Here is a 56,106-nt window from a genome sequence, read left to right as displayed (position 1 = left end):
GTGTCAGCATCACATTGCGCCGTGCTTCGGCAGCCTCATCTGTATCGAGAAGCCCAAGATCCCGTAGGCCAGAGAGCAGCGCCGCGTGGCTGTCGTCCTTGATGCCGCGCATCTGCAGGTTGGCCCGGGCTGACAGGTCAAGAAGGCCATTGCCATGTCGCCGGGACAGTTCAGCGACGCCGCGGGCCTGATCGGGGCTGAGCCGTCCCATGGGCGCACGGATGCGCACCACCAGCCCGTCGCCCGACATCATTGGGCGCAGGGCACCGGGGCACCATCCGTAGACTTTTGGGGCCGCGCTCATGGTGCGCCCTCCAGTTCAGCGATGATCGAATTGCGCCGGGTGACCCAGAGTTCGGCCTCAGCCAAGGCGCGGAAGCGGTCGCGCAGGGCGGCCAGCGCGTCGGGGTTTTCCCGCTCCAGGAACTCCACCAGATCGTCCCGGCCAAGGGTGGCTTCGAAATAGAGGTCAAACAGGTGTGGCGGCACTGCCTGTGCCAGATGGGCGAAGGCCGCCATGTGATCGAGCGTTGCAGCAATCTCGGCGCCGCCGCGAAAGCCATGGCGCATCATCGAAGTCGCCCAATCCGGGTTGGCGGCGCGGGCGCGGGTGACGCGGGCGATTTCCTCGCTTAGGGAGCGTGCCTGCGGTGTATCAGGGCGGGTGGCGTCCATATGGTATAGTACGGGCGCTTTTTGCCCGATACGGGCCATGGCGGCGGCAAAGCCTGCCTCATGCGCAGCGTAGTCCGAGGCCACGAGGAGGTCCGTTTCCGGCAGGTCCTGAAGATGCACAAAACTGTCGGCGCCCTTCAGGCGGTCTTCCAGCGCGGTGCGGGCCTCGGCAATCTCGCCCTTGGCGTCGATGGCATGGGAGGAGGCATTGAGCCAGGCTTCCCCCGCCTCCCTGCGGGCCTCGTCCGAGTAATCGTCCAGATGTGCGCCCATGGAGAGGCCGTATTGACCGGGTTTGGGGCCAAAGACCCGCGGGGCTTTTGTCTGGTAAGGGTTGTCATCGGCTGCTTCTTCGCGGCCCGCAAGGGCGGCGGCAGCGGTCTCGAACATCTGGGCAAGGCCGGGGAAGACATCGCGGAACAGGCCCGAGACGCGCAGGGTCACATCGATGCGGGGGCGGTTCAGTATGGAAAGCGGCAGAACCTCGAAGCCCGAAACCCGTTCGGAGCCTTCGTCCCATTTTGGAGCTAGACCCGCCAGATGCAGGGCCATGGCGAATTCCTCGCCCGCGGTGCGCATGGTCGCCGATCCCCATAGATCAATCACCAGCCCCCGTGGCCAGTCGCCGTGGTCCTGAAGATGGCGGCGCAGCAGCTCTTCCGCCAGCTTGACCCCCTGCGCATGCGCCGCCCGCGAGGGCACCGCCCGTGGATCGGTGGTAAAGAGGTTGCGCCCGGTGGGGATCACGTCCGTGCGGCCGCGAAACGGAGAACCAGAGGGGCCGGGGGCCACCAGCCGCCCCGAGAGCGCATCCATCACCCCGGTGATTTCCTGTGGTCCGCACTGGCCGGTGCCAAAGATGTGCAGGCCCTCGCCGTACTGGCTTTCCTTGATGTCGCAGACGAAGGCATCGATGCGGGTGATCGCCTCGGCGGCAGAGCAAACAGGGGTAAGGCCCAGATCCGCCTCTACACCGGTGCCTTGCGCCTCGGCGCGGATATCTTCGATCAGCCGGTCGCGGCGGGCGGGGTCCAGCCCGTCGGCGGTGGAATACTCATCCAGGAGGCTTTCAAGCCGCGCCATACCCTCGGGCAGGGTGGTTTGCGCAAGCGGGGGCGGCAGGTGGCCTATGGTCACGCCGCCGATGCGCCGCTTGGCTTGGGCTGCCTCGCCCGGGTCGTTGACGATGAAGGGATAAATCACCGGCAAGTGGCTGGTCAGGGCCTCGGGCCAGCAGGTGTCAGACAGGGCGACCGCCTTACCGGGTAGCCATTCCAGCGTGCCATGGGCGCCAATGTGAAGGACTGCATCAACCTGTTGCTGGAGCCAGAGGTAGAAGGCCACATAGGCATGGCGCGGGGTGCGGTCGAGATCGTGATAGTCATAGACGCGGGTCGTAACCTCGCCGCGTTCGGGTTGCAGGGCGATGATCGCCTTGCCTGCGATGAGGGCCTTCAATTGAAAGGCACCATCCTGCAGATCCGGGTCATCTTCGGGGGTACCCCAGGCCGCCTTGAGGTCGGTTTGCAAGGGGTCGGGAAGCGTTTTCAGAGCCGCCTTGTAGTCTGCCAGCGGCAAGGCGATGCGCTCCTCTACGAGGCGGGCACCAAGATCGCCTGTCCCCGTGACGCTGTAGCCCTGATCGGCCAGAGCGCCCAGTAGCTGTTCGCAGGAAGCCAGCGCATCAAGGCCCACCGCATGGGCGATGTTGTAGTCGCGCCCCGGGTAGGTGGAAAGCACCAGCGCGAGACGCTTGTCGCGGTTTTCCAGTTGCGCCAGCCGCAGCCAGCCTTCGATCCGGTCCACGGCGGCGCGCACGCGGCCCGGATCGGCGCGGTGGGCAAAGCGCGAATACTGGAGGTCGGGGTCTTTCTTGGAAGGCGCCTTGAAGCTGACCACGCCCGCCATGATACGGCCATCCACCTCGGGCAGGACCACATGCATGGCAAGGTCAGCGGGCGACAGTCCGCGGGTGGCGTCGGCCCAGTCCTTGCGCCGCGCGGTGGAGAGCGCCACCTGAAACACCGGACAGCCAGTCACGCTGAGCGGCGAGGGGCGCCCGTCTGACCCTTGTGCCGAAAAGGCGGTGGCGTTGATGATGCCGGCGGGAGCCAGTCGGAGGAGTTCCTCGGCGAGCCAATCGGCGGCGGCCGGGGCCTTCAGGCTGGCAGCAAAGATGCCATAGGCGGCGTAGCCACGGGCGCGCAGATCCGCGATCAGCGCATCCACCGGGGCGGTATCGGCCGAGGTCAGGTAGGAGCGATAGAAACTGACCAGAACCAGCGGTTTGCCCTCTTGGGGGGGATCCGTGATGACGCCCTGATCCGGGTCATAAAAGCCGTGGTCCGGCATGGTTTTAAGGCCCGGCACGGGACCTGCGTATAGCCCCGCCGCGAGGGCCATCTGCGCAAGGGCCGCCTGCGCTGCAACCGCGCCGCCTGCATCGCAAAGAGCCTGCAAGCGCCGCAGAGTTGAGACGGGCAGGGTGGAAAGTTCATCAAGCCGTGGATCTTCGCGCCCATCGGCGGGCAGGATTGCCAGCGCAATCCCCTTGCGCCGGGCCAGGTCCTGCAGGGTGGCAAGCCCATAGGACCAGTAGCTTTCGCCGCCAATGAGGCGCACCAGAACACCCTTGGCGCCTTCCAGCGTCTGTTCTGCATAGGTGTCCACCGACAGCGGGTGTTTCAGCGCCACCAGATTGGCGAGGCGGCAGGAGGGCAGCTTACCGCCCGCCCGGTGCCAGCCCGCGGCAAAGGCGCCTAGATCGCTGTCGGAAAAGGACAGAACGATCAGGTCAGCTGGATCCTGCCCGACGTCAAAGGGCGTAGCGATTTCTTCAAGGCCGTGGCTTTCGCGGAAGACGACATGCATGGGTCAGCTCCACCCGATCTGATCGGATACGCGGAGGACGGCCCACTGCCGCGGGTGGGGGCAAAGCCCCCGCCCATGGGGGCGGTCGGGGGCTGTCCGGTCTTTCGACCGGACGAGACAGCTGTTTTTGCCCCGGTCTTGCACCAAACTCAGGCTCCCAGATCCGCGTGGATGCCCGCGACGTCGATATCGTCGTGTTCGGCAATCACCACCAGCTGGGTCTTGCGCGGCTGGGCGCCCCAGGGTTGGTCGTATTGGGCGCGCAGCCGTTCGCCCACCGCCTGAACCAGCATGCGCATCGGTTTCCCTTCCACCGCGACATAGCCTTTGACGCGCAGAATTTTGCGGTTGCGGGCCATGTTGACGATGCGGTCCTGCAGGTCCTGCGGGTCGGAGACTTCGCCCATTTCAACGACGATGCTTTCAAAATCATCATGCTCGTGATCGTGGTGGCCATCGTGATGGCTGGGGCGGGCCTCCAGATCGTTTTCGGCCGCCGCGCCGATCCCCAGCACCACACGCGGATCGATCACGCCTTCGCTCATCGGCAGGATCGGCAGTTGGCGCGGGGCTTCGGCTTCGATCACGGCACGGGCCTTGGCAAGGCCTTCCTCCCCGGCAAGGTCTGCCTTGGACAGAAGCACGATATCTGCACACGAGACTTGGTCCTCGAAGACTTCGGACAGCGGGGTTTCATGATCCAGACTGTCGTCCGCCTCGCGCTGGGCCTGCACGGCGTCAAGATCCGGGGCGAATTGCCCTGCGGCGACGGCCTCGGCATCGGCAAGGGCAATGACCCCGTCTACGGTGATGCGCGAGCGGATCGCGGGCCAGTCAAAGGCTTTGAGCAGCGGTTTCGGCAGCGCCAGCCCGGAGGTTTCAATCAGGATATGTTCGGGCGTTTCCGGCAGGGCCATTAGGGCCTCGATCGTGGGGATGAAATCGTCCGCCACGGTGCAGCAGATGCAGCCGTTCGCCAGCTCCACGATATTGTTTTCTGGGCAGTTTTCATCGGCGCAGGATTTCAGGATGTCGCCGTCCACGCCCGCAGTGCCGAATTCATTGACCAGCACGGCCAGACGTTTGCCCTGTGGGTTCTGCATCAGGTGGCGGATCAGCGTGGTCTTGCCCGCGCCGAGAAAGCCGGTCACCACGGTGACGGGAATTTTGTTGAGATCGCTCATCGGTTACTCCTCGGATGGGATGTCACCCGGCTGGGGCGCCGGGGGAATGCGGGCGATGGATTGCTTGCGAAAGACCTGCGGGCGCGCACGCCAGGGCACCAGACCATCGGCGGTCGCGGCATAGGCGGCTGCGCCTTGCAGGATGTCATCGACGTGTTGATTGGGATCCAGATCGCCGTAGATGTAGCTCCAGCGCTCCGTTCCGCCGCTCAGCACCATGGAGCAGCCGCGCTTGCAGGCGGACAGGCATTCGACGCCGCGCACCGAAACCCCGTCGGGCAGGTCGGCGGCGCGCAGCGCCCGCAGCAACAGGGTGCCGGGCCGGGTGGCTTCGGGATCAACGCCTTCGCGTTTGCAGGTGGTGCAGATGGTCAGTGTGACCTCTGGCCTGCCATTTCCGGGCTGATCAGCCGTATCCTTCGCCATTGGCGCGCCTCTCCTTGCGTCCTGTCAGACAGACGGGGAGGGGCCAGAGGGGAGCCGCAGTGCTGAAACGACTCACACATCCGGTCGCGGAACACCCCGTCCGCCCGTAGATTAAGTCTGTTGGCAGGTCTCCCGGCTTGCGGATCTCAAGACCGTCGCAGTGCTGCGGGGTCTTTGCGGTTCTCCGGCCTTCCCGGTGTTACCCAGTGGCGTGGAGACCTCTCCGGTCACGGTCGCGGGGGCGGCTGTGCTTGGGCCAGATGGCCGTGTCACATTCCCTCTTCGCCTGCTTTCGCAGGAACCAACAAAATCCCCTTGCGCTATTGCGGGCTTCCTTGTCAAGACATGGTGCCAAACTGCAGGAGGGCACTTGGTGACCGAAAAGTCTGATAACGGCATTTCCGAGGAAGAAGCGGCACGGCACGCGTCCAAGATGGCGAAAAAGAAAGCGGCGCGTGACCGCATGATGGCCAACAAGGACGGTGAAAAGGGGCTGATCATCGTCCACACCGGCCCCGGCAAGGGCAAGTCCAGCTCGGGATTCGGCATGATCATGCGCTGCATCGCCCACGGCATGCCATCCGCCGTGGTGCAGTTCATCAAGGGCGCCTGGCAGACCGGCGAACGCACCCTGATCGAGGAGCATTTCGGCGATCTGTGCCAGTTCTACGCGATGGGTGAAGGCTTCACCTGGGAGACTCAGGACAAGGCCCGCGATATCGCGGCGGCCCGCGCAGGCTGGGAAAAGGCCAAGGAAATGATCCTGGATGAGCGCAACACCATGGTTTTGCTCGATGAAATTAACATTGCTCTGCGCTATGAATATCTGGATCTGGATGAGGTTCTGGAGTTCCTGGTTGAGCAGAAACCACCGATGACTCATGTGGTTCTGACCGGACGGAACGCTAAGGAAGAGCTGATCGAGATCGCGGATCTGGTGACCGAGATGGGCCAGATCAAACATCCTTTCCGCGCCGGGATCAAGGCGCAGAAAGGGGTGGAGTTCTAAGACGGCCAGACCATCTGCAGAGGTGTCACCGGGCAGGGAATACCGTGCCCGGTGCGTTTGGATTGCCCCGCCGTTACGCGGCAATCTTGTCCTTGATATAGGTATCGACCGCGGCGCGTTCTTCCTCGGTCAGGCGCAGGCCCAGCTTGGTGCGGCGCCACAGGAAATCCTCGCCGCTGCGCACCCATTCGTTGGCAATCGCCCAGTCCAACTCCCGCTCGGTGATGGTGGCGCCGAAATCGTGCCCCAGCGCCTGGGCGGATTTTGCATCACCCAGGATCAGCCGCGCTTCGGTGCCATAAGCGCGGATCAGACGCCGGGCCCAATAAGGCGTCAGGAAGGAATAATCCGCTGCAAGATCCGCCTGCAGCTTGGTCACATCTTTGACCGCGAAATTGCCGCCGGGCAGGGGCACACCTGCTGTCCAGTTGCCGCCGACGCCGGGCAGAGCCTCGGAGATCTTGGCAAGCGCGGCCTCGGCCAGTTTGCGGTAGGTGGTGATCTTGCCGCCAAAGATGTTCAGCAGCGGTGCATTGCCCGTGTCCAGTGACAGCACATATTCCCGCGTCGCCGCCGTCGCCGAGCTGGCGCCATCGTCATACAGCGGGCGCACACCGGAGTAGGTCCACAGAATGTCGCCGCGGTGCAGCGGTTTTTTGAAATACTGCGAGGCAAAATCGATCAGGTAGTCCTGTTCCTCGGGGGTGCAGCTGGGGGCCGTCTCCGGGTCGGGATGGTCGGCGTCGGTGGTGCCGATCAGAGTGAAATCTTCTTCATAGGGGATGGCAAAGATGATCCGCCCGTCGGTGCCCTGAAAGAAATAGCAGCGCCCGTGGTCGAAGAGTTTCGGAACCACGATATGGCTGCCGCGTACCAGACGCACGCCTTCGCGGCTGTTCTGGCCCAGTTTCTGGTTCAATACCTCCGCAACCCAGGGACCCGCCGCATTGACCAGCATCCGCGACCGACGCGTGAACACTTGCCCCGTCAGACTGTCCTTCAGGTGGATGAGCCAATGATCCTCGGCGCGTTCAGCCGCCAGAACTTTGGTGCGGGTCATGATTTCGGCGCCGCGCGCCTGCGCGTCGCGGGCGTTGAGCACCACCAGGCGGGCATCCTCGATCCAGCAGTCCGAATATTCAAAGGCGGTCTGGAACTTGTCCTTCAGCGGCGCCCCCGCTTCGTCGCGGCTGAGGTCCAGCTTGCGGGTGCCGGGCAGGATGCCTCGCTTGCCCAGCGTGTCATAGAGAAACAGCCCAAGGCGGATCAGCCAGGCCGGGCGGCGGCCCTTCATCCAGGGCATGATCCGCGTCAGCAGGCGGGAGGTCGGCGTTTCACTGTCGAACCTCATCTCCTTGTGAAAAGGCAGCACAAAGCGCATCGGCCAGGAAATATGGGGCATCGCCTTCAGCAAGACCTCGCGCTCGATCAGCGCTTCGCGCACCAGGCGGAATTCGAAATATTCCAGATAGCGCAGGCCGCCATGAAACAGTTTGGTCGAGGCAGAGGAGGTGGCCGAGGCCAGATCGTTCATTTCTGCAAGGCTGACTGACAGGCCACGGCCTGCCGCATCGCGGGCAATGCCGCAGCCGTTGATGCCGCCGCCGATGATGAACAGGTCGGTGATCTTTTGATCAGTCATTTTCGTTTCTTTCGTTTTGGTTGGCGGTGTCTCCCGCCACGATGATGCGTGTTCCCGCGGCGCGCGCGGCCTCGGCAAAGGCATCGGGCACCGGCGCATCGGTGATCACCACGTCGAGATCCGCCACATCGCAGATCCGCACCGGGGCGGAGCGGTCGAATTTGCTGTGATCGCAGACCAGAACGCGGGTACGTGCGTTTTTCAGGATGGCGCGGGCGACGGAGACCTCGCGACCGTCGTGGTCCATGATGGCGCCATCCGCATCGAGGGCGGAGGCGCCGATAATGGCGAAATCGACCTTGTAGCGGGAAATGAATTCCACCGCGTCTTCGCCGACGATGGCGCCGTCGCTTTGACGGACCGCGCCGCCAACCAGGATCAGCTCACGCGCCTCGCCACCCATCATCATATTGATAATGTTTATGTTGTTGGAAATGACTGTCAGGCCGCGATGGCCGGATAGGGCACGGGCCACTTGCTCGGTCGAAGTGCCGATATTGAGCGTGATCGAGCAGTCTTCGGGTATGAGTTCTGCGGCCTCGGCTGCCATCGCCAGTTTCCCCGCCGCGTTCAGCTTGCGCCGGTCCGCGTAGGCGCGGGTGGCGGCTGAGCTGACGCGCACCGCGCCGCCATGCACCCGCGACAGTGCTCCGCGTTGCGACAGATCCCGAAGGTCGGTGCGCACGGTCTGCAGCGACACGCCGAACCGCTGTGCCAGATCCTCGACCTCGACCCGATCCTGGGTGTTCAGCAGCTCTATGATTTCGTTCTGACGAGTCGTGGCATCCATGGGCTTTCCTTTCCACAGCCCATCTAGCGATTCATTTTCGTTTTGTCATCGTTTGTTTTCGAAAAACTTCGTTTTGCGCGAGCAATGAGAAAGCTCACCTTTAGGCAGGCCTCATCCTGCCGCCCCGGCAGTGTGCGGGGGAGGTACCAGTTTTATATGTCAGAGGGGTGTCAGGTTACCGGGATCAGGTGGTTATCCCAGCGCAGCTCGGCCTGGTTCAGGACCGACAGGCGACCCTTGGCGATCTCGACGATCTCACCGCTGCCCGAACTTGCGATGAACCCATCTGTCGATTGGGACAGGCCGCAGACATCGGGCAGATAATGTTCCGTGGTGAGGGCGCCGCTTGCGGTGTCCATGACCTGCACCACGCCGCCGCGGGGCGAGGTGACAGCCACTTGTCGGCCATCAGTGGAAAAGGCAATGGAGCCGCCGTATCCATTGAGGTTGCGCAGGCGCGGGTCATCGGCGGCCATCAGCCGTGGCGCACTGCCGGGCTTGTGCAGCCCGACGATCGGCACATCGGCGCCCAGATCGCCCTGCCACTGCATGGCAAAGGCAACGGTGCCATCCGCCTTCATCGCCAGATGGCGGATCGAATTCTTGTGGAGCACGGCGTCCAGCTCGACCTGCTCGGTCACCTGGCCGTCAAAATCGAGATAGCTGAGGTTGGGCCGCATGGTGGGGATGTTCAGCTTGGCCCGGCCACTGTCGGGATGGGTGTCGATGCCGCCATTTGCGACGACCAGCCCCGTACCATCTGCGCGCAGCATCATTTCATGCGGGCCGACCCCGCCCGAGGCAAAGCTGCCGATGCGGCGGTAGGGGGCGGTGCCATCCCAGACACCAATGATGCCGCGCCCGGCCTCGAAGTGGTTTTCGGTGGTCAGCAGTAGGCTGCCATCGGGTGTGAAGACGCCGTGTCCGTAAAAGTGGTAACCTGCCGGAGGCTCCAGCCGGGCCAGTTGCGCGCCGGTGCGGCAGTCGATCACATCGGCAAAGCGGCCGGGGCGGCGGGCAAAGGCCACCGCGATGGGCCGCGTGGGGTGGGCGGTGGCAGCATGGCCGCGGCCGGGCAGGGGGTGGCTGAACAAGAGGGTGCCAAGGTCCGAAAGGCCCGCCAGGAAAAAGCTGCCATCGGCGGCCTTGCCTGCGGACAGATAGGCGGGCGAACCCAGATCGGCCCAGCTGGCCGCCGGGGCCATCCCTGCCGCCAGAAGCCCGGCCAGAAATCCACGTCTTGAGGGCATGTCTTTGGGTCCTTTCTGTTAATCGCCATCCAGGGCGTTGAAACCGGCCTCGACGCCAAGCGCGGGACCAAGATCCTCACCGATGGTTTCGCGCAGTTTCCGGATGTCCTGCTGCACTGCCTCAATCCGCAGCCGCGTGCCCGGCTCTGCAACGCCTGCAAAGGTCGGATCGTCGAGGCGGCTGGCGTGCTCGACCGCAGTGTCAAAGGCTGCATCCAGTTCCGCTGCAAGATCGGTATCCCCGTCGCTGAGGATGCGGGCCAGCGGTGCCAGCGCCTCCAGCGCCAGGATCACGTGGTGCTGGGAACGGCCCGACCGATAGGCCTCAGCGCGTTTCGGGCGCGGCCTGTCGTAGGTGCCCAGCGGCCGCCCCAGCCGCATGTCGATCAGGATCTGCAGGCCGGTATTCAGCGCCTTGAACAGTTCCTGTTTGACCTCGGCCTCTGAGCGATAGCGATCACCGGGGTGGCGGATCTTGTCGGCATAGCTGTCGCGCCAGTCCGTCCAGATCACATCGGCTGTGGTGGCGATATCTTCTGCAATGGCGCGGGTCAGCTGGCAGCGGTAGTCGGCGCTGCCCAGCTGCTGCATGTCCTCGTCGTAAAGGAGGAATTCCAGCGCATAGAAGCCGCGCGCTGCAATCGATACGCTGGTATAGGCAGCCGCATCCTTGGCAATCGGATCCTCGGCAGTGATCAGCGCCCGCAGCGCCTTCGGCGTTTTGCCCCGGCTGTCCGGCCAAAAGGCGAGCGCAAAGGCGCGGTTATCCCTTTCGGTCGGCCCGAACCGCAGGTGGCTGACCGCGACCCAGGCATCAAAGGCTTCGCCGTAGGCCTGCTGCAACTGGACCGATCCGGGGTCGCAGACCTCAGCGGCTGTCGCGCTCAGTTGCTGCGTCTCCTGCGCCAGTGTTTCGAAGCCCGGCAGAATATGCTGTTCCAGAGCCTCCTCGACCACACCGGCTTGTGCGGTGGCGGGTGTCAGGGTGAGCGGCAGGGTAAGGCTGAGGGCAAGGGCGGGTGCCAGCAGGCGGGACAGTGAGGGGCGTGTCATAGGCTCTCCAGAAAACGGATAAGATCGGCGCGGTCCTCGGGTGACAGGTAGACCACGGTGTTGCGGGCATCTTGCGCCTCGCCGCCATGCCACAGGATCGCCTCTAGCAGGCTGCGGGCGCGACCATCATGCAGGTAGGTGGCGCGCGGCGATACCTGCTGCGTCAGGCCAATCCCCCAGAGCGGCGCGGTGCGCCATTCCCGCCCGGTGGCGCGGGCTTCGGGGCGGTGATCGGCAAGACCTTCGCCCATGTCGTGCAGCAGCAGGTCGCTGTAAGGCCAGATCAGCTGGAAACTGTGCTCGGGGCGGTCTTTCAGGCGATGGGTCACGAATTTGGGCCGGTGGCAGGCGGCGCAACCGCTGTCGTAGAACAGTTCCTTGCCGCGCAGCACTTGCGCATCGTGCAGGTCACGGCGGGCGGGTACGGCCAGATTGCGGGCGTAGAAGGTGACCAGATCCATGTTCGGTTGATCGATCTCGGTGCCGCGGGCGTCATCATTTCCGTGCGGGGCTGCGCGGCATTTTGTTTGGCTCGTGGTGCATTCCCCCCAAGGGGCGGGAAACAGCGGCGTGGAAATGCCGATATCGCCGGAAAAGGCGGCGGCGGATTGTTCGTGCACCGTCGGCATGCCCGCCTTGAGGCCAAAGCGGCCCAGCATGATCTGCTGAAACTCTTCGGACCAGACCAGATTGGCCCGACCGGAAATGCCATCTCCGTCGGCGTCGTCCGGATCGGCAGCAGCAAGGATATCGGCGGTGGGGATCGCCTCAAGCAGGCCAAGGCCAATCATCGGCGGCGCCACGCGGGGGGACAGCATGGCGTTGGTGTGCAGCGGGCCGTAGCCCAGATCCTCGGCGCTGTAGATCGGTCTGCGCAGCGAGGCGGTTTCGCCACCGTTCAGATCGACGGTCTCTTCTTCATATCGGATGCCAAGCCGGTATTCCGGGGAAATGCCTGGGGCCGAGAAATCCTGAAGCTGCTGCCCGTAGGTGGGGTCGGGGGCCGTGCCGATATAATCCTTGATTGCCTGAACCTGCTCGGGCACCGGACCGGGAACTGAGACGCGCAGAAACATCGCGGCAGAGCGGTAATCCGGCCCCGCAGCCACATGGCCGCGCCCATCCTTCAGATGACAGCGCTGGCAGGAGCGGGCGTTGTAAAGGGGGCCAAGCCCGTCAGAGGCGCGGGTGGAGGAGGGCGAGAACACCCAGATTTTCTTGAACAGCCCATTGCCCAGTTTGAATTCCAGCTCCTGCTCGAAAGACAGGTTGGCGGAGTGTTGGGAAAAGGCCTCATCGTCGCTGCGGGCGCGTGTTGTCGTCGCGCCAGCAGGATGGGTTTCATAGGCTTCGGGAGCCGAAAAATCCGTGGCAGGGGCCGTCACGGCGCGGATGCGCTGGCTGTCCTCGGTGGTGCGGGGGATCACATCCAGATGCGGATCGCCAAGGGACAGGCTGGTCAGTTCCAGCGCCTGTCCGGTGCTGGCTGCGACAAGCGCCGCAGCCAATAGAAGGTTACTCTTCAGCCTCTTCCATCTTGGTGGCGTTGAGTTGTGCATAGTTTTCGGCACCGATCCGCTCGTGCAGGTCCAGCTGTGTCTCAAGAAAGTCGATATGGCCCTCTTCATCGGCCATCAAGGCTTCGAACAGCTTCATGGTTACGTAATCGCCTGCGGTGTCGCAGGCTTCGCGGGCTTCCTTGTAGAGCGCGCGGGCGCTGATTTCGGCCGCAAGATCGCATTCCAGCGTTTCCTTGGGGTTCTGGCCAATGCGCAGCGGGTCCAGTTTTTGCAGGTTGGGATGGCCGCCAAGGAACAGGATCCGTTCGATCAACTTGTCCGCGTGCTGCATCTCTTCGATGCTTTCCTCGCGACTTTTCTTGGCCATGCTGCCCAGCCCCCAGTCTTCCTGCATGCGGAAGTGAAGCCAGTACTGGCTGACAGCGGTCAGTTCATGGCGCAAGGCCTTGTTGAGGTAGTCGATGACGATTGGGTCGCCCTTCATGGCTGTTCTCCTGTCCGAGTGGCTTGCGTAGGTTCTGCAACTGCGCAGGTACACTTACCTTAGCATTGCCGCGCATCGTGTCGAGGAAGAGCGGCATGCATCCGCCACAATCAGCGGCTTTGCCAAGCGCATGGTAGATTTTGCCGGGGGTGATGATCGTCCGGGGATCTGCGGCGCGCATCCAGTCGATGGCGGCGTGAATGTCGTGATCGGTGATCTGTGTGCAGTGGCAGACGATCATGGCCTGGCTCCCTTAGAGGTGGCAAAGGGGATCTCGATTCCTGACATCAGGTATCTGACAAAAATAGTCAGAAGGCAAGGGGTAATGCTGACTATTTTTATCGGAGATAGTCCTTGGCACAGTGTCGCTGGTCCAATGGGGGCAGCAGGGCGCATGAAAAAGGGCCGCAGAAACTGCGGCCCAGTCGGGTTCTGTTGCGAAAAGCAGTCAAAACCGAGGGATCGTTCAGCCGCCAAGCGGAATGATCAGGCTCACACCCAGCGTCGTGTCGGCAACGCCGGTGTCTTCGACCTGGGCCAGTGCTCCGGACAGGGTCATGCCGTTCTGGAATTCGTAATCCGCGCCAACCGAGATCAGATCGGTGTCGCCTGCGCTGTCCAGATCACGGTGGGCCAGGGTGCCGGACAGGGTCCATTGGCCAATGCCATAGGCCGCGTTCAGCGTGGCATAGGTGGCGTCATCCGCGCCGCCGCCAAAGTTGGAGAAGGAGGCAACCTCTGCGAAGACATCAAACCCGTCTGCAAAGGAATGGCCGATGCCGACGACGAAGCCTTGTTCGTCATCCACATCGCCAGCGCTTGCGCTCAGATGGCGGGCGCCAATATGGAACCGGGTTGCGCCGACGCTATGCGCCCATTGGATGGCAAAGTTGTCCAGCTCGCCGGTGTTGCCTGCGCCGCCCGCAGCGGCGGTATTACGGCCCCGGTCGAACCAGGCCGAACGGCTGAGACCGGTGTCATCCGCATAGAAGACGCCAAAGGACAGGGTGCCCGCGCCGTTGAGCTCTACATCAGCCAGGACACCGATCTGTTCGGCGAGTTCATAATCTTCGGCCAGGGTGCCGCCAAAGAAACCCGCTGCATCGTCCCATGCGGTGCCGAACACGGGGTGGAGTTTACCAATGGAGACGGTGGTTGCTTCGCCGATGCCAAAGCTGAGGCCGATCTCTTCGACGTAGAGGCCGATGTCGTCAAAGCTGCGGTCGGCAGTGGCGTCAGTCACACTTTCGGCGGTGAGGGTCGAGAACAGCGAAACGCCATTGCCGAAGGTATAGGTGCCGGTGGCGGTGATGGTTGCGTAGGTGTCGCGGATTTCGTTCGCGGCCACGTCCGAATAGATGATCTGCTCGTTGCCGATTTCGATTTCACCTTCCCAGGTGAATTCGGCCTGTGCCGCCGTTGCGGAAAACACGAAAGGGGCGCCGAAAGCCAGCGCCGCAGCCAGAGTCTTGTTCATAGTACTGTCCTGATATTTGGATACCGGGCGGCGTATCTGGCTGCGGTTGTCGGCTGGGCCGCCCGGTGATTTTTTGAGTTATTGGAAGACGGCGCCCGGGTTGTCGAGCGAGTCGGAGCCTTCGAATTCGACGTCGGTCAGTTGCAACGTCGCAACCGCGCGTTCGATCGAACGGGTCTGGTCGATCAGACCGTTCACACCGCCCATCACCAGCGCTTCGCCTGCGGCATTGCCCTGTTCCAGCATCTGGTCATAGGAGAAACCGGCCTCGGCTGCGGTCTTGATCCGGCCAAGCGCCTGCATGGTGTCGGCCAGCTTGCCGCGTAGTTCCGCGTCCAGATCGGCATCGGCTGAGGCAACAAGATCAGACAGTGAGGCGCCGGAGACGAGCTCACCGTTCACCCGCACGTATTCGCCCAGATAGACGTTCTGAATGCCAAGCCCATCGTAATAGTGGCTGTTGTGGGTGTTGTCGGAAAAGCAGTCGTGCTCTTCCTCGGGGTCGTTCAGCATCAGGCCAAGGCGCATCCGCTCACCGGCCTGTTCACCGTAGGAGAGCGATCCCATGCCGGTCAGCATTGCGACGATGCCTGCGCCTTCATCGGCCATCAATTCGGCGCGGGCGGCGCCACCCTCGGCCCATTGTGCGGCCATCCAGTCCAGATCGGAGACCAACAGTTCGGTTGCGGCCTGCAGGTAGGCGCCGCGCCGGTCACAGTTGCCGCCGGTGCAGGCCTCACCCTTGGCGTAATCGGTCCATGGGCGGTTGCCCGCGCCATGATCGGTGCCATTCAGATCCTGGCCCCAAAGCAGGAATTCGATGGCGTGATAGCCGGTTGCCACGTTGGCCTCGACGCCGTCTGCCTCGTGCAGGGTGTCTTCCAGCAGTGCCGGGGTGATGTCGCTGGTGTCGATGGTCTGGCCTGACAGCTCAAATGCGGGATTCGCGATCACGTTCAGCGCGGCCAGTGCGTTCTCATCTGAAGGGCCGCCATAGGAGGCATCCACGTAGTCGATCAGCCCTTCATCTAGCGGCCAGGCGTTCACCTTGCCTTCCCAGTCGTCGACGATGGCATTGCCGAACCGGAAGGCTTCGGATTGCTGGTAAGGCACGCGCGCGGCCAGCCAGGCGGTGCGGGCGGCTTGTAGGGCTTCGGCCGAGGGCTCTGCCACCAGCGCATCAACAGCCGCCTTCAGCCGCTGGGCGGTGGTCAGGCTGTCCTGATAGGTCGCCTGGGCAATATTGGCATAGGTGGTCAGAACGGCGCCTTTTTCGGGGGCCGCTGGTGCGGCCATTGCGGCAGAGCCGCCCATGGCGAGGGCTGTGAGAGCGGTTCCGGTGAGAAACAGCGATTTCATCGGGGTTATCCTTGCTTGGTTGGATCGGAAGATGGAGGGGCGCAGGTCGTGCGTAGGCTGTGGCGAGCCTCTGAGGTTATTTTGTGAGGATCAGCTTCCCGGCGCGGGTGATGCGCAGGCTGTAGATCTGGCCGTTCAGCAGAATGCGTGCCTGAATTCCGCCGCGCGTCAGGTCTTCGGCGTGATATGTGGGGAATGCTTCCGTCGTGGCGGTGGTGGCCACGGGTTCAGATGTAATCTGGTTCATGATGAGTGCCCATTTCTGAAATCCGCCCTGTCAAATTCGGCCCGGTCCAGCAGCCATTCCAGGCAGAACCCCGAAAGGCTGCCGGAGCGCGCAAATACTTCGAGCCAGATCTGGGACAGGCTGTCCTGATCGTCAGGTTCGGATGCGGTGGGCGCGGGGCCAGGAGCGATGTTCGACATGATGACGCAATGTGGTTGTCTCGGTTCGTTCGGGCTGGCCTGACAGATCAGGTTGGCTGGATTGCGTTATACCTGATTTATTTACTCACCTTTGTCAATCCGACTTTTTTACTCGGAAATTTGTGCCGAGCGGCTCGCCTTGGTGTGGATTGTTTCCAAAACTTAGGGAAAGGCGCAGTTTTCGTGCGGTCTGTTGCCGTCACGTGTCTGCCGCCCGGCTGCAACCTGGCGCCGCGAGGTCTGATGTTTGCTGAACTTAGGCCGAGTCGCTCAGGTGGCAGCAGGCACAATAAAAAAGGCCGCCAATTTGGCGGCCTTTGAAATTTGATAAATTGGGCGTTGCTTAGTCGCGGGTGCCCGAGAACCGTTCCTGCCAGTCTTCGCGCTGCTCGTCTGCGATCTTCGCGAACAGAACCTCCGGCACGGTGAAGCCGTGCCCGGCGGGCAGGGCCGAAAGGGCCGCAGCAACATCGGTGGGCCAGCCCATGTCCGAGCTATTCAATGCTTCCATCAGCTTGGCGCTGGCCTGCGGGATGAAGGGTGCGCTGAGCACGGCATAGAAGCGGATCAGGTTGAGGCCGAGACGCACCTGCGCAGCTGCGCGCTCGGGGTCTTCCTTGAACACCGACCAGGGCGCAGCCGATTGCAGATATTCATTGCCCGCAACCCAGATCGCGCGCAGCTCCTGCGCCGATTTGCGCACCTCCATCGCGCCCATCTGCTGCTCATAGGCGCGCAGGCGGGTGGTCAGCTCTTCGATCAGCGCCGTTTCCTGTTCACCGTATTCGCCGCCCGCCGGAACCTCTTCGCCGAACTTGGAACGGCAGAATTTGGTGATACGGGAGACGAAGTTGCCCAGGACATCCGCCAGATCCTTGTTCACCGATTGCTGGAAGTTCTCCCAGGTGAATTCGGAATCGCTGCTTTCCGGTGCGTGGCTCAGCAGCCACCAGCGCCAATAGTCGGCGGGCAGGATTTCCAGCGCCTGATCCATGAAGACGCCGCGTCCCTGGCTGGTGGAGAACTGGCCGCCATCATAGTTCAGGTAGTTGAAGGACTTAAGGTGATCGACCAGCTTCCACGGCTCACCCGACCCCAGAATGGTCGCCGGGAAAGACAGAGTGTGGAAGGGCACGTTGTCCTTGCCCATGAACTGGACGTATTTCACATCCTCGGCGCCCTTGTCGGTGCGCCACCAGCGTTCCCAGTCCGCATCCGTTTTGCCATGGGCATCGGCCCATTCCTTGGCGCAGGCGATGTATTCGATGGGCGCATCGAACCAGACGTAGAAGACCTTGCCTTCCATGCCGGGCCAGTCTTCTTCGCCCTTCTTGACCGGGATGCCCCAGTCGAGATCGCGGGTAATGCCGCGGTCCTGCAAGCCGTCGCCATCGTGCAGCCATTTCTTTGCGATGGAGGTCGTCAGGACGGGCCAGTCGGCCTTGCTGTCGATCCAGGCGTCCAGCTGGTCCTTCATCGCGGACTGGCACAGGTACAGGTGCTTGGTCTCGCGCACTTCCAGATCGGTGGAGCCGGAGATGGCCGAGCGCGGATTGATCAGATCGGTGGGATCGAGCTGCTTGGTGCATTCCTCGCACTGATCGCCGCGCGCCTTCTCGAACCCGCAGTTGGGGCAGGTGCCCTCGATATAGCGGTCCGGCAGGAAACGGCCATCGGCGTTGGAATAGACCTGTTTCTCCACCACTTCACGGATCAGCCCGGCCTCGGCCAGCTTGCCCGCGAAATGCTGGGTCAGCGCGTGGTTCTGTGGGCTGGAAGAGCGCCCGAAGTGATCGAAGCTGAGGCAGAACCCCTTGGCGATTTCGGCCTGAACCTCGTGCATCTCGGCGCAGTATTCCGCGACCGGCTTGCCTGCCTTGGCGGCGGCCAGCTCAGCCGGGGTGCCATGCTCGTCGGTGGCGCAGAGGAACATTACCTCGTTGCCGCGGCCACGCTGATAGCGCGCGTAAAGATCGGCAGGCAGCTGGCTGCCCACGAGGTTGCCCAGATGTTTGATCCCATTGATGTAAGGGATCGCCGAGGTAATCAGAATGCGTTCCATACCATCCATCCACATGTCGCTTTGCTTGACCCTCTATCGCATGGCGCGGGCGGCGGAAACCCCGCCTGTGCCATTCGCGCGAAATCCAACAGAAGTCGAAACATGTTCAAGGTTTTTCTTGAGTATCAAACGGTCCCCGGCCATCGTACCCTCAGGTTGTACAGGGTGCGGGATTGAAACGGTCAATAACCCTTCCCATATTAATTGTATACTACTGCATACTTTGTGATCCTGATTTGTGAGGTCCGTTTCTACATGCTGCAATTTCTGCTCGACGGAGCCTTTGCCCCGTTCACATTGGCGCTTGCACTGCTGACCGGCCTGATGGTGCTGGAATTGGTGGCCTTGCTCTTGGGCGGGAGCCTGATCGGCGCTGACAGTGATGCAGATCTGGATATCGATGCGGGCGATGTCGGCGACTTCGATCTTGATCTGGATGGTGCGGAACTGGGCGGGGTTGAGGGCATTGATGCTGCGGATCTGGACCTGCCAGATGCAGAACTGGATCTGGAACTGGCACCTGATGCACCTGCAGATGCAGGTGTTTCGAACCCGACAGGCCTGGCATCCTGGCTGGGGCTGGGCCGCATGCCGACGGTGATCTGGCTTGGGGCTATTTTGCTCGGCTTTGGCCTTTCGGGTATGGGCTTGCAGGTGGCGCTGTCCTCGCTCTTTGGGCTGCTTGCCCCGGCTTGGGGCGCAGCCATTCCAGCAGGCGCCTTTGCCTTTTGGTTCGCACGGGTTTTTGGGGCTGCCTTTGCCCGCGTCTTGCCACAGACCGAAACCGAGGCACTGTCCGAGCGCAATCTGGGCCGCCGCCGCGGTATTGTCACCCAAGGCACCGCCGCCAGGGGGCGCCCGGCTGAGGTGCGAGTCATGGATGGCTATGGCAATGCCCACTACTTGCGCGCCGAACCTCTGAAAGATGGCGATACCATCGCTCAGGGCACCGAGGTTCTGGTGATCCGGGATCGGCGCAGGGGGAGTTACGTGCTTGTTGCCGTCTCCGAATAAGCTTGACGATAAAATTCTAACTTTTGTCCCACAGGGAGGTTTCTCAATGGAGTTTGAGTTTCTGTTGATTGTTGTTGTTACCGTAATTATTTTTCTTGCCCTGTTCGGGCTTGTTATTGGTCGCCTCTACCGGCGCTCTACCCGCGAGATCAGTCTTGTGAAAACAGGGGCTGGCGGCAAAAAGGTGATCATGGATGGTGGCACGATCGTTGTGCCCCTGTTGCATGAGGTCAGCCCGGTCAACATGAAGACCCTGCGCCTTGAGGTGAAGCGCGATGGCGAGGCGGCATTGATCACCCAGGACCGGATGCGCGTCGATGTGGGTGTGGAATTCTACGTCTCGGTAATGGCCACCACAGAAGGGATCGCCCGTGCGGCTCAGACCCTTGGCAGCCGGACCTTCGATGTGGAGCAGCTGCGAGAAATGATTGAGGGTAAGCTGATCGATGGTTTGCGCGCCGTGGCCGCCCAGATGACCATGGATGGCCTGCATGAGAACCGCGCTGACTTCGTTCAGGAAGTGCAGAATGCGGTTTCCGAGGATCTGCTCAAGAACGGTCTGTCGCTGGAATCCGTTTCCTTGACTGCGCTCGACCAAACCCCGTTCGAGGCGCTGGATGAAAACAACGCCTTTAACGCGGTGGGGATGCGCAGGCTGGCAGAGGTGATTGCGACCTCGAAGAAAGAACGCGCCCAGATTGATGCAGAGGCGGATGTCGCCGTGCGCCGCGCCGCGATGGAGGCTGAGCGTCATAAGCTGTTGATCGAACAGGACGAAGAACAGGCCCGGATCGAGCAGAAGCAGAAGGTGGAAACCCTGCGTGTGGCGCAAGAGGCCGAGATCGCTGCCCGCACCGAGGACAGCGTGCGCGAAACCGAACGCGCCCGGATCGCGCGGGAAGAGGCCATTCGCGCCGCCGACATTGAGCGCGAGCGTAAGATCCGTGAGGCCGAAATCTCCAAGGAGCGGGAGTTGGAGGTCGCTGAACAGGAGCGCCAGATCATCATCGCACAGAAATCCGAAGAGGAAAGCCGCGCCCGTGCCTCGGCGGATCTGGCCCGTGCCGAAGCCACCAAGGCAACCGAAGCGGTGGCAACCGCCCGCCAGGTGGCAGAGGCCGAGCGTCAGAAGCAGATCGTTCTGATCGAAGCCACGCGCGAGGCTGAACGTCAGGCCACCGGCATTCGTCTGGCTGCCCAGGCGGAGAAGGAAGCCGCCGCCGACCGCGCAGAAGCGCGCCGTGAAGAGGCGCAGGCCGAAGCCGATGCACTCAACATCCGCGCCGAGGCCAAGAAGAACGACATGCTGGCCGAGGCGGAAGGTAAGCGCGCCATCGTTGAGGCAGACAATGTCCTGTCTGAGGCTCAGATCCGCTTCAAGGTCGATCTCGCCCGGATCGAAGCGATGCCTGCCATCGTGGCGGAAATGGTCAAACCTGCCGAAAAGATCGACTCGATCAAGATCCACCAGGTGGGCGGCATGGGCGCAGGCGCAGGCGGTGCAGGCTCCGTGGCCGCACAGGCGGGTGGCGGCGACAAGCCCGTCGTCAATCAGGCGCTCGATTCCATCATGGGCATGGCGGTTCAGATGCCTGCCCTGAAGAAGCTGGGCGAAGAACTGGGCCTGTCCATGGAGGATGGGGTGGCCGGTATCACCAGCGGCGCTTTGGGGGTGTCATCTGAACCTGCCAAAGAGACGGTGGAGGCCGAGGCATCGGCGGCAGAAGAAGCGGCTGATGAGGTGGAGACGCCGCTGGCCTAGATCGCCTGGTTGCAGACATTGGATGAAAGGGCCGGATTTTTCCGGCCCTTTTTCGTGGGATCTAGCGTTTCTCGCGCGAGCCTTTCATCAACCGTCCGATGGTAAAGGAGGTGCGCGGGGCGTAGACGTAGTTGGTGCGTTCGTCCGGGGTCGGGCGCGAGCGCATGCGCGACAGGCCGAACAGGATCAGCCCGAAATGGCCAACCGCGATAAAGGCAAACAGCGCCTTGGGGCCGTAGCCGCTGATCAGTGCAGAGGATACATAAGGCGCAGCGATGGCGCCGAGCGCGTAAAAGAACATCAGTGCGGCAGAGAGTTCGACCCGCTCGTCTGATGTGGCAAAGTCGTTGGCATGGGCCGATGAGACCGAGAACACCGGGAAGGCGGTGAAGCCAAACAGCCCTGCCATCATCATGGTGGCCTCGGTGCTTTGACCCGATATGAGGATCGTCAGGCCGCAAGACATAATGGCGGCTGCTGACAGCCAGATCAGCACCCAGCGGCGGTCATATTTGTCCGCAAGCCAGCCCACCGGGTATTGTGCGAGTGCGCCGCCCAGCACGAAGGCCGCAAGGAAAAAGGCAACCTGGTTCAGCTCCAACCCAACTTCGGTGCCGTAGATCGGCCCCACCATCCGGAACGAGGCGGCGCCGATCGCGGCGACGATGACGCCGACAACGGCCAGTGGCGAACAGCGCCAGGCCAGCCCGGGCCGCAGGCGCGGCGCGGCTGGGGTTGCGGGCTGGCTGTTGCGGGTCAGGGTCAGCGGCAAGAGCGCGGCGCAGCAAAGCAGGGCCAGAAGGTTGTAGGAGACGTAAGAGGCCGGTGGCAGTACCGCGATCATCATCTGCGCCGCAAGGGAGGCGATCAGGTCGGCCAGCCGGTAGGTGCCCATGGCCCGGCCACGGCTTTCGTTGGTGACCTTGGCGTTCATCCAGGCTTCGATCACCGTGTAACAACCAGCCACCGACAGCCCGGATGCGATGCGCATCGCGGCCCAGGCCAGCGGCGCTTCGGTGAGGGTGTGTCCGATCAGGCCCATCGCCCCGAGGGCGGTGCAGACGGCAAATGCGCGGGAATGGCCCACCGTGCCCATCAGCCGTGGGGCCCACCAGCAGCCGATGAAAAAGCCCAGAAAATGCGCAGACCCCAGTAGACCGATTTCTTGCTTGTCAAAGCCGAGCGTCAGGCCCGAGATCGCATCCAGCGGTCCGACGCCGCCAGCAGAGAGCTGCAACAGAATGACAGAAAGGAACAGGGCGGCAAAGGAAAGGATCAGGCGCATGGTGTTGCCGACTGTGCCAATGCGCGTGGGGATTGCTAGCCCTTTTCGTCAGATCATGTCGTATTCAGCTAACTTTTTTGATTTGCTTCCCGGCTTCTTCCATTGGGGGCGTGGCTCGGCTCTGGCCTTGCTCTTGTCCGGGGGAGGGAGTGGACGTGTCAGGGGCGACAGTTTCAGTCAAAGGGCCGCCCGGAGCCCGTTGTGTCAGCTGCCAGCTGCGCGGGGGCAGGGCGCGGGCGCGCAGCCGGTCCAACTGCCAGATACGATTGCGGTACTGATGCGCGGGGCGCATGGTCCAGCGGCTTTCGATGCCCTCGGCGCCACCCGCGCCGGGCGTCAGCAGCAGCGCCAGCGGCGCGTTTCCGTCCATCGCCAGAGGCCCGCCCGCCGCAGCTGCCATATGCAGGCGCCGTACCGGGGTGATGGCCGGGGGGGCGGGCAGGTCCGCGATGACAAGCGGGGTGGCGCCGCTACGCAAGGCTTCCTCCATGGTCCAGAGAACATCTTCGGATCGGGGGGCTGTCACCCAGAGAAACCGGGACGGATCCGCAAAATCCACCATGCCGTCGGGGTTCAGTTCTGCGGCGTCCCGGGGCGGAGAGATCCAAAGCACTGGCCCGGCCATCGCCCCGGCCAGCCAAAGCGCGAAACTGTACCGGGCGCTACCACAGGCTTCATGCGCTCGACCGCGCTGCAGGGCGATATCCCTGAGCAGGGTGACGCTGGCCTTTCGCTGTCTTTGGCCAGGGGTGGAAGCAGAGGCTAGTTCGGTAGGCAGCTGTGGAGGGATGGGATGAATCGACATGGTTGTCAGATTACAATGTTCTCTTTTTGTTCTCAATATTGTTTGGCGGGAGTGCAGCAGAAAGGGCAAGGCATGAAGGAGGGGGAATGGGGCAAAAGGAAAGCGACACGGGAGGGCCGTGTCGCTTTCCTTTTGCCGCTCAGGGCGGGTGATATCCGGCGGTGGGTCAGCTCTCGCGGGGGACGACGGCGCCGCCCTCTTCGGCCCATTTGGTAAATCCGCCTTCCAGATGCATGACCGGGGACAGGCCCATCTCCATCGCCGCGCGTGCGCTCAGCGCCGAACGCCAGGCACTGGCGCAGTAAAACACATAGGTTTTGTCCTGGTTGAAGATGGGCTTGTGATAGGGGCTGTCAGGGTCGATCCAGAATTCAAGCATGCCGCGCGGGCAGGAAAACGCGCCGGGGATCATGCCCGAGCGCTGCAGCTCACGAATATCGCGCAGATCGACAAAGACGTAAGACTCGTCCTGGGCTTTCTCTTTGGCGTCCTCCACGGACATGGTGTCAACCATGGCGTTGGCTTCGGCAAGCAAGGCCTTGATGCCTTTGGTGATGTTCTGTGGCATGGAGACTCTCCCTGATTAGATCCGCCGCAGGCTGTTCTATTTTCACACCCTCGGCAAGACCCTCGGATGCGGCAGGCAGCAGGAAAGCGCAGGGAGACATGACGACGCCCCGGCATTCGGAGGTGCCGGGGCGTCCAGAGAAGGGCGCAGGCCCTCTCTTCACTCAGTGCGGGTAGGCCAGCGTTACCATTTAACCGGACACAAGGCGCCGCCGCTTTCCATCCAAGCGTCCAGGCCGCCCTCCAGATGCCGGACCTCGGGAAGGCCCATTTCCAACGCAGCCTTGGCAGCCAAAGCCGACCGCCAGCCATTGTCGCAGTAAAAGACAAACAGCTTTTCTTCGTCAAAGACCTCCTTGTGGTAGGGGCTTTCCTTGTCGATCCAGAATTCCAGCATGCCACGCGGGCAGGAAAACGCGCCGGGGATCACGCCGGTGCGGTAAAGTTCGCGAATGTCGCGCAGATCCACGAATTGGGAGCGTGCCTGGCTTAGGAGCGCCTGGGCTTCATCGAGCGTCACGTGTTTCACCACGCTGTCCGCTTCGGCGATGAGTTCCTTGTAACTTTTCTTCAGTGGAAATGTCATGGGGTGCTCCTTCAATTCGGGTTATGTTTCAGGGTCTTGTTCCGGGTCCTTACGTGATTTCCGTTCGGGTCGGGCGGTACCTGTTCGCGTTAAGAGTGTGCCTTTTTTGGAGGCAGCAGGTAAAGCGACCAACGGCATAGGGTTGCACTCCTTTGGGTCAGGAGTAGTGTCTTTTGAAACGTTTGAGACAGGGATCGCGCGATATGAAAATGAACCCTCTGGGCCGCACCGGAATGACGGTATCCGAGCTGTGCCTTGGCACCATGACCTTTGGCACCCAGACCAGCGAGGCTGACGCACATACTCAGATCGACATGGCGCTGGCGGCGGGCGTGAACTTTGTCGACACCGCCGAAATGTACCCGGTGAACCCGGTCAGCAAGGAAACCGTCGGCCACAGTGAAGCGATCATCGGCAACTGGAATGAAAAGACCGGACGCCGCAGTGATTACATCCTGGCCACCAAACACTCGGGTGAGGGGCTTGCTGTGGTGCGCGACGGAGAGGCGATCTCGTCAAAGACCATCGCGCCGACCATCGAAGGCTCGCTGAAGCGGCTGAAGACCGATTACATTGATCTCTACCAATTCCACTGGCCCAACCGGGGCAGCTATATGTTCCGCAAGAACTGGAGCTATGATCCCTCGGGCCAGAACCGGGAGGAAACCCTCGCCAATATGCTGGATTGCCTGGAGGCGCTGCAGGCGCAGGTGGACAAAGGCAATATCCGTGCCTTTGGTCTTTCCAACGAAAGCGCCTGGGGCACGGCCCAATGGCTGCGCCTGTCCGAGGAAAAGGGCTATCCGCGCGCGGCCTCGATCCAGAACGAATATTCGCTCCTGTGCCGGATGTATGATACGGATCTGGCCGAACTCAGCGTCAACGAAGACGTGGGGCTGATGGCGTTTTCGCCGCTGGGAACCGGACTTCTGACCGGGAAATACCAGGGCGGTGCGGTGCCAGACGGATCTCGCAAGACTCTGAACCCAGAGCTGGGCGGGCGCCACTCGCCGCGGGTCTACGCCGCCGTTGATGCCTATCTGGAGATCGCAAAGCGCCACGGGCTGGATCCGGTACATATGGCGCTGGCCTGGTGCCGCACGCGGCCCTTCATGGCCTCGGCGATCTTCGGGGCGACCACCGTTGCGCAGTTGGAGCATGCCCTGCAATCGGTCGATGTGACGCTGGATGCGCAGGTGCTGGAGGAGATCGACGCGGCCCATCGCGCCCACCCGATGCCGTACTGATCGGCAAATACCCGAACCGGAGCCCTCCCGCGCCCGCAGGTGCATCGGCTGATGCCGATACCCCTTTGGCGGCCTTGGGCCAGGCTCGGCGCATCTGCTCCGAGCCTGGCCCAAAGGGAACGGTACATGTCCCATGTGCCGGTGACGCGCGGGAGTGCTTGGCGATCCTTCCTCCCGGTCATGGGACCGGGATGGCCCGCATGCTGCACCCTCAGTGGGTGGTGGGACGGTGATCCTGCGCGGCGTGGTCCGCGGTGGAATAGGCCGTGGATTGCGTCTCACTCCGCTCCTGACGCAGATCCCGGGCCGAGCTGCCATGCGCCAGCCGGAAGGCGCGGGCAAAGCTCGATTGCGAAGTGAATCCGGTGGCCATGGCCACATCCATCAGCGGCAGGTCGGTATCGGTCACCAGCCGCCGCGCCTCGGCCAGACGCAGTTGCAGGTAATGGTCCTGCGGCGTGGTGTTGAGGCGCAGGCGGAATTGCTGCTGCAGGCTGCGCGGGCTGGTGCCCAGGCTCTCTGCGATGCGGGACAGTGGCATCGGATCATCCAGCGCCGCCTCCATCAACGCATTCGCCTTGGCCGTCAGCGCGTTGTGCTTGTGTCCGCCAAGGCGGCTTTGCGGGCGAGCCATGCTGGCGGCCCCGTCATAAAGGAACAGACCAGCGACGCGGGCGGCAAATCCGGCGCCATGACGGGCGCTGATGATATGCAGCATCATCTCGATCGCAGGGGTGGCGCCGCCCGAGGTCATCCGTCCGTCGGACACGGTAAAACGGTCGCTGCGGCAATCCACATCCGGGAAACGGGCCGAGAAATTCTCCAGATCCTCCCAATGGGTGGTCGCGGGGTGATCGTTCAGCAGGCCCGCTTCGGCCATCAGCCACGGACCGCCGTCGATGCCTGCAATGGTGGCACCTGTGCCCGCAATGCGGCGCAGCCCGGCCAGCAGGCTGGGGGTGGCGTGGCGCGCCAGCTGGAAACCGGCCACCACAATCATCAGCTCGCATCCTTCGAGCCGGGACAGAGGCGTGGTCGGCACCGTCAGCCCGCTCGTCAGCATCGGCGGCTCATCCGTTGCGCTGATATAGTCCCAGTCAAAGGCACAGCGACCGGCCAGCCGGTTGGCCGCGCGCATCGGGTCGACCGCTGCTGCAAAGGACAGTGTGTTGCATTCGTCCAGCACCAGAACCGCGCATTTCAGCGGGCGATGCTCGGGTTGCAGGATGTTTTTCGCGGATTTCATCAAGTCGGATTCGCTTTGCGTAAACTGTTCCCCGGAAGGCTGAGGCACAGTAGAGGTCAACGCAAACAGGAATCTGGGGAGGAGCCTGGGGATAACCCACGGCAAAACCCTGTACATTGAGGGGAAAACGAAAACATGCCTCTGACCATGAACCGCGACGTCTTTATCACCTGTGCCGTGACCGGCTCTGGCGGCAGCCAGGACCGCAGCCCGCATGTGCCGCGCTCGCCCAAACAGATCGCCGACAGCGCCATCGCAGCAGCCAAGGCCGGCGCGGCCGTGGTCCACTGCCACGTGCGCGATCCGGAGACCGGCACCCCGAGCCGCGATCTGGGTCTTTACCGCGAAGTCACCGACCGCATTCGCGACAGCGACACCGATGTGGTGCTGAACCTGACCGCCGGTATGGGCGGCGACATCACCTTTGGCGACGTGGAAAACCCGCTGCCGGTCAAGGACGCGGGCACCGATATGATCGGCGCCACCGAACGTATGGCGCATGTGGCCGAATGCCTGCCGGAAATCTGCACTCTCGATTGCGGCACCATGAACTTTGCTGAAGCCGACTACGTGATGACCAACACCCCCGGCATGCTGCGCGCCATGGGGCAGATGATGACCGATCTGGGCGTGAAGCCCGAGATCGAAGCCTTTGACACAGGCCACCTGTGGTTCGCCAAGGAACTGGTGAAAGAGGGCATTTTGGACAGCCCGGCGCTGGTGCAGCTGTGCATGGGGGTTCCTTGGGGCGCGCCCAACGACCTCAACACCTTCATGGCGATGGTGAATAACGTGCCGGACGACTGGGACTGGTCGGCGTTTTCGCTGGGGCGTGATCAGATGGCCTATGTCGCGGCCTCGGTTCTGGCGGGCGGCAATGTACGCGTGGGGCTTGAGGATAACCTCTGGCTGGAGAAGGGCGTGTTGGCCGAGAACTGGCAGCTGGTGGAGCGCGCAGGCACCATCATCGAGAACATGGGTGCCCGTGTGATCGGCCCCGAAGAGGTCCGCAAGCAGCTCGGCCTGACCAAACGGGCGCCGGTGGCGAAGTGATCCGCCGGGCTCTGACATCCATGGTCTTTTGCGGCGCGGCGCTGTCTGCCGCCGCAGAGGAGGCACCGCTTTGGGAGGGCTACTGGTCCCCCAATGCGGCCTGGTGCGCCAGGGCCGGGGATGTCGGAGAGCAGACGCCTGACTGGTACGGGCGTGAAGGATTGTTCGGTCTGGAATGGAGCTGTGACATCGCGGAGATCAGCGAGACCGGCGTGGGCAACAGCTGGGCTCTGAAACTGCAATGCCTTGATGCGGGATACGCGTACAGCGATGCGCAGATATTCCTGGTGACGCCGGATGATCGGCTGCAGATCATTGATGAAAACGGGTTCGCGGCCGATCTGGTGCGCTGCGCAGCTCCACAAGACTAAACTGATGGGATGGCGTGCACGGCGCGCCCTGTGAAAGCGCAGGCGTTGCCCGCGCAGAGGCACAGCCAAATGCAAATGGAAATGAGAACATGAAAACAGCAGCAATCATTGGCGGTGGCGTGATCGGCGGCGGCTGGGCCGCCCGGTTCCTTCTGAACGGCTGGAACGTACGGGTCTTTGATCCCGACCCTGAGGCGGAGCGCAAGATCACGGATGTGCTGGATAACGCCCGTCGGTCCTTGCCGGGGCTTGGCAACGTGGCCCTGCCTGCCGAGGGCGCGCTGTCTTTCCATCCGACCATTGCCGAGGCGGTTGCTGGCGCTTCCTGGGTGCAGGAAAGCGTGCCTGAGCGGCTGGACCTGAAGCAGAAGGTCTATGGCGAACTTCAGCAGCATGTGGCGCGGGGCGCGGTGATCGGCTCCTCCACCTCTGGCTACAAGCCGTCGCAATTGCAGGAGGGGTTTGACAATGCGGCGCAGATCGTGGTCGCGCATCCCTTTAACCCGGTCTACCTGATGCCGCTGGTCGAAGTGGTCACGACCGAGGCCAATACGCCCGAGGTCATCGACAAAGCCAAGGCGATCATTACCGAAATCGGTATGTACCCGCTGCATCTGAAAAAGGAAATCGACGCCCATGTGGCGGACCGCTTCCTGGAGGCGGTCTGGCGCGAAGCGCTATGGCTGGTTAAGGACGGCATCGCCACCACCGAAGAGATCGATAATGCGATCCGCTACGGCTTTGGCATCCGCTGGGCGCAGATGGGCCTGTTCGAGACTTATCGCGTTGCGGGCGGCGAAGCGGGCATGAAGCACTTCCTGGCCCAATTCGGCCCTTGCCTTACCTGGCCCTGGACCAAGTTGATGGATGTGCCGGAATACAACGACGAGCTGGTCGACCTGATTGCCGGTCAATCCGATGCGCAATCGGGCAAATACTCGATCCGTGAGCTGGAGCGGATCCGCGACGACAACCTTGTCGGCATGATGCGGGCGCTGGGCAATACCAACTGGGGCGCGGGTGCGCTTCAGAACGCCCATGACAAGGCGCGCGAAGGCGCCATGGGGCTGGCCAGCACCATGCAGGACGTCGCCGACCTGTCGCAGCCGGTTCTGACCTTGAACCGCACCGTTCCGTTGGATTGGACAGACTACAATGGTCACATGACCGAAAGCCGCTATCTGGACGCCTTTGCCCAGTCCACCGACCGAATGATGGCAATCATCGGCTGCGATGCCGACTATATCGCCTCGGGCGGCAGTTTCTTTACCGCCGAGACCCACATCCGCCACATCGACGAGGTGCATGCAGGCCATCCCATTCAGGTCAGGACGCGGTTGATCATGGCCGAAGGCAAAAAGATGCACCTGTGGCATGAAATGTACGAAGGTGAACGTCTGCTGGCGACCGGGGAACACATGCTGCTGCATGTGGATCTGAAAACCCGCCGCTCGGCGCCGCCCGCGCCGCATCTGGCAGCGAACCTGACAAAATTCGCCGAGGCGCATGCGGCACTGCCGGCCCCCGAGGGGCTGGGTCGCGCCATCGGCGCGCCGCGCTAGGGCGGCGGCGATGCGGGTTCTGATCACCGCCGGGGCATCGGGCATTGGCCGCGCCATGGGCGAGGCTTTTGATGCCGCCGGGGCCGAGGTATGGGTCACCGATCTCGACCCCGCAGCGCTGGAGGCGCTGCCGGATCACTGGCACTGCCACGCGGCGAATGCCGCGTCCGAGCCGGAGATGCGGGCGGTCTTCGACAAGATCGCCGACGCTGGTGGGCTCGATGTGCTCTGCGCCAATGCAGGCATCGCCGGGCCGACCGCGCTGGTCGAGGATATCGACCTTGAGGACTGGCGCTCTTGTGTCAGCGTCAATCTCGAAGGCGCTTTCCTTGCCGCCAAACATGCCACGCCGCTGATGAAATCGGCGGGGCGGGGGGCGATCGTGCTGACCTCCTCGACGGCGGGGATCTATGGCTATCCGAACCGGGCGCCCTATTCGGCGGCGAAATGGGCGGTGATTGGCCTGATGAAAACCCTCGCGATGGAACTGGGGCCTTTTGGCATCCGCGCCAATGCGATCTGCCCCGGCGCGGTGGAAGGACCGCGCATGGAGGGGGTGCTGGAGCGGGAAGCGGCGCTGAAGGGCATGAGCCGCGATGCGGTGTATGAGGGATATGCTTCGGGCACCTCGATGCGGTCCTGGGTGACAGCCGCGGATGTGGCCAATATGGCGGTCTTCCTTGGCTCTGACGCGGCGCGGCTGGTGTCGGGGCAGGTGATCGCGGTGGATGGTCATACCGAAAACCCGGACCCGAAGGTCTGAAGGTGGCTCGGCCTGCTGCCGCAGGCCGAGCCTGAAGCTGCGCCTGGGCGCAGCTGTGCCTAATCGCGGATACCGGTTTTCCAGGCCCGCAGCCGTTCGGGCAGCTGACGGGCGGTCAGATCCGCCTCGCGGATCAGTTGGTCGAAATGGTTGGTGAAGGTCTCGATCCGTTCGCGGTCGCGGAATGCCATGTAGTGGCTTCCGGCATAAAACACGCAAAGCAGCGGCCCGAAAATGGTCACAGGCGATGCGAACAGGCGTTTTGCATCAAAGAGATAGATCCGTAGCCGCGGGTAGAGTTGAGTGCAAAGCCGCTCGAAATGATCCAGCTGCTCCAGCCGGATGTCCAGCGGCAGACCTTCGTAGTAGCCACAGGCATTGGCAAAGCTTTCCAACTCGTACAGCGGCATCGCGATTTCATAGTCGGATTGGGCTTGCCGCATCAGGGACAGGCGGTCTTCGGAGGCGCCGATGGCCTGATCGGCAGTGCGGCCCAGGTGCGGCGCATATTCCCATTCCAGCAGGGCGCGGGTTTTCAGCAGATCGGGCAGGGCGGCCGGCACATGGCGGATCTTGTAACCCGCTGCCTCCCGATGCCATTCGAAAATCCTTTCATCCACCAGGGCGCGTGGCGCCTCGGTGACGGACATGCTGGAGGCCAGCAGCTCTGCCGCGCTTTCGGGGCGGTCCGACAGGCTCAGCAGCCAATCCGCCGATACGCCAAGCGCCGAGGCGCAGGACCCCACCACATGCGCATTCGGCAGCCGGGCGCCGTCATCGGTGAGCAGCTGCGAAATGGTGGACCGGTCCACGCCGGTCTGGCGGGCAAGGGCGCTTTGGCTCATCCCGCGTTCACCAAGTGCCCGATTCAGGCGTTCGCGGAATTGCTGCGCCCGAGCCCGTTTGTCAATTTTGGTATCCATTGGTAACAAATATCACATATGATGAAGTTTGTTAATTACATTCAGAATGTCGAACATCCGGTACCGGGCCTAGTCTGAGCGCAGGAGCAGGACAGGGCGCGGCTGATGGCACCGCCTGCCAGCTCCAGTCAGCACAGTGTAGGAGGTACTATGGAAACGCGCAGACGTTCTGTCGTGAAAGCGGTGATCTGGAATGTGATTGGCCTGACCGTGATGACGGTTGTGGGCATGCTTGCAACCGGATCGGCGACGGTCGGCGGGGCGATGGCCCTGGTGAACACGGGGCTGGGGTTCGTCACCTACCTGATCTATGAGCGGATCTGGGCCGGGATCGCCTGGGGGCGGGCGCATGTCTGAGGCGCGCGTGCAAATGTCCGAGGTACACAGCCAGGGTACGGAGGCGCCGATACTGCCCTCTGACCTGATGCCGCGCGGAGTTGAATGGGGCACGCTGGTGCTGATCCTGATCTGCTATACCGCCTGGTTTGCGGTGATTTTTTGGCTCTCGGCCTTCAGCACGGCACTCGCCGTGGTACTGGCGGGCGTGTTGATCGCCTTTCACTCTTCGCTGTGTCACGAGGCCTTGCACGGGCATCCGTTCCGCAACCGGATCCTGAACGAGGCGCTGATGGCGCTGCCGCTCAACCTGGTGATCCCCTACGGCCGCTTTCGCGACACCCATCTGGCGCATCATCAGGATGAGCGGCTGACCGACCCGTTCGACGATCCCGAAAGCAACTTCATGTGCCCCGAGGTCTGGCGCGGGCTGGCGCGGTGGAAACGCGCCGTTCTACGTATGAACAACACCCTGCTGGGGCGGATGCTGCTGGGGCCGCTGATCGGGCAGATCTGTTTCATGGCGGGGGACTGGCAGCTCGTCCGGCAGGGCGACAGGCGGGTGATTGCGGATTGGCTCCTGCACATTGCCGGCAGCGCGCTGGTGGTCTGGCTGGTGCTGCGTGCGCCGATGCCGGTCTGGGCCTATGCCATTGCCGCCTATCTGGGATTGGCACTGCTGAAGATCCGAACCTTTCTGGAACACCGCGCCCATGAAGAGGTCCGTGGCCGCACCGTGGTGATCGAGGATCGCGGGCCGCTGGCGCTGCTGTTCCTCAACAACAACCTGCATATCGTGCACCACATGCACCCGGGCGTGCCCTGGCACGCGCTGCCGCGGCTCTATCATCGGCACCGCGCGCTCTATCAGGCGGCCAACCGTGCCTATGTGTTCCCCTCCTACCGGCAGATTTTTCGCGACTATTTCCTGCGGGCCAAGGATCCGGTGCCGCATCCGCTCTGGCAAAAGGGGAAATAAGCGCTCATAAGCTGATCATGCTGACCTGGATTCCCGTTTCAATCGCCGCCGCGAGCTTTCAGACCGTACGCTTCATGCTGCAAAAGGTTCTGAGCAGTGTCACCCTGTCCCCGGGCGGGGCGACCTTTGCCCGCTTTGCCTATTCGGCGCCGATCATTCTGGCGGCACTGGCGGCTTATCTGATGGCAACAGGGCAGAGCCTGCCGCATCTAGGCCTCATGTTCTGGGTCTTTGCCACCATCGGCGGCACGGCGCAGATCCTCGCCACGGTCTGTGTGGTAGCCCTGTTCAAGCAGCGCAATTTCGCGGTTGGTATCACCTTCAAGAAGACCGAGGTTATCCAGACCGCGATTGTCGGCCTTGTGGTGCTGGGGGACGGGATCAGCCCCTCGGGCTGGGCAGCGATCCTGATCGGGCTCTCGGCAGTTCTCGTCTTGTCGAAAACTCCGGAAGTGAAGGGCGCCTGGTGGCAGCATCTGACCAACAAGGCCTCACTGCTGGGGCTTGGCTCTGGTGTGCTTTTCGCCTTTTCCGCCGTCAGCTATCGCGGGGCATCACTGCAACTGGGCGATCTGGACCCGATCTTTCGTGCCGGAGTGACGCTGGCATCGGTTGTCTCCTTGCAGACATTGCTGATGCTGATCTGGCTGGCGCTCAAGGAAAAGGGTGAGATCACCCGCGTCTGGCAGGCGCGCCGGGTTGCGGTCTGGGTTGGTCTGACCAGTATGGGCGGTTCGTTCTGCTGGTTCTGGGCCTTCACCTTGCAAAACGCTGCCTACGTCAAGGCGCTGGGACAGATCGAACTGGTGCTGTCGCTGCTGGCCTCGGTCCTGTTCTTCCGGGAGAAAATCACCGTCCGCGAAATCACCGGCATGGGACTGCTGATCCTGTCGATCCTCGCGTTGGTGCTGGCGATCTGACCTTCCGCCGTCACGGAGGGGTGAGCAGGTTCAGGAGCTTTCCGGCATCGGATAGCCCTTCAGCCGCAGGAACAGGCTGGTTTCATCGTCGTTGCGGAAATAGGGTACGCTGTCCGGCGGATTGGTGTCGCGGATGCGGCCAGTCACCTCGGCTAGAACCACTTCGGTGATAAAGGGCAGATCGAAGGTACGGACCTCGCTGAGCGGGATCCACTGCAGATGCGACAGCTCGTCCGAGGCCTGTGAGAAATCATCGAGATCGCCGACAATGGCATCGGCATCGATCAGAAAGAATCGGGCATCAAACCGACGGGGGCGGCCCGGCGGCGTCAGTGCCCGGAACACGAATTGCAATGCCCGCGCCGAAGGCAGATGGCCGCTTTGCGCAAAGGCCTGCCAATCTTCGGGAACCGGATCGCTCCAGTCCCCCGGCGTACCCAGCAAGAGCCCGGTTTCCTCCCACAGCTCGCGGATCGCGGCAATGGCCAGTGCGTGGTGCAGATCGTGCGGCGCCTGTTCGGACAGGCGGTCGCGGCAGACTGCGGGCAGAGGATCGGCCAGCGGCACGGAACTGTCGGCCAGATCCACCGCGCCGCCGGGAAAGACGAACTTGTTCGGCATGAAGGCAGCCTTGGCGCCACGCTGGCCCATCAGGACCTGCGGGTCATCGGCCATCCGATCACGTACGGCGATCACCGTCGCCGCGTTGCGGATTGCCGTTTTGTCCTGACTTGTTACGCCCTGAACCTCTGCGCTGCTCATCTGCCTCTCCCCTTTGTTCCCAAAGGGTTCAGGTTCTGTCTTCGAACCCGTGCATCCGCCGCGCCCATTGATAGGCGACGACAACCCCCTTCAGTCTGGGGAGAAGATACAGCGACGAAGCCAGACAGCCAATCGAGAAAACTGTGAACGTTACGAGAGGTGCCGGCCGCCAGGCGAAATAAACCACATGCAGCAGCGGCGCCATCAGATGGCCCACCACCAGAATGGTCAGATAGGCGGGGCCGTCATCGGCGCGGTGGCCGGACAGATCGAGGCCGCAATTGCTGCAGCTGTCGTTCACCTTGAGGTAGGAATGCAGCAGTTTGCCTTTGCCGCATTCGGGGCATTTCTGACGCCAGCCTTTCAGCAGGGCAGGCATTGTCTCGCGTTCGGTATCGGTGTCGGGGGCCATCACGGCTTGGGACTCAGTCATGAAATATCCTGTGTTGCAAACGCATGTTTGCGCGCTTCTTGCCCGAGGGAAAGGGGGGCGCACAAGGTCTGCGGCTGGATGCCGCAAAAATAGCAGGCAAAAGTAAATCACATTTTTGCGACGGAAAGATCGGGCTGCGGCGTTTCTTCTATGCATCGGGCAGCACAGGGCTGCCACCAATCAAAGGGAAGATGACATGAAACATACGCAGTTCATCGCCGCTATCGTTGCAGTTGCCGGCCTGGCCGGAGCTACGGCTGCTCTTGCTCAATCGGGTCCCGGCCATCACGGCCCTAAAGTGTCGTTCGAGGAACTGGATGCCGATGGCAATGGCGCGGTGTCGCCCGAGGAAATGACCGCCCACCGTGCGGCCCGTTTCGCGCAGGTTGATGCGAATGGTGACGGCAAACTGTCGGTCGAGGAAATGCAGGCCGAGGGTGCGCGGCGCGCAGCCCAGCGTGCGGCGCGGATGATGGAACGGTTCGATAGCGATGGCGATGGCGCGCTCAGTCAGGATGAGTTGCCTGATCACTCCAAGCGTGGTGATATGTTCTCTCGGATGGACAAGGACGGCAATGGCGCTGTGTCAAAGGAAGAGTTTGACCAGGCCCGGATGAACCGTGGTGGTATGCATCATGGCGGCAAGGGCGGCAAGAATTGCGGTCAGAAACAGGGCATGGGGCAGAACTGATCCTTCAGGCGTGCTGCAAAGAATGGATACATCAGCGGGCAGGGCTTCCTTGGAAGGCCTGCCCAAGGTGAGCGCGTCGCCGGATGACGAGGTGCTGCTGGAACTCTTTGCCCAGGGCGACCAGCGCGCGGCAGCCCTGCTGACCGAGCGGCTTGGCCCCCGTGCATTCGGGGTGGCCATGCGGGTTCTGGGCAACCGGGCCGAAGCAGAGGATGTGACACAGGAGGCGATGATGCGCCTGTGGCGGATCGCTCCGGAGTGGCGGCGCGGAGAGGCGAAGATCTCGACCTGGCTCTACCGTGTGGTGATGAACCTTTGCATCGATCTGAAACGTCGCCAGCGCGGCGGGTATCTGGACCTGGACGCGGTCCCCGACCCGCCAGATCCGGCGCAAAGCGCGCCCGAGGCGATGCAGGACGGGGCCCGCCATGATGCGCTGCAGGAGGCGCTGATGCAATTGCCCGAGCGGCAGCGTCAGGCAGTGATCTTGCGCCATCTGGAAGAGCTGGCAAATCCGGAAATCGCCGGAATTATGGATATTAGCGTTGAGGCGGTCGAAAGTTTGACTGCCCGGGGCAAGAGGGCGCTGGCGGCACTGCTTGCCGGGCGCCGAGAAGAGTTGGGGTATCACGATGGCTGACACCGAAAAAGATATCGACCTGCTGGAGGCGCTGTTCGAAGAGGCGCGGCGGGACCAGCCGACATTGCCGGATGACCTGAGTGCGCGCATTCTTGCGGATGCAGCGGATGTTCAGGCCCGGCAGGCGGCGGCTTTGGCCGTGCCCCCCGCGCAAAACCCCGCCGCGACATTTGCCTCATCCGCAATCGGGATGTGGCGCCAGTTTCGCGCTGCTGTTGGCGGATGGCCGGCCATGGGCGGCATGGCGGCCGCCTGCGCTGTCGGGCTGTGGATTGGACTGGCGCCGCCGTCTTTCCTACCGGACCCGGCCGAGTTCACGCAGCTGTCCGTGGATACGACAGCACTGCCATACGACAGTTACGACCTGGCCGTGATGCTGGGTGAGGAGACAGAATGAGCACTGACGGACAAACCCCGGCCTCTTCGAATACAGCGCGTCCCGGCTCCTCTGGCGGCGGAGCGGATGAACCCCGGACTGGAATGCGGCTTTGGCTGAAGGTGCTTCTGGCGGTGTCTCTGGCTGCCAACCTTGCGGTGGCGGGGCTTGCGATCGGGGCGTTCATGCGCTGGCATGACGGATCGCATCCGGGCAAGCGTCCTCCCTCGGTCGGGTCGATGATATTTCGCGATCTGGACCGGGAGACCCGGACAGAACTGCACCGCCGCGCCGAAGGGGATCATGGCAGCTATGGGGCCCGCCGCCGCGCCGAGGGCGAGGCAGTCATCGCGATCTTGCGGGGGGATCCCTTTGATGCCGGGCAGCTGGCCAGGGTCCTGGAGCAGCAGGCCGACAACCGGCGGGCCTTTCAGATCTCGGTGCAGCGGGCCTGGATCGCCCAGGTGGAGGCCATGACTGCAGATGAACGCGTTCGCTATGCCGAGCGGATGCGGGAGATGCTGCGCCGACATGCGGAATGGCACAAGGCGCATAGGTCCGGGAAACCCTGATATTGCTGCGCAAAGTAGGCAGTGCCGGAAACTAATAGCAGCGATGAGGAGCGCTCAGGCGACTGCTGTGTCGGGCCGTGACAGGGTGACCTGGTTGCGGCCTGAGTTCTTGGCGCCATAGAGCGCCTGATCTGCCTTGGCGATCAGAGAGGTGACATTTGTCATCTCTTTCTCAGCACCATCGCCAATGACCGCGCCGATGCTAATCGTCACCGCGATTGGTTCATCAATTTCTGGCACATCAAAGGGAGTGCTGTTGATCGCGTTGCACAGGGCAACGGCGGCCTCGCTCGCTTCCTGTTCATTGGCGCCGGGCAGGACGATCATGAATTCCTCGCCGCCAACCCGCGCCAGCAGGTCCACCGGGCGCAGGTGGCTTTGCAGCCGGCGGGAGGCTTCGATCAGAACCGCGTCGCCGACTGGGTGGCCATAGCGGTCGTTGATCTGCTTGAAGTGGTCAAGGTCGGCCAGCATCAGAGCGAATTTATCGCCGCTTTCGGCGGCGCTGCGGGCGGTGCGGTCCAGAAATGGTTTGGCATAGCGGCGGTTGAAGAGCCCGGTCATCGGATCTTCGACAGCGGCGCGCAGCCCGTTGCGGACGCTGTCGCGCAGCAGGTCGTGGCGGTGCTTGTATTGCAGCTGCGTGCCAAGACGCAGCGCCAGTTCCTCGACGTTGAAGCCGTTTTGCAGCACATCATGGGCGCCGCGGTCCAATGCTTCGGCGGCGATATGCGCATCGGCCGGATTGGGCACTGCGATGACCACCGACTGACGGGTGGTGGCACGGGCTCTCAGATCGGCCAGAAGCCGCAGACCGACGCCCGACGACATTTCGTTCAGCTCGATAATGAAAACATCGGCGACGGGATCGCTCATCAACGGCTGGATGTCACCGATCTGATGGGTGCGGATGTCATGCGGCACGTGGTGGGACAGACGGTCCTGCCAGTCCCGCGCGGTCTGGATATCCTCGGCCACCAGCGCCACCGTTGCCTTGATGTTGTGGGGGGCGCGACTGCGGTCGGTCAGGGGCAGGACAAAGCCATGCGAGGCATCGCGCTGGAGGTTCAGTTCTTCATTGGCGCTGCGGGTGCGCAGCAGGCTGCGGATCCGGGCCTGCAGGATCACATCGTCCAGCGGTTGCGGCAGCACGTCGTCGATCCCTGCCGAAAGCGCCTCAAGCCGCCGCATGGGGTTATCCGTGCGGCTGACGGCGATCACCGGCACATCGGCCAGGCTGTCGTCGCGGGTCAGTTCCCGTTTCACATCTGCGGCGCTGCCATCGGGCAGGGAGTTGGCGGTCAGAACCAGATCGGGGCGGCAGCCACGGGCAATTTCCAGCACACCGGAGACCTGTGTCGCCAGCACGACATCATAATAGGCGGCAGCAAGCTGCACCTTCATCATGATGCGGTTGGTTGATACACCGTCTATGACCAGAATGGTTCCCTGCACGCGCAATCCTTTCGAGGCATGCGTTTCGATGACTAGAAGTTTTCACCTCTGCTGGTTAATAAACCCTTTCATATTTTCATTAAAATGGCCGCAAAGTGTCAGGAAGGTGCCGATATGCAGTTTTCCGCCGATCAAGCTGAAACCATTGCCTTGCAGGCCCTTGCCTGGCTGTCCGGAAATGACGAATTGTTTCCGGTGTTTATGGGCGCAACCGGGGCCAGCGAGGATGATTTGCGCAGTCGCGCCACCGATCCGGAATTTTTGGGCTCGGTGCTCGATTTCTTAACGATGGACGATTCCTGGGTGATGGAATTCTGTGACAGTCTGGGCCTCAGTTATGAGACGCCAATGCACGCGCGGATGGCGCTTCCGGGTGGTGCGCAGGTTCACTGGACCTGATATGCAGTGCTCTGACCATATTCTGATCAGGACCTTGTGATGCCGGTAGATGCTTTTCTGTTCGACAAGGACGGAACCCTTTTTGATTTTGCTGCCACCTGGAATAGCTGGGCGGCCGGGGTGCTGAAAAGCCTCGCGGGCGGGGATGTGGCCCTCGCAGGCGCCATGGCCGACACGCTGCGGTTCGATCTGAAGCGGGAGTGTTTCCATCCGGACAGTTTCGTGATCGCGGGCACCAACGGTGAGGTGGCGGCGGCCCTGGCGCCCCATGTGCCGCACATTAGCGAGGCCGAGCTGGAGCGGTTTCTGGCCGAAGGCGCAGCCAATGCGGCGCTAGCCGAGGCCGTGCCGCTTGCCGATTTCCTGGACGGGCTGCTGGCGCGGGGCAAGGTGCTGGGGGTGATGACCAATGATGCCGAAGTGTCGGCGCTGAGCCAGCTTGAGCGGGCAGGGGTTCTGGACCGCTTCACCTTTGTCGCCGGGTTCGATAGCGGCCATGGCGCCAAACCGGATGCCGCGCCGCTCTTGGCATTCTGCAAGGCCTGCGGCGTCGCCCCAGAACGGACCGCGATGGTTGGCGACAGCCTGCATGACCTGCAGGCGGCGGCGGCGGCGGGCATGCGCCGTCTTGGGGTGCTCACCGGAATGGCCAGCCATCAGGATCTGGCGCCTCACGCCGATGCGGTCTTGCCGGACATTGGCCATATTCCCGAATGGCTCGACCGCGCGGGCCAGCCAGCGGCGCAATAACCTGCGATCCTGACGTGATGTTGCTGTGCGGAGCTGTCCGCGCAGCCAAAAATTTGGGCTGAACTGTTCACTTGTGTCCAGAAAATGCCTCCATGCGCCCCGGGGAGTGAAAAAACGACAGCGGATGTCGTGAACGGAAAGGTTGCAAGCCTCGTTCTCGGGCCAGTTGAACGGCGCAAGAAAACACAGACGCTTCAACAGGACGGAGGTCATCATGGCACGAGCAACAGCGGGACGCAGGCGCGGCGGCGGCAGAGCAGGCGCGGCGGCCCGGCGCGGAGACGCGGCACTGGCGCAGATGCCCTGGTCGATTCCGGTGAACATTGACCGTCCCATTGAACCGCTTAGCCCGGAAGGCGTTGAAGCCATCCACGATGGCGCCATGCGCATCCTCGAAGAGATCGGTATTGTCTTCCTCAACCCCGAGGCGCTGGAGATTTTCAAAGAAGCAGGCTGCCGTGTCGAGGGCGATCTGGTGCGGATGGACCGCGAGTTCGTGATGGAGATGGTGGGCAAGGCGCCGGACAGCTTTGACATCACCCCGCGCAATCCAGAGCGCAGGATCCCCATTGGCGGCAATCATATCCTGTTCGGTAATGTTTCCTCCCCGCCCAACTACTGGGACATGGAGCTGAACAAGAAAGTCGCGGGCACGCAGGAGCAGTGCCGGAACCTTCTGAAGCTGACGCAGTATTTCAACTGCATCCATTTCGCCGGTGGATATCCGGTGGAGCCCGTGGATATCCATGCCTCTGTGCGCCACCTTGATGTGCTTTATGACAAGCTGACGCTGACCGACAAGGTGATGCACGCTTACTCGCTGGGCAAGGAGCGGGTTGAGGACGTGATGGAAATGGTGCGGATCGCCGGGGGGCTGAGCCATGAAGAGTTCGAGTCCCGCCCGCATATGTACACCAACATCAACTCGACCTCGCCGCTGAAGCATGACTTCCCGATGATCGACGGCTGTCTGCGGTTGGTCCGCAAGGGGCAGGCGGTGGTTGTGACGCCCTTTACCCTGGCCGGGGCGATGGCGCCTGTCACCATGTCAGGTGCAGTGGCGCAATCGCTGGCGGAATCGCTTTGTGCCATTGCGTTGTTCCAATATGTGCGGCCCGGCACGCCCTGTGCGATTGGCACCTTCACGTCAAATGTGGACATGAAATCCGGTGCTCCCGCCTTTGGCACGCCGGAATACATGCGCGCCACCCAGATGACCGGCCAGATGGCGCGCTACTATGGCTTGCCGATGCGCTCTTCCGGGGTCTGTGCGGCCAATGTGCCGGATGGGCAGGCCATGTGGGAGACGTCGAATTCCCTCTGGGCGGCGGTGCAGTCGGGCACCAATATGGTCTACCACGCCGCTGGCTGGCTGGAGGGCGGTCTGATCGCCAGCCCGGAAAAGTTCATCATGGATTGCGAGGTGCTGCAGCAGATCCAGCGCTACTTGCAGCCGCAGATCTGCGCCACCGGCCCAGAGGAGATTGCTCTGGATGCCATCCGGGAGGTCGGTAACGACGGGCACTTCTTTGGCCTGAAACACACGCAGGACCGCTATACGGATGCATTCTATCAACCCTTCCTCAGCGACTGGCGCAACTATGAAGCCTGGGAGGCGGCAGGTGCAGTCTGGACGCCGGAGCGGGCGCATAAGATCTATAAGGACATTTTGGCCGATTTCGAGGCACCGCCGATGGACGACGCGATCCGCGAGGAGCTGGGCGATTTCGTGGCCCGTCGCAAGGCCGAAGGCGGCGCACCCACAGATTTCTAATCAAAATCGGCGACAGGGCGTCATAAGGGAAACGCCAAGCGTGGGGTCAAAATGACCCGTGGCCCTCTGATTCCCTGTCATTTTGTCTAAATGGCCAGAAAGTTTGCATGCGCAGATTTTCTGGTTACTGCTGTCTGCCCTGATTGTGAGCCGCAGGTCTGAGGCAGAGCGCGGCGGTCTCAGTTTCGGTGACCGCGATAGCTTGTGTTTTCCTTGCAGTCTTCGTGGTTTACGCAGACTCTCTTGGCAGAGTCCCGTGTCGGAATAGTGAAAACCTGGGATGGTTTTCCGGCTGGTTTCCTGAGGTATTTGGCCGAATTTCGTGCGCTTATAGGGCCGCGTTGGCTAAAACCACCGACGTTAATCTAAGAGAAAATTAGGGAAGTATCTCTAACCTTGCATGTAAATGAGCGTCACTAAAGGACCAGTCTACTATGCCTACGTTTCTCTACCGATTGCCGGCCCGTATCTATGCGCTGGCAGGATTGGGGGTTGCTCTTGCCGCCGCTTTGACCTTTGTGCTCCTGACCCGCGCTGTCGACAACGCCTACGAGATGCGGGAAAAAGAACTCGACAGCCTGACCGATGCCATGGTCAGCGTGCTGGCCGATCTGGAGGCGCAGGTTCAAGCAGGTTCCCTGACCCCGGAAGAGGCCCAGGAACGCGGGATCGCTGCGGTTGAGACGCCGCGCTTTGGCACGGCGGGATATTTCTTTGCGCTGAACCGGCAGAACTACATGGTCGCCCATCCGGTCGCCAAGCAGCTGATCGGCAAGGATCAGACCATGTTCGAAGACGTCAATGGCGTCCTTGTGTTTCAGGAATTCCAGAAGATCGCGGATTCGACGGGCCACGGTCCGCTCATTTTCCACTTCAACAAGCCTGACTCGGACATCCCCGAGGCAAAGATGGGCTATGTAAAGCTGTTTGAGCCCTGGGGCTGGATCGTCGGTACTGGCGCCTATGTGGCCGATATCGAGGCGGATGTTGCCGCCATGCGCAATTCTGCCCTGATCGCGCTAGTGATCGGACTGGCAGCCATGGGGGTTGCAGCCTTCTTCCTGGCGCGCAGCGTGATCAAGCCGGTTGAACGGATCAAAGACCGTATGCAGTCCATGGCCGAGGGGGACACCAGTGCCGAGATTCCGGGATTGGCGAGCCACAGCGAGATCGGCGATATGGCGCGCACGCTGGACGTGTTCCGTACCTCTCTGATCCGCCAGAAAGAACTGGAAGCAGAACAGAAAGAGCGCGACCAGGCTCAGGCTCAGGTGGTACAGACTTTGACCAGCCGCCTGTCGGTTCTCGCGAATGGCGATCTGACCGTGCGTATCGACAGCGCCTTCCCCGAGGACTACGAGCAGCTGCGTCTCGACTTCAACCGGACGGTCGAAAACCTCAGCGATACGGTGTCGAAAGTTGTGGAATCCGCTTCCAGCATTCGCAACGGCGCGGCTGAGATCAGCCAGTCCTCGGATGATCTATCGCACCGCACCGAAAGTCAGGCCGCAACGCTCGAAGAAACCGCTGCTGCGCTGGATGAACTGACAGCATCCGTCAAATCCGCGGCCGAAGGCGCACGCAGCGTCGAAAACATCATGGATGAGGCCAAGCAGGAAGCCGAAAACAGCGGCGTCGTGGTGCAAAGCGCGGTTTCGGCGATGACCGAGATCGAGCAATCCTCGACCCATATCGCCCAGATCATCAGTGTCATCGACGACATCGCCTTCCAGACCAACCTGCTCGCGCTGAACGCCGGCGTCGAAGCCGCCCGCGCAGGCGAAGCAGGCCGTGGTTTCGCCGTGGTTGCCTCCGAAGTGCGCGCCCTGGCGCAGCGGTCCTCGGATGCGGCGATGGAGATCAAGACCCTGATCGGCGACAGCTCGAAACAGGTGGAACGTGGCGTGGATCTTGTCGGCAAGGCCGGCGAGGCGCTGCAGAATATTGTGCAACGGGTCAACCACATCTCGAAACTGGTGACCGATATCGCCGAGGGCGCGGCCGAGCAATCGACCGGTCTGGGGGAAATCAACACTGGCGTTGTGCAGCTGGATCAGGTGACCCAGCAGAACGCCGCCATGGTGGAAGAGGCCACCGCTGCGGGTCACATGCTGAACAGCGACGCCACCAAGCTGGCCGAACTGGTCGCCCACTTCAAGATCACGGGCGGCAGCAATATTACCGCAATGCCGCAGCCTTCGGCACCCATCGCACCGACGGCTCATGGCGAAGATGATTGGGATCTGGACGAGATCACTCCGACCCCTGTCGCCGCAACGGACGGAAACGCCGCCATCGACAAGTGGCAGGACTTTTAACCTGTCATCGATCCGGGGCGCACAGGGTGCGCCCCACCAATTATGTAACTTTCGGTTGTTCACCGAACTAACGTGACTGGGTATAGAATTGACCTCTCAGAACCTATTAATAATAACAACTGACCGGACATTTGCCCGCTCTTTGCAAAGCCACATGGAAGCCGCATATCCCGGTATGAAAGTGCTTTTGGCTAACAACCTCATGATGGCCTACAACCAGGCCGAAGCGGCGCAGCCAACCTTTGCGTTTGTGGAGGATGGTTTCACCCGATTGCCAGAATTCGAAATGATGCTGGCACTGTTCTCGGCCGTGGACACCCGCTGGGTCTCGGTCATGGATAGCCCGGGTGCGACACCTGCACGCCAGTCTTCTCCGTTGCTGAACGTAGGCGCGGGTATTTTCGAACTGACAAAGGCGGACAGCCCGCGCCAGTTTGCCCAATATTACGACATGATGGTCAAGGCGCCGCGGCGCGGTGCCCCAGCGCGGACTTCTGCCTCAGCTCCGCCGCCGCCCAAACGCGATTTCAAGAAATTCATCCTGATCGGTTCCTCCACCGGCGGTGTCGAAGCGCTGCGTAGCGTATTGGTCGGCTTCACCCAGAATTGCCCACCGACGCTGATTGTTCAGCACACCGGCAAGAACTTCGGCCCCGGGCTGGTATCCCTTCTGGACCGGATCTGCGCCGCCAAGGTGGTTGCGGCCGAGGACGGCATGCAGATTGAATCGGGGCATGTCTACGTTGCCGCAGGACAAACCCGCCACATGGGGCTATCGCCCCGTAAACCTCTGCGCCTTCGCATGAAAGAAGGACCGCCAATTTCGGGCCACACCCCGTCCGTTGACGCTTTGTTCACTTCTGCCATGCCATATGGAAAGGACGTGGTCGCAACAATCCTGACCGGTATGGGCCAGGACGGAGCCAAAGGGCTTCTGGAGTTGCGCAAAGCCGGGGCAGCCACATTTGCACAAGACGAAAAATCGTCTGTTGTTTATGGAATGCCAAGGGTTGCCTGGGAAACTGGAGCCGCACAGAAACAAGTGTCTCTTGCCCGCATGGCCGGAGCGCTACTTCAGGCCTGCAAGACCTGAGCCGGGTTTTCCCCGGGCTAAACAAGGAGACCGCTGTGACGTCAGTATTCGCCAACACCACCTCCGTGACCATCCTGCAAGGGGATTACCGCGTGTCCAAGGATCCGTCGGTCGTCTTCTCGACTGTGCTTGGCTCCTGCATTGCAGCCTGCATCTATGACGCGGAGAATGGCGTTGGCGGCATGAACCACTTCCTGCTGGCGAATGCCAATGGTGGCGGTGTCAGCGCCCGCTATGGCATTCACGCCATGGAGCTTCTGATCAACGGCATTATGAAGAAGGGCGCCGAGCGCCGCAATCTGAAGGCCAAGGTGTTTGGCGGCGCAAAAATGTCGGTGAATCTGTCCGATATCGGTGCCTCAAACGCGCAGTTCGTCCAGCAGTTCCTGAAAGACGAGGGTATTCCCTGCATCTCCTCCAGCGTGGGCGGCACATCGGCCCGCCGGGTTCGGTTCCATCCGACATCCGGCAGCGCCCAGCAGACCCGGGTTGCCAACGACCGGCGTCTTGGCGAACAGGAAGTGGCGGCAGCACGCCAACCCACACCCGCACCCGCCACCCCGGCTGGCGCAGGCGATCTGACTCTGTTCTGAATTGTCGCAGGCGGTCCCGAACCGCAGCCAGATCCCATTCTAAAAAAGAGCCGGTCGCAGCGTTGCGACCGGCTTTTTGCATTGTGAGCACCCACGCAGCGGAAAGCGCCAACCACGGGCGAGGGAAATTATCCCTTGCTCCGTTTCCGGCCCGGCGCTACGCCAAGTGAGATATGCAGACGTTCCACGAGGCCCGCCAATGATCCTGTCCCGCACCCGCCGCCTATGTCTGGCTGCCGTGCTGGGATTTGCGTTTGCCATCGCAGCGCCCGGTCTGACCTTTGCAGGCGAGGTCACTGTGTTCGCCGCCTCCAGCCTGACCAATGCAATCGAGCGTATCCGCGCAGGGTTTGAAGCCGAAACCGGGCATACCGTTGCGGTTTCACTGGCCGGGTCCTCCGTTCTGGCGCGCCAGATCGAATATGGCGCGCCAGCTGATGTTTTTATCTCTGCCAACCCCGCCTGGATGGACCATCTTGAGCAGCGCGACAGGATTGTAGCAGGCAGCCGGTTTGACCTGATGGGCAACAGCCTTGTGCTGATTGCACATGGGCAGCAGCAACCGGTGACACTTTCGCCCGATTTTGACCTTGCCGGACTGCTAGGGAAAAACCGGCTTGCCATGGCCCTGACCGAAGCCGTGCCGGCCGGGATCTACGGCAAGGCCGCGCTGTCATCGCTCGGTCTATGGGAGGGCATTGCCCCCAATGTAGCCCAGACCGACAACGCCCGCGCCGCGCTGGCCCTGGTCGCTACTGGAGAGGCCCCCTTCGGGATTGTCTACACCACCGATGCAAAGGCCAATGCAGACGTCAGCATTATCGCCACCTTCCCGGGCGACAGCCACCCACCGATCATCTACCCCGCTGCAGCAATTTCGCCCGGTGACAATCCTGCAGCACGCGACTTTCTCGATTATCTCCAAAGCCCCGCCGCAGGTGCCATCCTGACGGCCGAGGGGTTCACCGTTTTGCCGGAATAGCCCGCATGATGGACTGGCTCGGCCCCGAGGAATGGAACGCGGTTGCCCTGTCTTTACGGGTATCATTCTGGGCAACCCTGGCGGCGCTGCCTCCGGCCATGCTGATCGCCTATGCCTTGGCAAGGTGGGAGTTTCCGGGCAAGCAGTTGCTGAACGGTCTGGTCCACCTGCCGCTGATCCTGCCGCCTGTGGTGACGGGGTACCTGCTGCTTCTGACCTTTGGCACCCAGGGGCCGGTCGGGGGGCTGCTGCAGCAGATGGGGATCGTGCTGGCCTTCCGCTGGACCGGCGCGGCGCTGGCAGCGGGCATCATGGGGTTTCCGCTGATGGTGCGCGCGATCCGGCTGTCCATCGAAGCCGTCGATCCAAAGCTGGAACAAGCCGCATCCACCCTGGGCGCGTCGCGGGTTTGGGTGTTTGTCAGCGTTACCCTGCCGCTCGTGTTTCCCGGGCTGATTGCAGGCGCGATCCTGGCCTTTGCCAAGGCGATGGGGGAATTTGGCGCCACGATTACCTTTGTGTCGAACATACCGGGCCAGACCCGGACCCTGCCATCAGCGATCTACGCCTTTTTGCAGATCCCCGGCGGTGAGGCTGCCGCAACCCGACTGGTTCTGATCTCGGTTGCCCTTGCAATGACCGCCTTGCTCCTGTCCGAAGCCCTCGCCCGCAGGGCGGCCAAACGCATAAGGGACGCGTGATGCTGTCGGTGCAGCTCAGCCATAGCAGGCCCGGTTTCACCCTAGATGTCGCCTTTGAGGCGCCGCAGGGGATCACCGTCCTGTTCGGCCGGTCGGGGTCCGGGAAGACCACTGTTGTCAACGCGGTCGCCGGGCTGTTGAAACCGGATGCAGGACGCGTGGCGCTGAATGGACGGGTCCTGTTTGACACCAAATCGGGTCTATGGCTGCCGCCAAACCGGCGCCGCATTGGCTATGTCTTTCAGGAAGGTCGCCTGTTCCCGCATCTGACCGTCCGGCAGAACCTCCTGTTCGGTCGCTGGTTCGCCCCAAAAAATACGCCCAGGGCGGATATCGACCGGATCGTCGAGATGCTGGGGATCGGCCACCTGCTGCAAAGACGGCCCGGAGGTCTGTCGGGTGGTGAAAAACAAAGGGTTGCGATCGGTCGCGCGCTGCTGTCCTCGCCGGAGATGATCCTGGCCGATGAACCGCTGACGGCGTTGGATGAGGCGCGCAAGGCGGAAATCCTGCCGTATTTCGAACGGCTGCGCGATGAAACGGACATTCCAGTACTCTACGTCAGCCACTCCGCAGCCGAGGTGGCGCAGCTGGCCACCACGGTCGTCGTGCTGCAGGACGGCAAAACGGTTCAGCAGGGACCCGCCGCGCAGATCCTAAGCGATCCCAATGTCATGCCGACCGGTGTTCGTTCCGTTGGCGCGCTGCTGGAAACCCGGGTCAAAGCGCATCACCCGGACGGGCTGACCGAACTCGACGCAGGCGGTATTCCATTGTTCCTGCCAAAGATCGCCCAGGCACCGGGTCAGATGATCCGGGTCCGGGTTGCTGCGCATGAGGTGATCCTGTCACGGCAGCGTCCCGAGGGGCTTTCTGCGCTCAATATCCTGCCGGGCACGGTCCAGCAGATCCGCGCCGGTGACGGCCCCGGGGCAATGGTGTCTCTCAAAACGCCAGCCGGGCGCATCCTGGCCCGCATCACCCAGCGCTCGGCGCGGGCGCTGGAGCTCACCGAAGGCGCCGAATGTTTTGCCGTGGTGAAATCGGTCGCCATCGCGCCCAGCGATATCGGTGGCGCTTCGGGATAGGCCTGCCATAGCTTCTGCACTGGGGCACACGGACAAGTTTCACGCATCAGCTAGAGCACTGCTCGCCACGTTCAAACATTACATAACACACATTATGTGCATAATTAGGGCGACGTATCTGCGCCGACCGCTTTTTGGCGACATGCACCGCGCTCACGCAACCGAAGGAAACACCGCCGTCTTTTTCACCGTGCCGTAGACAAAACTTGTGTCGATCGAGGCGATGCCGCCGATGGGATGAATGCGGTTCCGGATGAAATCCTCATAGGCTTCGAGATCGGGCACAAGCACCCTCAGCTGGTAATCCATTGCCCCGGTCATCACGTGACATTCCAGCACCTCATCGATCATCCGGATACGGCTTTCGAAGTTCTTTACATCCGCCTCGTTGTGCCGCTCCAGCCGGACGCGCACGAACACCATGATCGACAGACCATAGGCCGCCGCGTCCACATCGGCGCTGTAGCCCTGCACGATCCCCTTGGCTTCAAGGTTCCGGATCCGCCGCAGACAAGGAGAGGGTGACAGATTCACCGCATCGGCAAGATCCTGATTGGTCATGCGACCATCCCGCTGCAACGCACGGATGATTTGTCGGTCCTTACTGTCCATGAATCCCTCATATTGGTAGATAATGCCAATTATTACCCCAAATAAGGCAGAATTGGCAATCAAATGCCGTACAGGTCAGCACAAAGTGGCGCCATCAAGTTTCAGGAGATATCCCAATGAGCCGCGCCACAGGATTTGCCACCCGTGCCATCCACCACGCCTATAACCCGCTCGACAATGACGGCGCGCTGACCCCGCCCCTGCATCTGACCTCGACCTTCTCCTTTGAAACCGCCGAAGCGGGCGGAGATACCTTCGCCGGAGAGCGCGAAGGCCATATCTATTCCCGCATTTCCAACCCGACCTGCGATTTGCTTGAGCAGCGCATCGCCACGCTCGAAGGGGCCGAGGCAGGCCTTGCCATGGCCAGCGGCATGGGCGCGATCACTGCGGTTCTGTGGACCCTTCTGTCGCCGGGCGACGAGGTGATCGTCGACAAGACGCTGTATGGCTGCACCTTTGCCTTCATGCGGCACGGGCTGGCAAAATGGGGTGTCACCATTACCCATGTGGACATGACCGACGTGGAAAACCTGCGTGCGACGATCAGTGACAAGACCCGCGTCGTCTATTTCGAAACCCCGGCCAATCCGAACATGCGTCTTGTCGATATCGCGGCAGCATCAGACATCGCCCACACGGCAGGTGCGCAGGTCGTGGTCGACAACACCTATGCAACCCCCTATCTGACCCGCCCGATTGAGCTTGGCGCCGATATCGTGGTGCATTCCGCCACAAAATACCTTGGCGGCCATGGTGATGTGGTGGCCGGGCTGATCGCAGGCACTGCCGAGCAGATCACCGAAATCCGGTTGGTGGGGATGAAGGACATGACGGGGGCAGTGATGGCGCCTTTCAATGCCATGCTGATCCTGCGCGGGCTCAAGACTCTGGCCCTGCGCATGGATCGACACTGCGCCTCGGCGCGGGTGGTGGCGGACTATCTGGAGGCGCATCCGGCCGTCAGCAGCGTGCATTTTCCTGGGCTTCAAAGCTTCCCCCAGCACGAACTGGCCGAACGCCAGATGGCGCAGCCGGGTGCAATGATAGCCTTTGAAATCGACGGCGGTATGGCTGGCGGGATCCAGTTCATGAACGCGCTCGAGATGATTCAGCGCGCCGTGTCGCTGGGCGATGCGGAAACGCTGATCCAGCACCCGGCCTCGATGACCCATTCGACCTATACCGCCGAAGAACGGCTTGAGCATGACATCAGCGATGGCCTGATCCGCCTGTCGGTGGGGCTGGAAGACGTGGCCGACATCCTGCAGGATCTGGATCAGGCCCTGCCCACGCCCGCCAAACACGCTGCCGAATAAGGAGAGCGCCATGCCCGCCGATCTCACGCACCTGAAGACCGTCGAACAGCGGCTGCTGTGGCTGTCGCACTGGATGATCCATCACGCCAATCACGTGCGCCCCAAGGTGGACGGGATCAAGATCGGCGGGCATCAGGCCTCCTCCGCCTCGATGGTGTCGATCATGACCGCGCTTTATTTCTCGGCCCTGCGGCCCGAGGACAGGGTAGCGGTCAAACCCCATGCCTCGCCGATCTTTCACGCGATGCAGTACCTGATGGGCAACCAGACCCGCGAGAAGATGGAGAATTTCCGCGGCTTTGGTGGCGTGCAGAGCTATCCCAGCCGGACCAAGGATATCGACGATGTGGATTTTTCCACCGGTTCGGTGGGCCTTGGCGTGGCGATCACCTCATTTGCTGCGATTATCCAGGATTACATCAAGGCCAAGGATTGGGGGCGCGATGCCCCGATGGGCCGCATGGTGGCGTTGGTCGGCGATGCAGAACTGGACGAGGGCAATATCTACGAAGCCCTGCAGGAAGGTTGGAAAAACGATCTGCGCAACACCTGGTGGATCATCGATTACAACCGCCAGTCACTGGACGGAATCGTACGCGAAGGGTTGTTCGGGCGGATCGAGAAGATTTTCGACGCCTTCGGCTGGGATGTGGTGCGGGTCAAACATGGCGTCTTGCAGCGGGCCGCGTTCGAGGAACCCGGTGGCGATCATTTGCGCGACTGGATCGATGCCTGCCCCAATCAGGAATATTCCGCGCTGACCTTCATGGGCGGTGCAGTCTGGCGCAAGCGGCTGATGGATGATCACGGCGATCAGGGCGATGTGACGGCCCTGATCGACCGGCGCAGCGACGCCGAACTGGCCGCGCTGATGGAGAACCTGGGCGGGAACTGCGTAGAGACCATGGCTCAGACCTTTGACGCCATCGACCACGACCGGCCCACCTGTTTCCTCGCCTATACGATCAAGGGCTGGGGCACGCCCATTGCGGGACACAAGGACAATCACGGCGGGCTGATGAACAAGTCCCAGTTCGCCGAATGGCAAAAGCACATGGGCGTGGCTGAAGGCGAAGAATGGGAGCCTCTGGCAGCGGTCAAAGACCCGGATGCCCTGCGTGCCTTCCTGTCTGAGGTGCCCTTCTTTGCCAAGGGCACCCGGCGCTATCAGGATGACAAACTGGCGGTGCCCGCGATTGCCGTCGACACCTCGCGCGAGGTGTCGACCCAGATGGCCTTTGGCAAGATCCTTGATGATCTCTCGAAGGGCGATAGCGCACTGGCCGACCGCATCGTCACCACCTCACCTGATGTGACCGGCACCACCAACCTTGGCCCATGGGTGAACCGGCGCAAGCTCTTTGCTCGCACCGAACAGGCCGATGCATTTATCCAAAACCGCATTCCCTCGACCGCGAAATGGGAGTTCACACCGCAGGGCCAGCATATCGAGCTGGGCATTGCCGAGATGAATCTGATGCTGCTCTTGGGCGCGGCGGGCCTGTCGCATTCGCTCTTTGGCAAGCGGCTTATCCCCATCGGCACGGTCTATGATCCCTTTGTCGCCCGCGGCCTCGATGCGCTGAACTATGCCTGTTATCAGGACGCGCGTTTCATTCTGGTCGGCACCCCCTCTGGGGTGACACTGGCGCCCGAAGGCGGTGCGCACCAATCCGTCGGAACGCCTCTCATCGGGATGAGCCAGGACGGGCTGGCCTCCTTTGAACCTGCCTTTGCCGATGAGCTGGCAGTGATCATGGAGTGGGCCTTTGACTACGTGCAGCGCGATGGCGAGGGCGATCCGGATGAACGCACCTGGCTGCGGGATGAGACCGGCGGGTCGGTCTATCTGCGCCTCACCACCAACCCTGTTGAACAGCCCGGCAAACGCGTCGACGAAGAATTCCGTCAGGGTGCCATCGATGGCGCCTACTGGCTGCGCAAGCCGGGGCCGAATTGCGACGTGGTGATCGCCTATCAAGGCGCCGTTGGCCCAGAGGCGATCAAGGCCGCCGGAATGGTCGGCGAAGGTCGCCGCGACATTGGCGTGCTGGCGGTGACCTCGGCGGACCGGCTGAATGCAGGCTGGACAGCGGCGCAACGCGCTCGCGCCCGCGGCAATGCAGCCGCGCAATCGCATATCGAGGCCCTTATGGGGCGGCTGCCGCCCCATTGCCGGATCATCACCTTGATCGACGGTCATCCGGCCACATTGTCATGGCTTGGCTCTGTCGCCGGGCACCAGACAATCCCGCTTGGGGTGGAGCATTTTGGCCAGACCGGCACTATAGGGGATCTTTACCGCCACCACGGCATCGACGCCCGCGCCATCGTCGAAAAGGTGAATGGTTTGACAGCCGGGAAGAAGATGGCCTGAGAGGCGCACATCAAAGGGATGTATCTTCGCGAAGCGCGCAACGGTCCAGCAGTGCCGTTACATCCTCGGCCTTGAACAATGCGGTGCCTTCGGTCTGGACCGTTGCGCTGGCGGCGGCAACGCCCCAGCGCAGCGCCTGCCCCAGAGGCTGGCCCTGCGACAGGGCCAGCGTCAGCGCCCCGGTAAAGGCATCCCCGGCCCCGATTTTACTGACCATCGGAACCTCGGGTGCGCGGCAGAAAAACCGCTGCTGCCCCGTCACCAGAATGGAGCCTTCACCGCCGCGGCCGCCAACCACGAGCTCCGCCACGCCGCGCGCAATCAGCGCCTCGGCAAAGGTGTAGCTGTCATTCAGGCTCTCCATCCTGCGCCCTGCTGACTGCTCCGCCTCACGCTGATCCAGCCGCAACAGGTGCACCGGATCGGAAGGTGAGGAGAGCAGATGTTCCAGCGCAGTCTTTGAGGTATCGACAACCAGCTTGCCCCGGCTCGGGGTCAGGGCCGCCAGAACCTTTTGCGGGAAATCGTCACCCAGACCGGGCGTGACGCCACCGCTGAGGACCACATAACCATCCCTTGGCGCGGCAGAGGCAATCGCATCGAGCAGACGCGCGCCATCAGCCTCACTCATCTCCTCACCCGGAACACTGAAGCGGAACTGTTCCCCAGTCGATGTATCCGTCACCGCAAAACTCTGCCGCGTTTCACCACCGGCCTGCACGGGATCCACCGGGACGCCCTCCGCTGCCAAAAGCTGCAACAGCCGCTCCCCCATGGCGCCGCCTACGGCAACGAGCGCCAGAACATCGCCGCCCAGCCTGTGAATGGCCCGGGCCACATTGACGCCGCCACCGCCCGGATCGGTGCGCGGAGTATCACAATAAAGCTTGGGGCCTGCCACCACGTGGTCGATCGAGGTGGCCAGATCAACGGCAGGGTTCAGCGTGATTGTCAGGATCTTGGACATTGGTTTCCCAGCAGGCATGTCAGAGCACAGCCTCTGCACATCTAATTCTTTTTTGTCGCGCCACCAATCCCGGACGGTCTGAGCCGCCGGGCGGATATGGCGGCTAAGGCTCTTCCCTGCGCAGCTGTTTTCTAAGCCAGGCCTCGAACCGTTGCACCGGTTTTGGCGCCGCCCCGTAGGGACGCACGAAATAATAGCGTTTGCGGGAGGTCAGATGCGGACCGGGAATGCGCATCAACTCACCCGAGGCGATTTCCTGATCTACCATATCATATGGCACGATCGCTGCGCCCAGCCCGGCCACCGCTGCAGCGATAACCATCGAATGCTGGTCGAAATAGCGCCCGTCCTGACGCGGCGCACCTATGATCCCAGCACGTGCGAACCAGTCCCGCCAGGCTTCTTCGCGGCTTTCCAGATGCAACAGCGGCACCCCAGGCCAATTCGGATTGCCCGCAAGATCCTGCCCGGCAAAGAAATCCGGCGCGCAGACCGGGATCATCTGCTCGCCGAACAATTCGGTCATCAGCGTACCCGGCCAATTGTCGAGCCCGTAGTGAATGGCCAGATCAAAAGAGGTACGGCTGAAATCAAACGGCTCCAGCCGGGTGGTGAAATTCAGCTCGATCTCGGGGTGGCGGGCAAAGAAATCCGGCAACCTTGGGATCAGCCAGCGATTGGCGAATGTCGGCAGGACGGCGATCCGCAGCGCCGAACGCCCGGCCCCGGCGGCAACCGCTTTTTGCAGGCTGGCCTTCAGCGATCCCAGATCCTGCGCCAGATCGGTGGCAAGCCCCTGCCCGGCCGGGGTCAACACCACACCGCGCCCGACCCGCTGGAACAACTCGAACCCCAGGACCGTTTCCAGCTCTTTCACCTTCTTGCTGACGGCGCTTTGGGTCAGCCCCAGTTCCTCGCCGGCGGCGGTGAAATTCTGATGCCGGGCCGCGCTTTCGAAGCAACGCATATGGGTCAGGCTGGGCAGCCGCATCACGACACCTCCTGCGGGCCGATCTGCCCGATCAGCCAGTCACGGAATTTCAGCAAGGGATAGTCAGTCGCCCGATCCTGTGGCCAGACCAGAAAATACGACCCCAGCGTAACCGGCGCGCCCGGCACTGCCAGTTGCAGCCGACCCTGGGCAATTTCCGCCTCGGCAATGAAGGTCGGCAGCAGGGCAACGCCAAGCCCATGTACCGCCGCCTGTGTCATCGCCGAGGATTGATCGAACAACATGCCGCGCAGTTTTTCCGCCGGAACATCATGCAGGGCAAACCATTGCTCCCAGCTGTCCGGGTGGGTCTCCAGATGCAGCAGCGGAAAACTGAGCAGCTCCTCCGGCGTTGCGGCCGGGGCATGCATCAGTCCGGGCGCGCAGACCGGCAGCACGTGTTTGGGCATCAGAGGCAAATATTCGACGCCCGGCCAATCACGTGTGCCATAGTGAATTGCCGCCTGTGTGGTGCTGCCCTCAAAACTGAACGGCAGGTTGTGGGTCTGAAGGTTGACGGTAATCCCCGGATGCCCTGCCACGAAATCCTTCAGCCGCGGCGCCAGCCAGTGCAGCCCGAAGGAGGGCAGGATCGACAGGTTCAGACTGCCCCCATCCGGGTTGGCCCTGAGTTTCACCGAGGCCTGCGCAAGCCGGGTCAGGATACCGCGTGCCTCCTGTGCGAATCCTGCCCCCGCCGGTGTCAGCTGCATCCGCATCTGATCACGCGCAATCAGATCAACCCCCATCTGCTCTTCCAGCTGTTTCAGTTGGCGGCTGACCGCGCTTTGGGTCAGCGACAGATCCTCAGCCGCCGCCGAGGCACTGCCCAGACGGTCCACCGCTTCGAGGGCAAGCAGGGATGGAATGGAGGGTAAAAAGCGACGCGGCGCGATCATATGACTTTACCTCATACCGGCAGGAATTAGTTTCATGTGCAAACCACTCCTTTCAATGACAAACAAGGGAAAACGCCAACACCTGATCATCAAAGATAGTTCTTTCCCTCATGATCAGCATTCTCTGACAAGGACTCCTTCCATGGATTACGCAGATATCCTGACCGCCGCTGGCCTGACCAAAGACGAACTCTGGGGTGGAACGCTCAGCGTGACCACGCCGGTCGATGGTAGCGAAATCGCCAAGTTGAAGATGCACAGTGTGAGCGAGGCGAACACCCAAATCGCGGATGCGAAACAGGCATTCACGGCCTGGCGGCAAGTGCCTGCCCCGCGCCGCGGTGAACTGGTCCGCCTGCTTGGCGAAGAGCTGCGCCGCGAGAAGGAAAACCTTGGCCGACTGGTGACGCTGGAATGCGGCAAGATCTATCAGGAAGGCCTTGGCGAAGTGCAGGAGATGATCGACATCTGCGATTTCGCGGTTGGCCTGTCGCGCCAGCTTTATGGCCTGACCATTGCATCCGAGCGCCCTGGCCACGCCATGCGCGAAACCTGGCACCCGATGGGCACCTGCGGCATCATCACCGCCTTCAATTTCCCGGTCGCGCCCTGGTGCTGGAACGCGGCGCTGGCGCTTGTCTGCGGCGATCCGGTGATCTGGAAACCT

Annotated in this window: 55 protein-coding genes and 1 riboswitch (2 of these 56 running past the window's edge); of the genes, 27 read left to right on the top strand and 28 right to left on the bottom strand. The window is 62.2% G+C overall.

Annotated elements, in window-relative coordinates; genetic code table 11:
• From cobG to SM765_RS03950, 4 genes are all read right to left on the bottom strand, one after another.
• Window positions 1-304, bottom strand: partial view of a precorrin-3B synthase gene (cobG, locus tag SM765_RS03965; protein ID WP_274837420.1) — the 5' end (the start) only. It extends 857 nt beyond the left edge of the window; the window shows 304 of its 1,161 coding nt (coding positions 1-304); it begins with the start codon at window positions 302-304; its stop codon lies off the left edge, out of view.
• On the bottom strand, window positions 301-3,546 hold the full coding sequence (gene cobN / locus SM765_RS03960) for a cobaltochelatase subunit CobN (RefSeq protein WP_274837421.1): 3,246 nt from the start codon (window positions 3,544-3,546) through the stop codon (window positions 301-303). The genes cobG and cobN overlap by 4 nt, the downstream gene beginning before the upstream one ends.
• A 149-nt stretch (window positions 3,547-3,695) precedes the next feature.
• A complete protein-coding gene (cobW, locus tag SM765_RS03955; protein ID WP_274837422.1) occupies window positions 3,696-4,730 on the bottom strand; it encodes a cobalamin biosynthesis protein CobW in 1,035 nt (344 codons plus the stop codon).
• 3 nt (window positions 4,731-4,733) lie between these two features.
• Window positions 4,734-5,156 (bottom strand): DUF1636 domain-containing protein, encoded by a 423-nt coding sequence (locus SM765_RS03950; RefSeq protein ID WP_274837423.1) that lies wholly within the window; start codon window positions 5,154-5,156, stop codon window positions 4,734-4,736.
• A 105-nt stretch (window positions 5,157-5,261) separates the two neighbouring features.
• Window positions 5,262-5,477, bottom strand: a riboswitch (cobalamin riboswitch).
• Between the two features lie 52 nt (window positions 5,478-5,529).
• Between SM765_RS03950 and cobO the strand changes: the two genes are divergently transcribed.
• Window positions 5,530-6,165, top strand: a complete 636-nt coding sequence (gene cobO, locus SM765_RS03945; protein WP_274829575.1) for a cob(I)yrinic acid a,c-diamide adenosyltransferase — start codon at window positions 5,530-5,532, stop codon at window positions 6,163-6,165.
• 73 nt (window positions 6,166-6,238) lie between these two features.
• Here cobO and glpD read toward each other — a convergent pair whose 3' ends face one another.
• The 11 genes from glpD to metG form a co-directional block, all read right to left on the bottom strand.
• Complete coding sequence (glpD, locus tag SM765_RS03940; protein WP_274837424.1) at window positions 6,239-7,807, bottom strand: glycerol-3-phosphate dehydrogenase; 1,569 nt, start codon at window positions 7,805-7,807, stop codon at window positions 6,239-6,241.
• The gene (locus tag SM765_RS03935) at window positions 7,800-8,597 is read right to left on the bottom strand and encodes a DeoR/GlpR family DNA-binding transcription regulator (protein ID WP_274834764.1); all 798 of its coding nucleotides are present in this window, start codon (window positions 8,595-8,597) and stop codon (window positions 7,800-7,802) included. The genes glpD and SM765_RS03935 overlap by 8 nt, the downstream gene beginning before the upstream one ends.
• A gap of 170 nt (window positions 8,598-8,767) precedes the next feature.
• Window positions 8,768-9,847, bottom strand: a complete 1,080-nt coding sequence (locus SM765_RS03930; protein WP_274837425.1) for a DUF1513 domain-containing protein — start codon at window positions 9,845-9,847, stop codon at window positions 8,768-8,770.
• Window positions 9,848-9,865: 18 nt separating this feature from the next.
• Complete coding sequence (locus SM765_RS03925; protein WP_274837426.1) at window positions 9,866-10,900, bottom strand: imelysin family protein; 1,035 nt, start codon at window positions 10,898-10,900, stop codon at window positions 9,866-9,868.
• Complete coding sequence (locus SM765_RS03920; RefSeq protein WP_274837427.1) at window positions 10,897-12,459, bottom strand: di-heme oxidoreductase family protein; 1,563 nt, start codon at window positions 12,457-12,459, stop codon at window positions 10,897-10,899. Before SM765_RS03920 ends, SM765_RS03925 begins: the two co-directional genes overlap by 4 nt.
• A complete protein-coding gene (gene bfr, locus SM765_RS03915; protein WP_065271139.1) occupies window positions 12,416-12,904 on the bottom strand; it encodes a bacterioferritin in 489 nt (162 codons plus the stop codon). Before bfr ends, SM765_RS03920 begins: the two co-directional genes overlap by 44 nt.
• Entirely contained in the window at window positions 12,852-13,145 is a 294-nt protein-coding gene (locus tag SM765_RS03910) for a (2Fe-2S)-binding protein (RefSeq protein ID WP_082996010.1), read from the bottom strand. The genes bfr and SM765_RS03910 overlap by 53 nt, the downstream gene beginning before the upstream one ends.
• Window positions 13,146-13,370: 225 nt before the next feature.
• A complete protein-coding gene (locus SM765_RS03905) occupies window positions 13,371-14,381 on the bottom strand; it encodes a porin (RefSeq protein ID WP_274837428.1) in 1,011 nt (336 codons plus the stop codon).
• Between the two features lie 78 nt (window positions 14,382-14,459).
• Window positions 14,460-15,740 carry an imelysin family protein gene (locus SM765_RS03900; protein ID WP_274829568.1) on the bottom strand — a complete coding sequence of 427 codons (1,281 nt, stop codon included), beginning with the start codon at window positions 15,738-15,740 and terminating at the stop codon, window positions 14,460-14,462.
• A gap of 76 nt (window positions 15,741-15,816) precedes the next feature.
• Window positions 15,817-15,987: a hemin uptake protein HemP gene (gene hemP / locus SM765_RS03895; protein WP_065271136.1), complete on the bottom strand. Its 171-nt coding sequence runs from the start codon at window positions 15,985-15,987 to the stop codon at window positions 15,817-15,819.
• A gap of 522 nt (window positions 15,988-16,509) precedes the next feature.
• Complete coding sequence (gene metG / locus SM765_RS03890; RefSeq protein WP_274837429.1) at window positions 16,510-18,228, bottom strand: methionine--tRNA ligase; 1,719 nt, start codon at window positions 18,226-18,228, stop codon at window positions 16,510-16,512.
• Window positions 18,229-18,483: 255 nt separating this feature from the next.
• Between metG and SM765_RS03885 the strand changes: the two genes are divergently transcribed.
• On the top strand, window positions 18,484-19,242 hold the full coding sequence (locus SM765_RS03885) for an OB-fold-containig protein (RefSeq protein WP_274834757.1): 759 nt from the start codon (window positions 18,484-18,486) through the stop codon (window positions 19,240-19,242).
• Between the two features lie 46 nt (window positions 19,243-19,288).
• Window positions 19,289-21,004 carry a flotillin family protein gene (locus SM765_RS03880; RefSeq protein ID WP_274834756.1) on the top strand — a complete coding sequence of 572 codons (1,716 nt, stop codon included), beginning with the start codon at window positions 19,289-19,291 and terminating at the stop codon, window positions 21,002-21,004.
• A gap of 61 nt (window positions 21,005-21,065) precedes the next feature.
• Here SM765_RS03880 and SM765_RS03875 read toward each other — a convergent pair whose 3' ends face one another.
• The 4 genes from SM765_RS03875 to SM765_RS03860 all read right to left on the bottom strand — a co-directional run bounded on the left by SM765_RS03875 (window position 21,066) and on the right by SM765_RS03860 (window position 24,247).
• On the bottom strand, window positions 21,066-22,289 hold the full coding sequence (locus tag SM765_RS03875; protein WP_065273556.1) for an MFS transporter: 1,224 nt from the start codon (window positions 22,287-22,289) through the stop codon (window positions 21,066-21,068).
• A 64-nt stretch (window positions 22,290-22,353) separates the two neighbouring features.
• Entirely contained in the window at window positions 22,354-23,094 is a 741-nt protein-coding gene (locus tag SM765_RS03870) for an ImuA family protein (RefSeq protein WP_368981413.1), read from the bottom strand.
• A 166-nt stretch (window positions 23,095-23,260) separates the two neighbouring features.
• Window positions 23,261-23,662, bottom strand: coding sequence for a rhodanese-like domain-containing protein (locus tag SM765_RS03865; RefSeq protein ID WP_065271131.1), 402 nt, complete (start codon window positions 23,660-23,662; stop codon window positions 23,261-23,263).
• 183 nt (window positions 23,663-23,845) lie between these two features.
• Window positions 23,846-24,247, bottom strand: coding sequence for a rhodanese-like domain-containing protein (locus SM765_RS03860; protein WP_065271130.1), 402 nt, complete (start codon window positions 24,245-24,247; stop codon window positions 23,846-23,848).
• Between the two features lie 203 nt (window positions 24,248-24,450).
• Here SM765_RS03860 and SM765_RS03855 point away from each other — a divergent pair, with 203 nt between their 5' ends.
• Window positions 24,451-25,494 carry an aldo/keto reductase gene (locus tag SM765_RS03855; RefSeq protein WP_274837430.1) on the top strand — a complete coding sequence of 348 codons (1,044 nt, stop codon included), beginning with the start codon at window positions 24,451-24,453 and terminating at the stop codon, window positions 25,492-25,494.
• Window positions 25,495-25,705: 211 nt separating this feature from the next.
• Here SM765_RS03855 and SM765_RS03850 read toward each other — a convergent pair whose 3' ends face one another.
• On the bottom strand, window positions 25,706-26,740 hold the full coding sequence (locus tag SM765_RS03850; RefSeq protein WP_274837431.1) for a GlxA family transcriptional regulator: 1,035 nt from the start codon (window positions 26,738-26,740) through the stop codon (window positions 25,706-25,708).
• A 135-nt stretch (window positions 26,741-26,875) separates the two neighbouring features.
• On the opposite strand from SM765_RS03850, the gene bcoG reads away from it, so the two are divergent.
• From bcoG to SM765_RS03830, 4 genes are all read left to right on the top strand, one after another.
• Complete coding sequence (gene bcoG, locus SM765_RS03845; protein ID WP_065271127.1) at window positions 26,876-27,793, top strand: 3-dehydrocarnitine:acetyl-CoA trimethylamine transferase BcoG; 918 nt, start codon at window positions 26,876-26,878, stop codon at window positions 27,791-27,793.
• A complete protein-coding gene (locus SM765_RS03840; protein WP_274837432.1) occupies window positions 27,790-28,164 on the top strand; it encodes a hypothetical protein in 375 nt (124 codons plus the stop codon). Before bcoG ends, SM765_RS03840 begins: the two co-directional genes overlap by 4 nt.
• 89 nt (window positions 28,165-28,253) lie before the next feature.
• Window positions 28,254-29,726, top strand: coding sequence for a carnitine 3-dehydrogenase (locus SM765_RS03835; protein WP_274837433.1), 1,473 nt, complete (start codon window positions 28,254-28,256; stop codon window positions 29,724-29,726).
• Between the two features lie 10 nt (window positions 29,727-29,736).
• Window positions 29,737-30,489 carry an SDR family oxidoreductase gene (locus SM765_RS03830; protein ID WP_274834751.1) on the top strand — a complete coding sequence of 251 codons (753 nt, stop codon included), beginning with the start codon at window positions 29,737-29,739 and terminating at the stop codon, window positions 30,487-30,489.
• Window positions 30,490-30,548: 59 nt separating this feature from the next.
• Here SM765_RS03830 and SM765_RS03825 read toward each other — a convergent pair whose 3' ends face one another.
• Window positions 30,549-31,412, bottom strand: a complete 864-nt coding sequence (locus SM765_RS03825) for a helix-turn-helix domain-containing protein (protein WP_274834750.1) — start codon at window positions 31,410-31,412, stop codon at window positions 30,549-30,551.
• A gap of 150 nt (window positions 31,413-31,562) precedes the next feature.
• Here SM765_RS03825 and SM765_RS03820 point away from each other — a divergent pair, with 150 nt between their 5' ends.
• From SM765_RS03820 to SM765_RS03810, 3 genes are all read left to right on the top strand, one after another.
• On the top strand, window positions 31,563-31,769 hold the full coding sequence (locus tag SM765_RS03820; RefSeq protein ID WP_065271122.1) for a DUF2061 domain-containing protein: 207 nt from the start codon (window positions 31,563-31,565) through the stop codon (window positions 31,767-31,769).
• A 67-nt stretch (window positions 31,770-31,836) separates the two neighbouring features.
• Window positions 31,837-32,727 carry a fatty acid desaturase gene (locus SM765_RS03815; RefSeq protein ID WP_274834949.1) on the top strand — a complete coding sequence of 297 codons (891 nt, stop codon included), beginning with the start codon at window positions 31,837-31,839 and terminating at the stop codon, window positions 32,725-32,727.
• 17 nt (window positions 32,728-32,744) lie between these two features.
• Window positions 32,745-33,647 (top strand): EamA family transporter, encoded by a 903-nt coding sequence (locus tag SM765_RS03810; protein WP_274837434.1) that lies wholly within the window; start codon window positions 32,745-32,747, stop codon window positions 33,645-33,647.
• Window positions 33,648-33,677: 30 nt separating this feature from the next.
• Here the strand turns inward: SM765_RS03810 and SM765_RS03805 are convergent, their stop codons facing one another.
• A complete protein-coding gene (locus SM765_RS03805) occupies window positions 33,678-34,409 on the bottom strand; it encodes an NUDIX hydrolase (protein ID WP_065271120.1) in 732 nt (243 codons plus the stop codon).
• Window positions 34,410-34,437: 28 nt separating this feature from the next.
• Window positions 34,438-34,842, bottom strand: coding sequence for a DUF983 domain-containing protein (locus tag SM765_RS03800; RefSeq protein WP_065271119.1), 405 nt, complete (start codon window positions 34,840-34,842; stop codon window positions 34,438-34,440).
• A gap of 196 nt (window positions 34,843-35,038) precedes the next feature.
• Here SM765_RS03800 and SM765_RS03795 point away from each other — a divergent pair, with 196 nt between their 5' ends.
• Genes SM765_RS03795 through SM765_RS03780 form a run of 4 tightly spaced genes read left to right on the top strand, consistent with a single transcriptional unit; the run spans window position 35,039 to window position 37,121 of the window.
• Complete coding sequence (locus SM765_RS03795; protein WP_274832809.1) at window positions 35,039-35,533, top strand: EF-hand domain-containing protein; 495 nt, start codon at window positions 35,039-35,041, stop codon at window positions 35,531-35,533.
• A gap of 22 nt (window positions 35,534-35,555) precedes the next feature.
• On the top strand, window positions 35,556-36,173 hold the full coding sequence (locus SM765_RS03790) for an RNA polymerase sigma factor (RefSeq protein WP_274829552.1): 618 nt from the start codon (window positions 35,556-35,558) through the stop codon (window positions 36,171-36,173).
• Window positions 36,166-36,570, top strand: a complete 405-nt coding sequence (locus tag SM765_RS03785; protein ID WP_274829551.1) for a hypothetical protein — start codon at window positions 36,166-36,168, stop codon at window positions 36,568-36,570. Before SM765_RS03790 ends, SM765_RS03785 begins: the two co-directional genes overlap by 8 nt.
• On the top strand, window positions 36,567-37,121 hold the full coding sequence (locus SM765_RS03780) for a periplasmic heavy metal sensor (protein WP_274834748.1): 555 nt from the start codon (window positions 36,567-36,569) through the stop codon (window positions 37,119-37,121). Before SM765_RS03785 ends, SM765_RS03780 begins: the two co-directional genes overlap by 4 nt.
• 54 nt (window positions 37,122-37,175) lie before the next feature.
• On the opposite strand, the gene SM765_RS03775 is transcribed toward SM765_RS03780, so the two are convergent.
• Window positions 37,176-38,576: a diguanylate cyclase gene (locus SM765_RS03775; protein WP_274837436.1), complete on the bottom strand. Its 1,401-nt coding sequence runs from the start codon at window positions 38,574-38,576 to the stop codon at window positions 37,176-37,178.
• A 114-nt stretch (window positions 38,577-38,690) separates the two neighbouring features.
• Between SM765_RS03775 and SM765_RS03770 the strand changes: the two genes are divergently transcribed.
• From SM765_RS03770 to modC, 9 genes are all read left to right on the top strand, one after another.
• Window positions 38,691-38,975 (top strand): DUF3572 domain-containing protein, encoded by a 285-nt coding sequence (locus tag SM765_RS03770; RefSeq protein WP_274834746.1) that lies wholly within the window; start codon window positions 38,691-38,693, stop codon window positions 38,973-38,975.
• A gap of 39 nt (window positions 38,976-39,014) precedes the next feature.
• Window positions 39,015-39,725, top strand: coding sequence for an HAD family hydrolase (locus SM765_RS03765; protein ID WP_274834745.1), 711 nt, complete (start codon window positions 39,015-39,017; stop codon window positions 39,723-39,725).
• Window positions 39,726-39,939: 214 nt separating this feature from the next.
• Window positions 39,940-41,499 (top strand): trimethylamine methyltransferase family protein, encoded by a 1,560-nt coding sequence (locus SM765_RS03760; RefSeq protein WP_274837437.1) that lies wholly within the window; start codon window positions 39,940-39,942, stop codon window positions 41,497-41,499.
• Window positions 41,500-41,933: 434 nt separating this feature from the next.
• On the top strand, window positions 41,934-43,817 hold the full coding sequence (locus tag SM765_RS03755; RefSeq protein WP_274834743.1) for a methyl-accepting chemotaxis protein: 1,884 nt from the start codon (window positions 41,934-41,936) through the stop codon (window positions 43,815-43,817).
• 154 nt (window positions 43,818-43,971) lie between these two features.
• The gene (locus SM765_RS03750) at window positions 43,972-44,910 is read left to right on the top strand and encodes a CheB methylesterase domain-containing protein (protein ID WP_274830766.1); all 939 of its coding nucleotides are present in this window, start codon (window positions 43,972-43,974) and stop codon (window positions 44,908-44,910) included.
• Window positions 44,911-44,945: 35 nt separating this feature from the next.
• The gene (locus tag SM765_RS03745) at window positions 44,946-45,503 is read left to right on the top strand and encodes a chemotaxis protein CheD (RefSeq protein WP_274830765.1); all 558 of its coding nucleotides are present in this window, start codon (window positions 44,946-44,948) and stop codon (window positions 45,501-45,503) included.
• A gap of 199 nt (window positions 45,504-45,702) precedes the next feature.
• Complete coding sequence (gene modA / locus SM765_RS03740) at window positions 45,703-46,485, top strand: molybdate ABC transporter substrate-binding protein (protein WP_274837438.1); 783 nt, start codon at window positions 45,703-45,705, stop codon at window positions 46,483-46,485.
• Between the two features lie 8 nt (window positions 46,486-46,493).
• Entirely contained in the window at window positions 46,494-47,186 is a 693-nt protein-coding gene (modB, locus tag SM765_RS03735) for a molybdate ABC transporter permease subunit (RefSeq protein WP_274837494.1), read from the top strand.
• Window positions 47,186-48,274, top strand: a complete 1,089-nt coding sequence (gene modC, locus SM765_RS03730; RefSeq protein ID WP_274837439.1) for a molybdenum ABC transporter ATP-binding protein — start codon at window positions 47,186-47,188, stop codon at window positions 48,272-48,274. The genes modB and modC overlap by 1 nt, the downstream gene beginning before the upstream one ends.
• 153 nt (window positions 48,275-48,427) lie before the next feature.
• Here modC and SM765_RS03725 read toward each other — a convergent pair whose 3' ends face one another.
• Complete coding sequence (locus tag SM765_RS03725; RefSeq protein WP_274830762.1) at window positions 48,428-48,886, bottom strand: Lrp/AsnC family transcriptional regulator; 459 nt, start codon at window positions 48,884-48,886, stop codon at window positions 48,428-48,430.
• A gap of 116 nt (window positions 48,887-49,002) precedes the next feature.
• Between SM765_RS03725 and SM765_RS03720 the strand changes: the two genes are divergently transcribed.
• Both SM765_RS03720 and SM765_RS03715 read left to right on the top strand, forming a co-directional pair.
• The gene (locus tag SM765_RS03720; protein ID WP_274837440.1) at window positions 49,003-50,205 is read left to right on the top strand and encodes a methionine gamma-lyase; all 1,203 of its coding nucleotides are present in this window, start codon (window positions 49,003-49,005) and stop codon (window positions 50,203-50,205) included.
• Between the two features lie 10 nt (window positions 50,206-50,215).
• Window positions 50,216-52,582 carry a thiamine pyrophosphate-binding protein gene (locus SM765_RS03715; RefSeq protein ID WP_274837441.1) on the top strand — a complete coding sequence of 789 codons (2,367 nt, stop codon included), beginning with the start codon at window positions 50,216-50,218 and terminating at the stop codon, window positions 52,580-52,582.
• A gap of 10 nt (window positions 52,583-52,592) precedes the next feature.
• Here the strand turns inward: SM765_RS03715 and SM765_RS03710 are convergent, their stop codons facing one another.
• From SM765_RS03710 to SM765_RS03700, 3 genes are all read right to left on the bottom strand, one after another.
• Entirely contained in the window at window positions 52,593-53,549 is a 957-nt protein-coding gene (locus SM765_RS03710) for a 1-phosphofructokinase family hexose kinase (protein ID WP_274837442.1), read from the bottom strand.
• Between the two features lie 103 nt (window positions 53,550-53,652).
• A complete protein-coding gene (locus SM765_RS03705; protein WP_274830758.1) occupies window positions 53,653-54,540 on the bottom strand; it encodes a LysR substrate-binding domain-containing protein in 888 nt (295 codons plus the stop codon).
• Complete coding sequence (locus tag SM765_RS03700) at window positions 54,540-55,439, bottom strand: LysR substrate-binding domain-containing protein (RefSeq protein ID WP_274837443.1); 900 nt, start codon at window positions 55,437-55,439, stop codon at window positions 54,540-54,542. The genes SM765_RS03705 and SM765_RS03700 overlap by 1 nt, the downstream gene beginning before the upstream one ends.
• Before the next feature lie 142 nt (window positions 55,440-55,581).
• On the opposite strand from SM765_RS03700, the gene amaB reads away from it, so the two are divergent.
• On the top strand, window positions 55,582-56,106 hold the start of the coding sequence (amaB, locus tag SM765_RS03695) for an L-piperidine-6-carboxylate dehydrogenase (RefSeq protein WP_274837444.1). Its footprint extends 978 nt past the window's final position; the window shows 525 of its 1,503 coding nt (coding positions 1-525); its start codon is at window positions 55,582-55,584; the stop codon falls past the right edge of the window.

The sequence above is a fragment of the Pseudophaeobacter sp. 1A09344 genome, assembly GCF_041008745.1.
Taxonomy (GTDB): Bacteria; Pseudomonadota; Alphaproteobacteria; order Rhodobacterales; family Rhodobacteraceae; genus Phycobacter; species Phycobacter gallaeciensis_A.
Note: the sequence above shows the minus strand (reverse complement) of the source record. Positions and strands in the feature narration are given on the sequence as shown.

Excerpts from the sequence above, each read along its gene's own strand:
- cobN (WP_274837421.1), bottom strand. The coding sequence starts at position 3,546 with ATGCATGTCGTCTTCCGCGAAAGCCACGGCCTTGAAGAAATCGCTACG.
- cobW (WP_274837422.1), bottom strand. The coding sequence starts at position 4,730 with ATGAGCGATCTCAACAAAATTCCCGTCACCGTGGTGACCGGCTTTCTC.
- SM765_RS03950 (WP_274837423.1), bottom strand. The coding sequence starts at position 5,156 with ATGGCGAAGGATACGGCTGATCAGCCCGGAAATGGCAGGCCAGAGGTC.
- glpD (WP_274837424.1), bottom strand. The coding sequence starts at position 7,807 with ATGACTGATCAAAAGATCACCGACCTGTTCATCATCGGCGGCGGCATC.
- SM765_RS03935 (WP_274834764.1), bottom strand. The coding sequence starts at position 8,597 with ATGGATGCCACGACTCGTCAGAACGAAATCATAGAGCTGCTGAACACC.
- SM765_RS03930 (WP_274837425.1), bottom strand. The coding sequence starts at position 9,847 with ATGCCCTCAAGACGTGGATTTCTGGCCGGGCTTCTGGCGGCAGGGATG.
- SM765_RS03925 (WP_274837426.1), bottom strand. The coding sequence starts at position 10,900 with ATGACACGCCCCTCACTGTCCCGCCTGCTGGCACCCGCCCTTGCCCTC.
- SM765_RS03920 (WP_274837427.1), bottom strand. The coding sequence starts at position 12,459 with ATGCACAACTCAACGCCACCAAGATGGAAGAGGCTGAAGAGTAACCTT.
- bfr (WP_065271139.1), bottom strand. The coding sequence starts at position 12,904 with ATGAAGGGCGACCCAATCGTCATCGACTACCTCAACAAGGCCTTGCGC.
- SM765_RS03910 (WP_082996010.1), bottom strand. The coding sequence starts at position 13,145 with ATGATCGTCTGCCACTGCACACAGATCACCGATCACGACATTCACGCC.
- SM765_RS03905 (WP_274837428.1), bottom strand. The coding sequence starts at position 14,381 with ATGAACAAGACTCTGGCTGCGGCGCTGGCTTTCGGCGCCCCTTTCGTG.
- SM765_RS03900 (WP_274829568.1), bottom strand. The coding sequence starts at position 15,740 with ATGAAATCGCTGTTTCTCACCGGAACCGCTCTCACAGCCCTCGCCATG.
- hemP (WP_065271136.1), bottom strand. The coding sequence starts at position 15,987 with ATGAACCAGATTACATCTGAACCCGTGGCCACCACCGCCACGACGGAA.
- metG (WP_274837429.1), bottom strand. The coding sequence starts at position 18,228 with ATGGAACGCATTCTGATTACCTCGGCGATCCCTTACATCAATGGGATC.
- SM765_RS03885 (WP_274834757.1), top strand. The coding sequence starts at position 18,484 with ATGCTGCAATTTCTGCTCGACGGAGCCTTTGCCCCGTTCACATTGGCG.
- SM765_RS03880 (WP_274834756.1), top strand. The coding sequence starts at position 19,289 with ATGGAGTTTGAGTTTCTGTTGATTGTTGTTGTTACCGTAATTATTTTT.
- SM765_RS03875 (WP_065273556.1), bottom strand. The coding sequence starts at position 22,289 with ATGCGCCTGATCCTTTCCTTTGCCGCCCTGTTCCTTTCTGTCATTCTG.
- SM765_RS03870 (WP_368981413.1), bottom strand. The coding sequence starts at position 23,094 with ATGTCGATTCATCCCATCCCTCCACAGCTGCCTACCGAACTAGCCTCT.
- SM765_RS03865 (WP_065271131.1), bottom strand. The coding sequence starts at position 23,662 with ATGCCACAGAACATCACCAAAGGCATCAAGGCCTTGCTTGCCGAAGCC.
- SM765_RS03860 (WP_065271130.1), bottom strand. The coding sequence starts at position 24,247 with ATGACATTTCCACTGAAGAAAAGTTACAAGGAACTCATCGCCGAAGCG.
- SM765_RS03855 (WP_274837430.1), top strand. The coding sequence starts at position 24,451 with ATGAAAATGAACCCTCTGGGCCGCACCGGAATGACGGTATCCGAGCTG.
- SM765_RS03850 (WP_274837431.1), bottom strand. The coding sequence starts at position 26,740 with ATGAAATCCGCGAAAAACATCCTGCAACCCGAGCATCGCCCGCTGAAA.
- bcoG (WP_065271127.1), top strand. The coding sequence starts at position 26,876 with ATGCCTCTGACCATGAACCGCGACGTCTTTATCACCTGTGCCGTGACC.
- SM765_RS03835 (WP_274837433.1), top strand. The coding sequence starts at position 28,254 with ATGAAAACAGCAGCAATCATTGGCGGTGGCGTGATCGGCGGCGGCTGG.
- SM765_RS03830 (WP_274834751.1), top strand. The coding sequence starts at position 29,737 with ATGCGGGTTCTGATCACCGCCGGGGCATCGGGCATTGGCCGCGCCATG.
- SM765_RS03825 (WP_274834750.1), bottom strand. The coding sequence starts at position 31,412 with ATGGATACCAAAATTGACAAACGGGCTCGGGCGCAGCAATTCCGCGAA.
- SM765_RS03820 (WP_065271122.1), top strand. The coding sequence starts at position 31,563 with ATGGAAACGCGCAGACGTTCTGTCGTGAAAGCGGTGATCTGGAATGTG.
- SM765_RS03815 (WP_274834949.1), top strand. The coding sequence starts at position 31,837 with ATGCCGCGCGGAGTTGAATGGGGCACGCTGGTGCTGATCCTGATCTGC.
- SM765_RS03810 (WP_274837434.1), top strand. The coding sequence starts at position 32,745 with ATGCTGACCTGGATTCCCGTTTCAATCGCCGCCGCGAGCTTTCAGACC.
- SM765_RS03805 (WP_065271120.1), bottom strand. The coding sequence starts at position 34,409 with ATGAGCAGCGCAGAGGTTCAGGGCGTAACAAGTCAGGACAAAACGGCA.
- SM765_RS03800 (WP_065271119.1), bottom strand. The coding sequence starts at position 34,842 with ATGACTGAGTCCCAAGCCGTGATGGCCCCCGACACCGATACCGAACGC.
- SM765_RS03795 (WP_274832809.1), top strand. The coding sequence starts at position 35,039 with ATGAAACATACGCAGTTCATCGCCGCTATCGTTGCAGTTGCCGGCCTG.
- SM765_RS03790 (WP_274829552.1), top strand. The coding sequence starts at position 35,556 with ATGGATACATCAGCGGGCAGGGCTTCCTTGGAAGGCCTGCCCAAGGTG.
- SM765_RS03785 (WP_274829551.1), top strand. The coding sequence starts at position 36,166 with ATGGCTGACACCGAAAAAGATATCGACCTGCTGGAGGCGCTGTTCGAA.
- SM765_RS03780 (WP_274834748.1), top strand. The coding sequence starts at position 36,567 with ATGAGCACTGACGGACAAACCCCGGCCTCTTCGAATACAGCGCGTCCC.
- SM765_RS03770 (WP_274834746.1), top strand. The coding sequence starts at position 38,691 with ATGCAGTTTTCCGCCGATCAAGCTGAAACCATTGCCTTGCAGGCCCTT.
- SM765_RS03765 (WP_274834745.1), top strand. The coding sequence starts at position 39,015 with ATGCCGGTAGATGCTTTTCTGTTCGACAAGGACGGAACCCTTTTTGAT.
- SM765_RS03760 (WP_274837437.1), top strand. The coding sequence starts at position 39,940 with ATGGCACGAGCAACAGCGGGACGCAGGCGCGGCGGCGGCAGAGCAGGC.
- SM765_RS03755 (WP_274834743.1), top strand. The coding sequence starts at position 41,934 with ATGCCTACGTTTCTCTACCGATTGCCGGCCCGTATCTATGCGCTGGCA.
- SM765_RS03750 (WP_274830766.1), top strand. The coding sequence starts at position 43,972 with ATGGAAGCCGCATATCCCGGTATGAAAGTGCTTTTGGCTAACAACCTC.
- modA (WP_274837438.1), top strand. The coding sequence starts at position 45,703 with ATGATCCTGTCCCGCACCCGCCGCCTATGTCTGGCTGCCGTGCTGGGA.
- modB (WP_274837494.1), top strand. The coding sequence starts at position 46,494 with ATGGACTGGCTCGGCCCCGAGGAATGGAACGCGGTTGCCCTGTCTTTA.
- modC (WP_274837439.1), top strand. The coding sequence starts at position 47,186 with ATGCTGTCGGTGCAGCTCAGCCATAGCAGGCCCGGTTTCACCCTAGAT.
- SM765_RS03725 (WP_274830762.1), bottom strand. The coding sequence starts at position 48,886 with ATGGACAGTAAGGACCGACAAATCATCCGTGCGTTGCAGCGGGATGGT.
- SM765_RS03720 (WP_274837440.1), top strand. The coding sequence starts at position 49,003 with ATGAGCCGCGCCACAGGATTTGCCACCCGTGCCATCCACCACGCCTAT.
- SM765_RS03715 (WP_274837441.1), top strand. The coding sequence starts at position 50,216 with ATGCCCGCCGATCTCACGCACCTGAAGACCGTCGAACAGCGGCTGCTG.
- SM765_RS03710 (WP_274837442.1), bottom strand. The coding sequence starts at position 53,549 with ATGTCCAAGATCCTGACAATCACGCTGAACCCTGCCGTTGATCTGGCC.
- SM765_RS03705 (WP_274830758.1), bottom strand. The coding sequence starts at position 54,540 with ATGCGGCTGCCCAGCCTGACCCATATGCGTTGCTTCGAAAGCGCGGCC.
- SM765_RS03700 (WP_274837443.1), bottom strand. The coding sequence starts at position 55,439 with ATGATCGCGCCGCGTCGCTTTTTACCCTCCATTCCATCCCTGCTTGCC.